The sequence below is a fragment of the Proteiniphilum sp. genome (genome assembly GCF_040307845.1).
Lineage (GTDB): Bacteria > Bacteroidota > Bacteroidia > Bacteroidales > Dysgonomonadaceae > Proteiniphilum.
Genome location: NZ_JAWRIS010000028.1, coordinates 1 through 57,671 on the forward strand (window position 1 = coordinate 1; position 57,671 = coordinate 57,671).

At 44.3% G+C, this 57,671-nt stretch carries 40 protein-coding genes and 1 pseudogene (1 of these 41 running past the window's edge); 17 read left to right on the forward strand and 24 right to left on the reverse strand.

All coding sequences use genetic code 11. The features are described 5' to 3' along the window. From ABV001_RS06955 to ABV001_RS07015, 13 genes are all read right to left on the reverse strand, one after another. The coding region (locus tag ABV001_RS06955) for a RagB/SusD family nutrient uptake outer membrane protein (protein ID WP_352422128.1) at window positions 1–865 on the reverse strand (865 nt) is incomplete at its 3' end. An 11-nt stretch (window positions 866–876) separates the two neighbouring features. Further along, window positions 877–3,948: a SusC/RagA family TonB-linked outer membrane protein gene (locus ABV001_RS06960; RefSeq protein WP_352422129.1), complete on the reverse strand. Its 3,072-nt coding sequence runs from the start codon at window positions 3,946–3,948 to the stop codon at window positions 877–879. Between the two features lie 19 nt (window positions 3,949–3,967). Continuing rightward, on the reverse strand, window positions 3,968–5,791 hold the full coding sequence (locus tag ABV001_RS06965) for a RagB/SusD family nutrient uptake outer membrane protein (RefSeq protein WP_352422130.1): 1,824 nt from the start codon (window positions 5,789–5,791) through the stop codon (window positions 3,968–3,970). 23 nt (window positions 5,792–5,814) lie between these two features. Next, window positions 5,815–8,940, reverse strand: coding sequence for a SusC/RagA family TonB-linked outer membrane protein (locus tag ABV001_RS06970; protein ID WP_352422131.1), 3,126 nt, complete (start codon window positions 8,938–8,940; stop codon window positions 5,815–5,817). Window positions 8,941–9,800: 860 nt separating this feature from the next. Beyond that, complete coding sequence (locus ABV001_RS06975) at window positions 9,801–11,045, reverse strand: alkaline phosphatase family protein (RefSeq protein WP_352422132.1); 1,245 nt, start codon at window positions 11,043–11,045, stop codon at window positions 9,801–9,803. Between the two features lie 44 nt (window positions 11,046–11,089). Further along, window positions 11,090–13,483, reverse strand: a complete 2,394-nt coding sequence (locus ABV001_RS06980) for a family 20 glycosylhydrolase (RefSeq protein ID WP_352422133.1) — start codon at window positions 13,481–13,483, stop codon at window positions 11,090–11,092. Between the two features lie 11 nt (window positions 13,484–13,494). After that, window positions 13,495–15,264 carry an alpha-L-rhamnosidase-related protein gene (locus ABV001_RS06985; protein WP_352422134.1) on the reverse strand — a complete coding sequence of 590 codons (1,770 nt, stop codon included), beginning with the start codon at window positions 15,262–15,264 and terminating at the stop codon, window positions 13,495–13,497. 104 nt (window positions 15,265–15,368) lie between these two features. Beyond that, the gene (locus ABV001_RS06990; RefSeq protein ID WP_352422135.1) at window positions 15,369–17,648 is read right to left on the reverse strand and encodes an alpha-L-rhamnosidase-related protein; all 2,280 of its coding nucleotides are present in this window, start codon (window positions 17,646–17,648) and stop codon (window positions 15,369–15,371) included. Window positions 17,649–17,660: 12 nt separating this feature from the next. Further along, the gene (locus ABV001_RS06995) at window positions 17,661–18,569 is read right to left on the reverse strand and encodes an AraC family transcriptional regulator (RefSeq protein ID WP_323423951.1); all 909 of its coding nucleotides are present in this window, start codon (window positions 18,567–18,569) and stop codon (window positions 17,661–17,663) included. Between the two features lie 205 nt (window positions 18,570–18,774). Then, on the reverse strand, window positions 18,775–19,803 hold the full coding sequence (gene rhaT, locus ABV001_RS07000; protein ID WP_352422136.1) for an L-rhamnose/proton symporter RhaT: 1,029 nt from the start codon (window positions 19,801–19,803) through the stop codon (window positions 18,775–18,777). Window positions 19,804–19,806: 3 nt separating this feature from the next. Then, window positions 19,807–21,072 carry an L-rhamnose isomerase gene (locus ABV001_RS07005; protein WP_352422137.1) on the reverse strand — a complete coding sequence of 422 codons (1,266 nt, stop codon included), beginning with the start codon at window positions 21,070–21,072 and terminating at the stop codon, window positions 19,807–19,809. Window positions 21,073–21,173: 101 nt separating this feature from the next. After that, window positions 21,174–22,640 (reverse strand): rhamnulokinase, encoded by a 1,467-nt coding sequence (rhaB, locus tag ABV001_RS07010; protein WP_352422138.1) that lies wholly within the window; start codon window positions 22,638–22,640, stop codon window positions 21,174–21,176. 240 nt (window positions 22,641–22,880) lie between these two features. Continuing rightward, window positions 22,881–23,132: a hypothetical protein gene (locus ABV001_RS07015; protein WP_352422139.1), complete on the reverse strand. Its 252-nt coding sequence runs from the start codon at window positions 23,130–23,132 to the stop codon at window positions 22,881–22,883. 346 nt (window positions 23,133–23,478) lie between these two features. On the opposite strand from ABV001_RS07015, the pseudogene ABV001_RS07020 reads away from it, so the two are divergent. The 9 genes and pseudogenes from ABV001_RS07020 to ABV001_RS07060 all read left to right on the forward strand — a co-directional run. Beyond that, window positions 23,479–23,547 (forward strand): annotated as a pseudogene (locus ABV001_RS07020) (hypothetical protein); the annotation flags it as partial. 502 nt (window positions 23,548–24,049) lie between these two features. Then, window positions 24,050–25,432: a dihydrolipoamide acetyltransferase family protein gene (locus ABV001_RS07025; protein ID WP_352422140.1), complete on the forward strand. Its 1,383-nt coding sequence runs from the start codon at window positions 24,050–24,052 to the stop codon at window positions 25,430–25,432. Between the two features lie 199 nt (window positions 25,433–25,631). After that, window positions 25,632–26,984 (forward strand): dihydrolipoyl dehydrogenase, encoded by a 1,353-nt coding sequence (gene lpdA, locus ABV001_RS07030; protein ID WP_352422141.1) that lies wholly within the window; start codon window positions 25,632–25,634, stop codon window positions 26,982–26,984. Window positions 26,985–27,149: 165 nt separating this feature from the next. Continuing rightward, window positions 27,150–29,609, forward strand: coding sequence for an alpha-ketoacid dehydrogenase subunit alpha/beta (locus ABV001_RS07035; protein WP_352422142.1), 2,460 nt, complete (start codon window positions 27,150–27,152; stop codon window positions 29,607–29,609). A gap of 30 nt (window positions 29,610–29,639) precedes the next feature. Continuing rightward, window positions 29,640–30,839, forward strand: coding sequence for a PHP domain-containing protein (locus tag ABV001_RS07040; RefSeq protein WP_352422143.1), 1,200 nt, complete (start codon window positions 29,640–29,642; stop codon window positions 30,837–30,839). Window positions 30,840–30,853: 14 nt separating this feature from the next. Further along, window positions 30,854–32,854: an SDR family NAD(P)-dependent oxidoreductase gene (locus ABV001_RS07045; protein WP_352422144.1), complete on the forward strand. Its 2,001-nt coding sequence runs from the start codon at window positions 30,854–30,856 to the stop codon at window positions 32,852–32,854. Between the two features lie 109 nt (window positions 32,855–32,963). After that, on the forward strand, window positions 32,964–34,220 hold the full coding sequence (locus tag ABV001_RS07050) for a PDDEXK nuclease domain-containing protein (RefSeq protein WP_352422145.1): 1,257 nt from the start codon (window positions 32,964–32,966) through the stop codon (window positions 34,218–34,220). Between the two features lie 8 nt (window positions 34,221–34,228). Next, the gene (locus ABV001_RS07055) at window positions 34,229–35,497 is read left to right on the forward strand and encodes a zinc-binding dehydrogenase (protein ID WP_352422146.1); all 1,269 of its coding nucleotides are present in this window, start codon (window positions 34,229–34,231) and stop codon (window positions 35,495–35,497) included. Between the two features lie 112 nt (window positions 35,498–35,609). Continuing rightward, complete coding sequence (locus tag ABV001_RS07060; protein ID WP_352422147.1) at window positions 35,610–36,908, forward strand: class II aldolase/adducin family protein; 1,299 nt, start codon at window positions 35,610–35,612, stop codon at window positions 36,906–36,908. Between the two features lie 307 nt (window positions 36,909–37,215). Here the strand turns inward: ABV001_RS07060 and gap are convergent, their stop codons facing one another. After that, complete coding sequence (gene gap, locus ABV001_RS07065) at window positions 37,216–38,226, reverse strand: type I glyceraldehyde-3-phosphate dehydrogenase (protein WP_352422148.1); 1,011 nt, start codon at window positions 38,224–38,226, stop codon at window positions 37,216–37,218. 298 nt (window positions 38,227–38,524) lie between these two features. Between gap and ABV001_RS07070 the strand changes: the two genes are divergently transcribed. Beyond that, window positions 38,525–39,550, forward strand: a complete 1,026-nt coding sequence (locus tag ABV001_RS07070) for a GlxA family transcriptional regulator (protein WP_352422149.1) — start codon at window positions 38,525–38,527, stop codon at window positions 39,548–39,550. A 678-nt stretch (window positions 39,551–40,228) separates the two neighbouring features. Beyond that, on the forward strand, window positions 40,229–40,618 hold the full coding sequence (locus ABV001_RS07075) for a helix-turn-helix domain-containing protein (protein ID WP_352422150.1): 390 nt from the start codon (window positions 40,229–40,231) through the stop codon (window positions 40,616–40,618). A gap of 63 nt (window positions 40,619–40,681) precedes the next feature. Here the strand turns inward: ABV001_RS07075 and ABV001_RS07080 are convergent, their stop codons facing one another. Then, a complete protein-coding gene (locus ABV001_RS07080; protein WP_352422151.1) occupies window positions 40,682–41,230 on the reverse strand; it encodes an AAA family ATPase in 549 nt (182 codons plus the stop codon). A gap of 443 nt (window positions 41,231–41,673) precedes the next feature. Between ABV001_RS07080 and trhO the strand changes: the two genes are divergently transcribed. Continuing rightward, a complete protein-coding gene (gene trhO / locus ABV001_RS07085; protein WP_352422152.1) occupies window positions 41,674–42,723 on the forward strand; it encodes an oxygen-dependent tRNA uridine(34) hydroxylase TrhO in 1,050 nt (349 codons plus the stop codon). Window positions 42,724–42,776: 53 nt separating this feature from the next. Here trhO and ABV001_RS07090 read toward each other — a convergent pair whose 3' ends face one another. The 4 genes from ABV001_RS07090 to ABV001_RS07105 all read right to left on the reverse strand — a co-directional run bounded on the left by ABV001_RS07090 (window position 42,777) and on the right by ABV001_RS07105 (window position 47,306). Then, window positions 42,777–43,625, reverse strand: coding sequence for an SDR family oxidoreductase (locus tag ABV001_RS07090; RefSeq protein ID WP_352422153.1), 849 nt, complete (start codon window positions 43,623–43,625; stop codon window positions 42,777–42,779). Between the two features lie 52 nt (window positions 43,626–43,677). Beyond that, a complete protein-coding gene (locus ABV001_RS07095) occupies window positions 43,678–44,109 on the reverse strand; it encodes an Rrf2 family transcriptional regulator (RefSeq protein WP_294083606.1) in 432 nt (143 codons plus the stop codon). A 92-nt stretch (window positions 44,110–44,201) separates the two neighbouring features. Continuing rightward, complete coding sequence (locus tag ABV001_RS07100) at window positions 44,202–45,836, reverse strand: ABC-F family ATP-binding cassette domain-containing protein (protein ID WP_352422154.1); 1,635 nt, start codon at window positions 45,834–45,836, stop codon at window positions 44,202–44,204. A gap of 183 nt (window positions 45,837–46,019) precedes the next feature. Then, window positions 46,020–47,306: a CinA family nicotinamide mononucleotide deamidase-related protein gene (locus tag ABV001_RS07105; protein WP_352422155.1), complete on the reverse strand. Its 1,287-nt coding sequence runs from the start codon at window positions 47,304–47,306 to the stop codon at window positions 46,020–46,022. 275 nt (window positions 47,307–47,581) lie between these two features. On the opposite strand from ABV001_RS07105, the gene ABV001_RS07110 reads away from it, so the two are divergent. From ABV001_RS07110 to ABV001_RS07125, 4 genes are all read left to right on the forward strand, one after another. Next, window positions 47,582–48,796, forward strand: a complete 1,215-nt coding sequence (locus tag ABV001_RS07110; RefSeq protein ID WP_294083612.1) for a trans-sulfuration enzyme family protein — start codon at window positions 47,582–47,584, stop codon at window positions 48,794–48,796. A 245-nt stretch (window positions 48,797–49,041) separates the two neighbouring features. Further along, window positions 49,042–49,656, forward strand: a complete 615-nt coding sequence (locus tag ABV001_RS07115; protein WP_294083614.1) for a type 1 glutamine amidotransferase domain-containing protein — start codon at window positions 49,042–49,044, stop codon at window positions 49,654–49,656. Between the two features lie 96 nt (window positions 49,657–49,752). Beyond that, a complete protein-coding gene (locus ABV001_RS07120; protein WP_294083616.1) occupies window positions 49,753–50,694 on the forward strand; it encodes a DnaJ C-terminal domain-containing protein in 942 nt (313 codons plus the stop codon). Next, window positions 50,691–50,987, forward strand: coding sequence for a chaperone modulator CbpM (locus ABV001_RS07125; RefSeq protein ID WP_294083618.1), 297 nt, complete (start codon window positions 50,691–50,693; stop codon window positions 50,985–50,987). The genes ABV001_RS07120 and ABV001_RS07125 overlap by 4 nt, the downstream gene beginning before the upstream one ends. 34 nt (window positions 50,988–51,021) lie before the next feature. On the opposite strand, the gene ABV001_RS07130 is transcribed toward ABV001_RS07125, so the two are convergent. The 3 genes from ABV001_RS07130 to ABV001_RS07140 form a co-directional block, all read right to left on the reverse strand. Continuing rightward, a complete protein-coding gene (locus ABV001_RS07130) occupies window positions 51,022–51,495 on the reverse strand; it encodes a DUF4625 domain-containing protein (protein ID WP_294083620.1) in 474 nt (157 codons plus the stop codon). Between the two features lie 62 nt (window positions 51,496–51,557). After that, window positions 51,558–52,019 (reverse strand): DUF4625 domain-containing protein, encoded by a 462-nt coding sequence (locus ABV001_RS07135; RefSeq protein WP_352422156.1) that lies wholly within the window; start codon window positions 52,017–52,019, stop codon window positions 51,558–51,560. A 206-nt stretch (window positions 52,020–52,225) separates the two neighbouring features. Continuing rightward, window positions 52,226–54,430, reverse strand: a complete 2,205-nt coding sequence (locus tag ABV001_RS07140) for a TonB-dependent receptor (RefSeq protein WP_352422157.1) — start codon at window positions 54,428–54,430, stop codon at window positions 52,226–52,228. A 153-nt stretch (window positions 54,431–54,583) separates the two neighbouring features. On the opposite strand from ABV001_RS07140, the gene ABV001_RS07145 reads away from it, so the two are divergent. Next, window positions 54,584–54,991 (forward strand): Fur family transcriptional regulator, encoded by a 408-nt coding sequence (locus ABV001_RS07145; protein ID WP_352422158.1) that lies wholly within the window; start codon window positions 54,584–54,586, stop codon window positions 54,989–54,991. A gap of 66 nt (window positions 54,992–55,057) precedes the next feature. Here ABV001_RS07145 and ABV001_RS07150 read toward each other — a convergent pair whose 3' ends face one another. After that, a complete protein-coding gene (locus tag ABV001_RS07150) occupies window positions 55,058–57,277 on the reverse strand; it encodes a GH92 family glycosyl hydrolase (protein ID WP_352422171.1) in 2,220 nt (739 codons plus the stop codon). A gap of 111 nt (window positions 57,278–57,388) precedes the next feature. Further along, window positions 57,389–57,671: the final stretch of an OPT family oligopeptide transporter gene (locus ABV001_RS07155; protein ID WP_352422159.1), read on the reverse strand. It continues 1,736 nt past the right edge of the window; the window shows 283 of its 2,019 coding nt (coding positions 1,737–2,019); its start codon lies off the right edge, out of view; the stop codon is at window positions 57,389–57,391.

Here is a 57,671-nt window from a genome sequence, read left to right on the forward strand (position 1 = left end):
CATTCTGGGCTACATCCCCACCTGGTGTGACGTTGAATAACTCAAATCCGTGTGCCAGACATTGGTCCAATGCTTCTTTGGTGATTTCTGTGGCTTTTTCCCAGGTATATTTACTCCCTGATATGTACCATAACGGACTTGCAGCATATAGCGCTGCCTGTGATTTGACAGCATATGCAAAGGCGCGGGTAATGGTTCCCCTTTCATTGTCACTTATATTCCAGCGGAAACCTATATCTGATTTTCCACTTTCAGGGATCGCCAATGCAACGTCGCAATCGGCAATGATAAAGTCTACACACTCTTCGAAAGTGGCACGGCGATCATTGGAAAAATCATGGGTAACTTCATAAGGTGTGCTTATGAGCGGAACGCCTCCATACCTTTTGATTAATTGTAAGTAATAAAATGCCCTTAAGACATGCACTTCTCCAATCCATCCGTTCTTCTCATCTTCGTCAATTATCGCCGTAGCCATTTCCGGATCATTGATATTTGCCAGAAAGGAGTTGCATTTCCTGATTCCCTGGAAATAGTGGGCCCAGGAGTATGATCCTGCTACAGGGTTGTTGGAAGCAGAGGTGCGGTTATTGTACCAGTCGAATACGGCACCGCTCACGCCATTACTCGCATCATGTGCTTCGTCACTAAAGGAGGCAAGAGGAGTCCGATTGCCCTGGTACATAAATCCGACCTGCGGGAAATAGGAACGGCAGTTGCCGTAATAGTTTCTTGTACGATGATAGCTGTTGAATATATCTTTAAGCGTTAATCTGCCGTCGGAAGGTAAATCCAGATCAGCACAAGAATTTATGCTAAAGAGAGTGATAGCTATTATACATATTTTAATAATACTCTTATTCATGATCTATAATATTAAAAGTTTGCACTAATGCCAATATTAAAAACTCGATAAGGTTGGAATGTAGCTATACTTCCAATTTCCGGATCAATATACTTGGATTTCATATTGTCTAGTGTGAACAAATTTTGGATGTTGAGTATAACTTTAATTCTTTCGGAACGAATTTTTTCAGATATCCGTTCAGGTAAAGAATATGCCAGCGTAACATTACGCAAGCGCAGGTAAGAACGATCACTCAAAAAGAAATCATTGTTGACATGGTTCGTCGACGGTGACAGAGAGAGTGCAGGAAAACTAATCTCTTCGCCGGCCGCATACCGTTCGGGTGTCCAGGCATTCATGTGAATATCATTGAATATCCCTTTTCCCTGGTTTTCATAAGCACCCATACCGCTTAGGAACTGTGAACTTTTTCTTACGCCATGAAGAAGAAATGAAAATTCGATACTTTTCCATGTGAATCCTCCTGTCAAGCTATATTCCTGTTGAGGAATAAAGCTGTATCCCATAGGAGCTGTGTCTTTCTCATCGATAATCCCATCATTATTCAAATCTTTATAGATAAAATCTCCTACCCGCGGTGTACCAAAAGAGTAACTGAGCTTTGAGTTGGCAAGTTCCTCAGCTGAATTGAACATCCCGTTACCGTTGCTCCAATCAATTTTGTATCCCCAGAGTTGCCCGACAGAGAAACCCTCGGTACGGTATGGATAGGCGTAATCATCCCCCAGTGGCGCCTCATTAATGTTAATCACTTTGTTTTTAGCCTGCATGAAATTTGCCTGTGCAAAAATTGAAAAATCTTTTGAGAGATGTTTGTTGAACCCTAATGACAACTCAAACCCTTTATTTTCCATTTCACCTTCATTCAGTTTTGGAAAATAATTGAGAGGGACTCCCTGGTATTCAGGTATTGTGTAACTACTGTTGATTAACATATTGCTTACATGATCGGAGAAATAATCAACATCGAGTGTAAACATGTTCAAGAATCCCAGATTGATTCCCACGTTCAATTTTTTGATTTTTTCAGCTTCCAACCTGGGATTCCCAATTTCCAGTTCAGAACCATCTGAGCGAATATTATCCAAATAAAGGAATCGTGCTCCACCAAGCTGGTCATTGCCACTGACACCATACGACGCCTTAAGCTTTAGTAAGGAGATCAATTGAGACTGAAAAAAGTCTTCTTTGGAAGCGATCCATGCACCTGAGATAGCGGGTGTGAATGAATACCGGTGGTCGGGATGGAATTGTTCCGAACCAGAATATCCCATGTCTGCTTTTAAAAAATATCGATCCTTGTATCCATACAGGGCAGAGAGTCCGAAATTCTGGCGTTTATAGGGTAATACAGTATTGGCTGAGCCCGTTGATTCTTTTTCCTGTTTTAAATAATAGGTATGAGCCGAAGCATTGATACTGTGATCTCCAAAACGACGGTTATAATCCACACTTGCTAAAAAGTTCAGATAATAAAAAAATAGTGAACCCTTGCCGTAACTTAAAGGTGTATTTTCGAATGTTTTATATTGAATGAAATTGTCTAAGGTAGAAAAATCATCCTCCCGTATAAGTCTCCTATAACTCTGATTAGTCCCTGTTTCGTTTCGTACGTAGGTTTGATAGGCCATACTGCCACTGACGGAAAGTCCTTTCGCGAGGTAATCCAAATCGACCTTTAAGCCAGCCTGGGCGATGATATTTGTCTCGATCACCGTACGATAGCCAGACCGGTTCAATATACCATATACGGGATTATCCAATCCTTCTACCGTTACTACCTGTTCACTCATATCGGGATCATCTTCATTGATGGGTGAAAGCGGGCCATACATTGTAGGAGGTTGCTGGAATATATAGTTATATATAGTCCATCCCATATTTCCTCCTGCTAATATTTCCCGTTTTACATTTCCTGTCAATCTCATATAACCGGATATGTAGTCATTGAAATTTACATCCATGTTTGTACGGAAGTTACCGATATTTACATTGGGTGTAGGGTCATACTTCCTATTGGGTTCGTCTGCAATAATCAAAGGTTCACCTTGATGTACGAAACTTAAATTTGAATAGTAACGAAACTTATCCGTACCGCCTCCCACGTTCACACCCACGCGTTGCCGCATCACATAGTTCTTGATATACTGGTCGAACCAATTGTTGTTCGGATACCTGGGATCATTGCCTGCATCGAAATAGCCAATCTCCTCATCCGAAAATTGGGAGTTTTTACCCAATCCGTCCCGTTCGCCTGCTTCATTGCGTAGTCTTGCATATTGACCGGAGCTGACAAATTGAGGACGCCTGGTCATCTGCTGAAATGAGTAATCGGCATAGCCTTCCACGTTCAACTTACCACTATATCCTCTCTTTGTAGTGATGACGATCACTCCGGCAGATCCTTGAATACCGTATGCTGCTGTGGCAGATGCATCCTTTAATACCGAAATACTCTCTATTTCTTTAGGCGAAATAAATTCGATATATTGTGTAGGAGCAATTACGCCATCTATAATTACCACCGGACTATATCCATTCACAGTAGAAATGCCCCGGATCGTTTTGGTGAAATTCCCATATCCGAAGAAAGTCAACTCAGCAATGTTATTTATAACCGTTAAGCCGGGTAATCTTCCCTCATAGGTGTCAGACAGTACATTGGAAGGCGTTCTGTCCAATATCTCCCCAGAAACGGAGGAAACAGCACCAGTAATCGATTCCTTGTTATAGGAGTTATATCCGAAGTTAACTTCTCCTCCCATGTTGTGTGGATCGAAAGCGAGTTGTATCTTTTCGTCATTTATCAATTGATCTGTGGAAATACGGGTATTCAGATAGCCGGCAGCAGAGACATGGATAAATTGGTCCTCCATTTTGGAGGGTAATTTAAAAGTGCCGTCTTTGGCTGTTCGTGATGTATATTTACCATCTTCCGTCTTGATCAGTGCACCCTGGATCGGTTGGTTATATTCATTCACAACCCGATTCAGCACATCATCTGTTCCCTGCGCGTATGAAGGCACGGCCATCAATAAACAAATAATGTATAACGCTATGAATTTTATTTTTTTCTTCATTTTTTCATCATATTTGAAGTTACCATCCTGGATTTTGCCATTTTTCTCCCGTAACAGCTTCAAGGGTTGCTGCTTCATTTAAGGGCAGCGGAAGCAACAAGTCGCGGTTTTGCCATCCGCCCCTCGGGTTGTTCGAGATATTCCGCCGGTTATAAGTAAAACTACCGTCACTTTGTTTTGTGATGACCATTGCTGTAAACCATTTGCTTGTCTCACTCAAGTCTCCATCTGGCTTTTGCCAGCGCCTGAGATCGAAATAGCGTTGCTCTTCCCATGCCAACTCTACACGACGTTCATTGCGTATACGTAGAATCAACTCTTGTTGGGATAAACCTGCCGGTAGATTGGGCATTCCCGAACGGGCGCGGACTTCATTCGCTGCTGCCCTTGCTTCCTCTAAATGATTGGCTTCCGCAGCTGCTTCGGCTAAATCCAATAAAGTTTCACCCAAACGATAATATTTCCATCTTGAATTATTAATCCCTCTGTTGCCGCTTGCACCGGGCGTAACCATTTTATTGTGGTAATATCCCGTTCTTGAGAAACTGCGGTTTGTGATATCGAAACTGGGAGCATGTGCTCCGCCGGTAAATGTTTCAATTGTCACTTCCTTACTGTCGAATATGATTTTGCTGCCGTTATGAAGCACTGTTTCGGCAAGACGAGGATCGCGGTTGGCATAAGGATTGTTGGGGTCATACATTGTATTTGCAGTATTGTAATTGGGCTGCAGATGTTTTTCATCTGAATAGGGTTTACTCAGGTTAAGTACCGGTTCCCCGTTTATTGTTTCAAAGGCATCGACCAGCTCCTGTGTCGGTGCAACCCCGCATTTATAGGTGTTAGGCATATTGCTTCCAATATAACCAATATGCCACACAAATACGTCGCCACTCCGTACCTGGAAAATAGTTTCTTTATCGCGCGGCGTGGCGGAATAATCGGCGTTTTGAGTGACCAGCTGGCGGAAGGCGGCTGCAGGCCCGTTTCCATACACCGAGGTTTGTGTTGTTTTGGTGAATAACTCATAGCCGTTCGCCTTTAATCTCGTAACAGCATCTTTGGCTGTAGTATAAGCCTCTTCCCAGTGGTTTTGACCTTCATTATGCAGAGGACTGGCAGCAAATAACATGGCTTTCGTTTTAAGTGCTAATGCCAACGCCTTGGTTACCCGCATGGCATCGTTCTTATTGTCAATTCTCCACGGTAAGTTGGGCTCTGCCAAAGCTGCATCACAATCGGCCACAATGAATTTCGCCACGTCGTAGACGGATGACCGGGTCAAGGTGGAAAAATCAGCATCGAAAGGCACGGTTGCGTCCAATACCGGTACTTTGCCAAACCACTTGACCAACTCCATATAGAAAAATGCCCTTAATACACGAGCTTCAGCTTTAAAACGCCCCCTGTTGGTTTCCGCATGCACGGCAGCATTATCTATTACTTCAATGAATTGGGTGCATAGACGAATTTGCTGCCAGGAACGATTCCAGTAACCTGTATTCCCTCCTCCATGTCCATCATGGGCATCCCTAATATTATGGAAACTCGCCGAGTTATTATCAGCATACATACCGCTGGAAGGTATACCTTGTGCTTCCTCTGAATTATATCCATCATCGCTTGATGCCACTACTAAAGCGTCAAAAAACCAATAACTGTACCCTTTTTGAGGAATATTATTATAGCACCTGTTTAAAAGTCCCTCCACCTTATCCGGATCAGAAAGCACTTCATCCATTTGCATATTCCCATCAGGAGCCATGTCAAGAGCATCTGTGCAATTGCTGAGACCCATGATTAATGGTAATATGATAAATATTAATTGTTGATATCTTTTCATATCTTATCTTATTATTTTATTGGTTAGAATGTAATGTTAAGTCCAAAATTAACCATCTTTGTCAAAGGATACACTAAGGTTGCGGGTTGCTCTGGATCTACAGTGTCTATTGGTAATTTTTTGAAAGTCAGTAGATTATTCCCGTTAGTGTAGACTCTTAAACTTTCAACGCCAATGATTTTCAACCATTTTTCCGGGATGTTGTATCCCAATTCTAAGGTTTTTAAACGCAGAAAAGAGCGATCCATGATAAATAAATCATTGGGGTTCTGGCTAACGCCACTTGCCATTCCCAGAGCAGGGTAAAGAATTTTTTCTCCGTTTGCATATCTTTCGGCAGTCCAGGCATGCTTATGCCATCCACTATAAAAGCCGACCAATGCAAATTCTGTTGCTCCCCATCCGCTGGTATATCTGCTGGTCTGTCCTACACCTGTAAGAAGAAAAGAAAAATCGATGTTCTTATAATTGAGGGAGCCTGATAATCCATAAGTAAGACGTGGAATATTCGGATATCCTATGGGCACCATGTCACGGTCATTGATGACTCCATCTTCGTTTACGTCTACATACATAAGATCACCTAAACGGGGAGTCCCGCCCACTTCATATTTCGGCAGATTATCTAACTCCTCTTGCGTGTTAATGTATCCATTACCATTGCTGTAGTCTATCTTATATCCAAATGGTTGGCCAATACTAAATCCGGTCACTCGGTTTCTATAGGCATAATCCTCTCCATATTGCACTTCATCGGCAAAAACAACGGTGTTTTTATTGTATGCGTAGTTCGCCTTGACGAGGAAAGAAAAGTCTTTGTTGACTGTTTTCCGGTAGGTTAATTCAGCTTCAAAACCTTTATTGTCCACTTCACCGATATTTACCCTCGGAATATTTTCTAACGGTACACCTTGAAGAATAGGTATCGTTTTACGGCTGATCAGAATTTTATCGCGGTGTTCCTTAAAGAAATCCACCGTTAGTGAAAGGCTTTTCAGTAATTCCACGTCGATACCCATGTTGGTTTTCTGTGCTATCTCCCATTGGAGAGCCTCATTTCCCATTCTACCTTGTGCCACACTTTGTCCTCTTCCTAAACCGGGAAAAACCCCGCCTTTCATATTAATGAAACTTTGATAGAGGAACCTTTCTTCCCCCAATTTATCGTTACCTGTCTTTCCATGTGAAAATCTTACTTTCAGATTTGTGAGAAAGGGACTATTCCTCAAAAACGATTCATTACTAAGAATCCAACCAACAGAGAAGGCAGGGAAGGACCCAAATCGATTTTTAGGGGCAAACTGCTCTGAGCCATTATGTCCGTAGTTGAATTCGGCCAGGTACCTGTTGTCGTAATTGTAGGTTACACGACCTACAATACCCACTATATTGAAAGGCAAATCGGCACCATATTTATCCCAATTATCACGCTGATAAAGAAACATTCCGGTAACGTTATGTTTCTCGAAGGCCCTGGCATAATTTAATGAGGCTTGATAATTCATGTAATACCGGGTTTGCATATTTTTCGATAAGCTAATAGCCGGATCAGAGTTGGATCGAATAGGGGTATATCCATTGGTTTCGTTAGCATTGCGAGCTACATGAAAAGCATAGGCATCCAAATTACGAACCCCTTGAAATACAGTGTTGGCATGACTGTCAAAAGCTATCATCCCTTTGGCTGATAATCCCTTGGTAATAAAATCCAGCCCCCAATCCAATGTCAAGGAAGAGTTTAGATTATTGGTCGTCTCCTGGCGATACCCCCGTCTGTTTATCTCTCCATAAGTGTTCCTATCTTGTCCAGATTGGGCGACTATTTCATTTTCCGGCACTCCATAACCTGGGGCGGTAGTAGGTCCCGGATCTGTCGGAGGCGTAGCCCAAGTGTAAGCAATCATATTTTCCACCATTCCTGCAACACTTCCGTTAAACAGGGCAATGGTTTGGGGAGTGTTCATTTTCTCAAGATAAGTGGCAATATTCAGCGACGCCTTTAAATTACCGGCGATGTTGTAATCAACATTGCCACGGAAGTTATAACGATCCATCTTATAGCTTGGGTCATAACCCAAAAAGCTTTTTGGTTCGGTTTTGAAGTTACCTCCCTGGCCGATATAACCTGCGTTGAGAAAATAGGTGAATTTGTCACCGCCGCCATCGAAGTTCGCATTTACACGTGTTTGCGGCGCCCAATCCCTAAAATAATCATGATAAACATCCCGATCGGGATAGAACACACGGTCTTCGCCACTACGATATTTATCGATCATATACTGCGTAAATGGCAACTGATCGCCAGATGCTCCCGGATAATCATTCATATAAGCCTGATTCCGCAGTTCTGCAAACTCCCATGAATGCAAACGGTCGGCTTTCGCCAGAAATTTCTGCATGCTTTGATCGACTGTAATGCTGAGTCTTGATTTACCCGGTTGTCCTCTCCGGGTGGTCACCATCACAACACCATTGGCACCGCGCACCCCAAATACTGCAGTTGCCGATGCGTCCTTAAGAATGCTGATTGATTCAACTTCATTGGGATCTATTTTACTTATATTGTCTCGTGGTATCCCGTCTATAAGGATAAGTGGAGAAGCGTTATTCAAGGTTCCCACCCCGCGAAGGTAAAGACTGACTTCGTCACTTCCTGGCTGTCCGGATGTCTGGATAGCAGTTAATCCAGGTAGGCGACCAGCCAAAGCGGCGGACAAGTTGGCAGCTGAACTCTGTTTCAGTTCTTTGGTATCGACTGATGATATGGCTGCGGTGACCGATGCTTTCTTCTGTATGCCGTAACCAACTACCACGACTTCCTCCAGGAGTTCCGCATCTTCAGTAAGTATTACGTCGATCCTTGTTCTGCCATTTACATCTATTGTCTGAGAGCGCATGCCTACATACGATACTTCAATTTTTGCATTCGGTGGAACATTCGTGAGGGTGTACTGACCATTGAAATCGGTAATGGTTCCTCTCTCACTTTCTCCAACAATTTTGAGGGTTACCCCAATGAGTGGTTCATCCTGGGTATCCATCACCGTTCCGGTGATATTTATATTTTGTGCAAATATTCCAATTGAATATATGCTTAAAAAAAAGAACATGAGCCTTTTTCCAACATTTACTGGAATTGTCTTTTTCATTCTTTCATTTTTTTAGATTATTAAATATAAAAATTATCTGTTCTTAAGGTGCTATACGTTTATTTTTCAAGCGATTGATCTGTTATTTTATAACAAAATGGATAAAATATTATTTCTATGTCATAGGCAGGAAATTTTATGATTCTCAACTGGTTCTTAATGAAAATATACTAAAGTTGCCGATAATTAGAAGTAAAATGCTTTTTATTGATAGTTTTAGTTTGCTTAACTATTAATAATACTTGTATATGATTATAAGTCAAACAAATTCAGCTATTATTAACTATTAGTTCAAAAGGATGACATACATAGAATTATGTTTGGATTTTTATAATAAATGCAAAAAAATATCTTTTAAATTTGAAAAAATACTGAGTCCCTTTGTTTACTATGTCACAAGCAAATCTCTATTTCGCTTAAATAATCCTTGTTATATAATATATTCCAAAAATAGCTGATATTCCCTATCTAAAGTTGTAAAAAATGACAATCAAATAAAGAGAAATGATATTTAACATTCATCACTAACTCGAGATCTTAGGGAAGGGTTTTCTTTTTGTCTTATTTTAGCTGTAAAAGGAGCGTTGACTTAGGAGCCAATAGGAGATTTACATGATCGGTTGATGGGGAAATCTTTTCGGAGCCGGGGTATTGGATAACCTCCGCGGAGAAGGGCAGGTTGATACGTCTTTTCCCTCCCTCCACCGAATGAATGCAAATCCAATTCCTGCCGGCATATGTTACGTCATTGGTATCATTATATATATGGACGCCGGCATCTTTACATATCTTACGCAATTCCGGATACCCCGATAACCATTGGTCAGTTTATTAGATAATTGTAATAGTCTGATTATTTGCTATTTATAGATCCAGTAATTCAATGTGTGATTGGGTGTTTTTAAAACGACTTTCACAAAATCTGAATTTTTAGGGAACTTGATAGGAATAGCCGCCTTTTCCTCCTTAATATTCACTTTACCGATCTTTTGGTAGGTGTCTTTTCCTCCTACTTTGATATTGTTCGTGAAGCTTACCAGCACTTCCGCCTCCATATCTTTCTCCTTATTGATGGCATTCCAGTTAAGCTCCAGTATCTTGCCCCCACTCAAATGACCTTTCAGGTCAAAAGCATCTATCTCTTTCAATACAGAAATACCGTCCAATTCATATTGCGTTTCGGCTGGGATTTTCACATCCAAAAAACCACAGATAGTAGGGAGAAGATCGACGGCCGCAGTACGGTAATTGAGGGCATACTGATTGATATCCTTTTTATTCATTATCATCCATGTATGGCGTTCATTATCGCTTTGCCCCCCGTGATGTCTTGCTGTAATCGGCGTTCTGCCATGATCGGTTACCACGACAAAGAGCCAGTTCTCTCCGAACTCTTCCTCGCGTTGTTTTACTGCGTCATAGATCAGCCCGACCAATGCATCCTGGAAGGTGATGGAATTGTACAATTCGGGACTATTCCCATAGTGGTGGCCTGCATCATCGGTATACTGCAGGTAAACCCATGACAGATCGGGTCCGTTTTTATAAATGGTTTTTGCGGTTGCCATGGCTACCTCTGCATCGATTCTTTTGATGTAATAACTCTTTTTGTCGTGGGGATAGTTCTCGGTGTCTATTTCAAGCCCGTCAAAATGGTAGTCGAATTTAATTCCTCCGGTGGCAGGTAATCCCTCCCCAAGGAGTTTGGTACGGTTGTCGAGCCAGGTGGAAAAGATTCCTATTTTTCCATCCGGGTAAGCATCTTTGTAGAGTCTGAACAGGGTGGGGTAGTTGTAATTGGGGTCATTCAGGCTATTGTCCCAGATGTTATTCTTATGTGCCCACGTTCCGGTGACCAGGGTGGCATACCCGTTGGCAGAAATAGTGGGGGTTTCAGAATAACCGCCTCTCTCTCCTCCCACGTAAGAGTTCAAGAAAACACCTTCTTTCTCTATCCTGTCCAGATTGGGAGTGCTTGCTTTATGGATGATATCTGTCGGGATACCGTCCATAATAATATAAATTGCTTTGTTTCCCGGAGCCTGGGCGAAAGAAAACAATCCTATCGTCCATAGTAACCATATAAATCCTGTTTTTTTATTCATTTTACTGTTTTGTCCTGAAAATAGGTGCACGTTTTCGGCTTATTTTATTCAATCATTGTTAATCCTGCGAAACTGAAGTACTGTTCGGTAATATTCAGTTCTTCTATTGTTTCACGGGTCTCCATGGTTTTCAGATGGGCGGTGTTGAACCCTTTCCCACCATCGTTATTATAGACCCATGTTGGAGTGGGCCACAAGCAGGCGCGGAATTTTACCGTGCGGTAAAAATCCATGGAAACGCCCTGTTGTCCGTGGTGCGCCATTTGGATGTAATCGCAGTCTAACTCGTCTTTGAACGGTCCATTCAGCAATTTATCCCCTGCCTCTTTTCCTGTATCGGCAAGAAAGAGTATCGATTTTACAGGATCGGAAACCCTCATTACCACGCTGGAATTATTATAGGGATTAGTGCCTGCGAGTTCTTCATTTTTAATCCCCAGGATTTTAAAGGTAGTGTTGCCGAATGTAAAAACCATACCGGGAGTCAACTCGGTGGACTTTATTCCGGATTTCTTCACTGTTTCATAATATTTCACGGCGTCCTTTTTAGAACCGGGCTCCGATTCTAATAGGTTGTCTGAAAAGGTAGATTGGCAAATTTCCCGTATAGTAATCCCTTTCGGGTCTTCCAGAATTTTTGTCAAAGCTCCGATATGGTCGCCATGGGGATGGGTTACGAACCAGCAATCTACTACATTGCCCAATGCACCTAAAAAACCCCTTAGATAATTTTCTTCTTCTTTTACTCCTCCGTCTATCACAATAATTTTGTTATTGTTGGTACGTATTACGTAGGAATTTCCGATCGTATTTATTTGAGAAGGTAATTGCCAAAGAGTGAAGGTATCATCTTGCTTTGAAAATGATGGCTGTTGGTTGAAATAACCCAATTTTCGCCAACGGCGTTCGGTGTTTTTCACGCGTCGGCAAAAATCCTGATAATCCTTGTTGGTTGCTTTGGTCCAGCCACATTCAGCATAAGCAGCAAGACGCGGGAATATTTGATAATATATACGGGTCACGTTGGGAGTATATTCCCCCCACATCTGACACCCCGTACCGAGTATTTTGGACTCTTTGGATTTTTTCAAACCATCGGGTATCGGGTTGAACGAATAGGCCTTTTCGAGAGGTATCACTTCGTAGGGATAGTCGAGATAGGTGAAATGACGGTTGGAGTTCACTACATCGTAGCCTTTTTCGATGGCTTTGTTCACAAGCCCGATATCGCCATCCCAAAAATGGACGATTGTACCTTCGGCCAATTTTTCCGATTGTCCTTCCTCTACATGTGCTTCATTCCGGATATTGTCTCCGGTAATTTCGTTCCAGCCCATCATTTTCACACCTTTCGATGCGAGGTATTTGGAGAATCTGTTGATCGACCATACCTGCAGATCGGCAAATGTAGGAATATTGTTGTCCTCCATGAACTTTACAATCTGTTGGTTATTCCGCCAGTGTGAATGATCGGCTTCATCCCCACCGATATGCAGAAGCTTTGACGGAAACAGTGCAATCACCTCATCCAGAATGTCATGAAGGAACTCTTCAACCTTGGGGTCAGTCACATTGTAAAGATCACCCCAGATACCTTTTCCCTCCTTGCTGCTGCTTGCGCCAAGCCAGGGATAGGCGGCTATGGATGCTGAAGCATGTCCCGGCACTTCAATCTCCGGCATGACTTTTATCCCTCTCTCACCCGCATATTTTACGATCTCACGAATTTCGTCTTGAGTGTAAAACATTTTCTTACCGGGGAATGTCTCGTCCCATTTTTCGGGTGTAAAGTCTCTATGAGAGAAGTCACGTAGGGAACCTATTGTCGTGAGTTCAGGATATTTTTTAATCTCAATTCTCCAGCCCGGATCATCGACCAGATGCCAGTGAAAAGTATTCATTTTCAGTCGCGCCATTTCGTCAAGCAATCTCTTTACCGTTTCCATCCCATGGAAATGACGGCTTTCATCGAGCATAAATGCACGCCATGGAAATGCCGGTTCGTCCGTGATACTGCAAACAGGTAATGTGATGATGTTGTCGTCTCCCTTCACTATCTGGCACAATGACTGGAATGCATATAAAACTCCGTTTTCGGAAGAGGCGGATATGGTTATTTTACCTTTCCCGGTAATCTGGAGTTGGTAAGCCTCGGGATTTTGGGATAGTTTATTGTTTACATTCACGATGATCAGCGCGTTCTTTTTTTCGGTTGCGTCAGCAAACTCGATATCAAACTCCTTGAAAATAGAAGAAAGATATTCCCTGTTAATATTCAATTGAGAAGGAATAAAAATAGTCCATTTTTGCTGTACAGCGACTTGCTCTCCGGAAGTGCTTTCCTTTGCCGGCTTGGGGACAATAGGCAATGAGTTGTTTGACTGTACTGCCGGAATAACAGATAGACTGAGGAAAAATGTCAGTACCAGGTATTTCATTTTGAATATATTTATCTTATAACTTTTATCTCTTTCGGGGCATCTATTTCACTTTTTACTTTTCCGTCAGGTTGTTTCACATGTTTCACTGTTACAATACCGTACGGAGTAGGGAATGTACCTTCTGCAAAAGAGAGGCCTCCCAGATTGGGTTGTATCCGGATTACTTTTGACCCGGGTTCCACGACCTGAATACCCAGTACGTGTGCCGTTAGCCAGGCAGTAGGCCCGGATGCCCAGCCATGGCAGAGACTGGCCCTGAGGCCGATATAACAGTGGTCACCTCCATCGGCGTGGATATTGAACTTCGATGGTTCGGGCAATTGATCGATAGGTATAGCATTCAGTCGTTCTTCGTAATTGAAGTTTTCCCAGAAGGTGGTAGCGCCCAAATCGAGCATAGCTCCCCAGTAATCGGAAATAATATCCATCGCTTCCCGGTATTTGCCGTCTTTGGCCAATGCCTCGAGCATATAATAGCCGTAGAAGGTAGCGAAATCATTAGCTCCGTTGTTGAGTATGACCGGGGAAGCCTTGACAGGGGAAAGTATACCGGCCAAAGCGAGTAATGAAGCGGCTTGTTTATTTCCATGGTCAACCGGGCGATGTTTTCTCAACGATCCGGATGTTTTTGCGCATAGTTGGTTGAGTTCACGGTCGTTCAGCCATCCGGCAATATCTTTTCCCGCTTCCATAGCCATAAGCGTCAGGGACTGGAGACCGGAATGAATAACGTTCTCATCATTTGCCGTGGGCCAATCAAGAAAACGACCTCCATCCAGATTTTCCTTTCCGTTTTTATCTATTTTTGAAATGATCTGACTGATCAGTTCAGAGAGATAGGGCTGTTGTGCTTTCAAATAATCGAGATCTCCATGATAGAGATAAAGATCGCGATGGGCAATGATCCACCACAGTGAGTAGGAGGAAATGCCGTTCATCCATCCGGGCAGGGGAGTGGTATCCCTTCCAAAATCGAGACTTTTCTTCACCACTTCGTGATCACCAAATACGGTGTTGATCGTCATGATTTCCGGATGTATGTCCCCCAGCCACACCAACCGGTCACGTTTTATTCCGTCCCACAGGTATTCCTGCATATTCAGGTGGACGGTATAGGCCCCCGTCTCCCATATTTCATTTAGTCGTTCGTTATCACATTTGAATGAACCCAGATAAGGGATATCCCTGTATCGAAAGATTCCTCTTACTGACCGTATCGGCAGATCAACACCTTTGTCCAGGAGATCTATCCTGACAAACCGAAATCCGGAATTACCCACTTCGACAGTCCCCAGCCAGGGTATTTCCAGTGTATAATCTCTTAACGAGTGATCATTGGTGGCAGAATTCATTCCCGGGACACTATTGTCTATACAATCGCTCATAGCTTCGGAAACCGATTCTCCCAGACGGATACGGACTCTGACGGGCTTTTTCTCCGCCCTTATCGCGGCGGCTATTTCTATTCCTCCGTATATTTCTGTTCCGAAATCCAGAAGAACGGAAGCCTGCACTTCGTTATCCGACTGCAATACGCACATACCTGCTCCACTGGTAGATAATTGTCCGTCGAATTGTGTCAACAGCACTTCGGGATTTTTTACCTGTTGGTTTTTATTATCCGATTGCCATACGACTTTCACCGGGGTAACGTAACTCCTCGTGATCTCATCCTTGTCCAGATTATTCCGGAAATTTTCAGTCAGGACATTTTTTTGCGCATGGATGCTTCCTGTAAATAATAGCGTGAGAGAAAAGGTAATGAAAAATTGTTTCATATATTTAGTTTTTGATATTACTCTTTTTTACACGAAGGGCTCTGTCTATATCGAAATAAAGTTTGCCTATGTATATAATGCAGTCGTCCGTTGGTTTTGGTGCGTCAATGTTCTACTACGAATACCCATTTCCCGGAACCAATATTCTCAATGACTGAAAAGTTTCCGTCCCTTCTATATTTTACCGGTTGGCCATTTATGCGTGTGGTCTGGCTTCTGGAATAGAAAGGTAGAGATATATCAGCGGTTGTGTTGGCCGGAATATCCACTTCAAGCCTGAACGATTGCCCGGGATTATTATTAAAACTCATTGTTACATCACCCCGGATAGTGGGATGTTTGATCTCAGCTGATTTCAACGAACCCGGTTGGGGCTTGATCCTGATCTTACGGAATCCCGGTTCCAAAGGCTCGATACCCATCAGTTTCCGCGGAATGAGGTTGGCAGGAGCGGCACCCCAGGCATGGTTCCAATCCTGATTGGGTTTATACTTGTTGTCCCATGCTTCGAGTGTGATGGTGGAGCCGACGCGGACCATGTTGTACCAGCTTCTTTCGCCTGTGGAAGTCAGCAATTGCAGCCCGTATCCGGCATCGTTGGCATTGTAGATGGCGTCGAGCAGGAACTGCGAACCATATACACTGCAAGCCATCCCTCGTGAACGGATAAAGTTCAACACGCTGTCGATCTGTTTTTCGGGTACCAATCCAAAAGCAAGCGGGAACATATTGGCATGAAGTGACGCATGATCAGTTCCGATGCCATCAATATAAACGCCTCTTTTGTTATCGAAAAGATATTTATTAAAAGATTGCTTTAGTTTGGTGGCACGTTCTTTATAAAACTTCTGGTCATCTGTCTTACCTAATGTTTCCGCGATTTGCGCCATCAAAACCAGCGTCCTGTAATGGAAAGCATTGACTACCGTGTTGATGTCGGTGAAGACAAAGCCATCGGTCTCACCGCCTTCTTCCTTTTCCAACCCGAGAATGCCGGTGTGGGGCCAATCGACAATATCCCGCATTTCCCCGTTGAAATGGACAGATTGAAGCACTTCCGGCGTTACCTTCCCGGTACGTGTACTGATAAATCCATTCTCGTCGGAGAGTGCTACCAGAGTTTTTGCCTGAAGGTCTTCATAGAAGTGTGCCAATGAGAGTGTATTGCCGGTGTACATATAGTCTTCCCATGCTATGAGAACGGATTGCAGGTGCCATTCGGTCGGCCAGGTCGGCTTCCGGATGAGGTATTCGTGCGAGTAGCGTGCCATGCTGTAGTCACGTGCCACACCGTAGTGTGATAGTTGATTGATCAGTGCATCCGCCTCGTAAGGAATTCTTTCCCGGTCCCCATCGACATATATACCGAGGAAAGATGTGGCTTTTATTGAGTATTTGCTGATATCCCAAACCTGATTGAGTATGGTGTCGGAACTATGGAAATATGAATCGAAATCGTTGAACGGATAAAAAACCGTCTCCCGTATCAGGTCTTTTTCCTGTAACAGATGCTTGTAATTCTCAACTTCGCAATAACGGAACGGAGTTACCTCTCCAATGTATTCCGGCATCAGTACAGCCTGTGGCCCGGTATTCCTTTTATCGGGGCGAATGGCGATCACATAGGTTTTCCAGCCTCTATCCAATCCGATCTTGTATTGGGAGTAACGGATTGAAGCCCCCGGGGAGCGGTTAACTGCACCGTTTTTTTCTGTTTCACCTAGGTGGATGATTATACTATCGGTTCCGGTATCAGAATAGAGATTCACCCTAATCCTGCCGAAAGCTGCTTTCCCGAAATCGGCAAAATGACGCATTTCGCCAATCCGATTAATTTTTACGGGATACTCGTCTTGTTTTTGTATCGGATATCGGTCGGTAGCATAATCGGTTAGCTTTTTGGCGGTCTTAAAAGTCGAAATTTGAGAAAAATCTGATTCTTCACCATGCTGATTCCACGTTTTTACTTTCCAAAAATAGACTTTATCCGGTTCGAGCTGTTTACCGCTATAAAGTACGTTGACAGAACAACTTTTATCCACTTTTCCGGAGTCCCACAAATCAGCCGAATCTTTGAACAGAAAATCCCTTTCGGATGCGACTAATAGCTGATAGGCTGTTTGATGGGTATTCTCCCCTTGGACAGGAACCATCCATCCGAAAAATGGCACAGGGGTGCTTATTTCGGTGAACTGGAAATTTTCTCTCCCTAAAACAGCTTTCTCTAATGGTGTGTTAGCTGGATACCCGTTTATATATACCTGTTCGGCTTGTGATAACAAATTAACCGTTAATCCATATGGAACAACTTGATCCTGTGCATGGATAATTGGCAATAAGAAAAAATATGAGAACGCCAGTACTATTATTTTTTTGATGCGCATGAATAATCAGGATTAGTTGTTATTATGTTTTACCCGCCCTGAATTTCGGTATTCCATGGGAGTAACCCCGACTCTTTTCTTGAAGAACGACAAAAAGTATTCATAAGAACTAAAATTCAGTTCGTAAGATATTTCTTTTATAGAGTAATTAGTCTCCGCCAGTAATTCCTTCGCCTTTCTTAATTTTAATTCCTGAAAATATTGTGCCGGAGCATAACCCGTATACTCCTTAAAGGCTTTTCTGAATAAAGAATAGCTGATTCCCAAATTTGTGGCAATACCTTTGATATCAATATTTTTATAGATATTTTCAATCATGATAACTTTGGCCTGTTCTATCTTTTGAGCTGAATCCCTCGATTCGAAATTCCTGTTTTGTGCCAGCGATAAAATTGTACCCAGGATGTTAAAAGCTATTCCTGCGAGATTTTGTTGAGCAGCCGTTTTGTCTTCTTTCGCTACTTTGATGGCGGTAGAAAACAGGTGTACCAGATCTTCATTCACCCCTACATCGAGGATCTGATTTTCTGCAGATATAAAACCGGTCACTACAATATCATCGATGATTTTTCCTTCAAAGCCAATATAGTACTCGTTCCAACCAGTCTCTTGGAGCGGACAGTAAGTATGCCATTGTCCGGGAAAAAGAAAAATAACCTGTCCTTTGCCAATACTTGTTCTTTTCGTGGAATTGGATGAAAAAACTCCCTTACCTTTACTAATATATACTATCTGATACTCTGATAAAATACGTCCGTTATTTGGGGTGAAGTAGTAATTTTTTGGATGTTCTGTAGACGGATATACCGTATTAGGTGCTATTGGTTGAAACCCAACGGTATTGACCGTCAACCCAAATTTCTTATCTTTTTCGTTGACTAACAGGTATTTAAAGTCGATGCCAAAATCATTGTACCTCATGTTGTTTCTGTTTAGATTTGCACGTTCATTTTCTTTGTAAATAGGCGTTTTAAATTTTATTACTCATTATGGCATAACGAAAACGCTATTTAGAGTGTAAATTTACATAAATAAACCGAATTCAGTTCCTGCCGCATTCATCAATCTGTCGCGGCACATTGCAAATATTTTCAGATCAACCTATGATTTACAAAAAAAGAAAAGATTAAAACAGATTAGGTATTACCAATGAAATGATCAACACTGCCATACCGAAAACCAGAAAAACGACAGCCTTTTTCCCCGCACCTTTCCATTCTTTCAGGATAATGCCCCATACGTTGCTGAAAACTACGTTCAACGACATCAATATACTCCATGAAAATGCCATCATTACACTGCCCGGTTCGAAAAAACTTTGCCCCATACCCAGACCGAAGAATTGGGAGTACCAGAGAAGCCCGGCCAGTGCACAGAACAGAAGATTATTTACTAAAACAGGTCTTGAAGAACGTTTTATTTCTCCTCCGGTTTTATTTTTCCGGTTCATATAGAGACAATAAACCAGGTTGGTCATAAATCCACCGATGGTGACCAACAGCGTAACGGGATTCTGCGCGAACAACTCCTTGGCACCGGCAGCAATAGCCGCTTCCTTTACCGGTATTCCGGCACTGAGTCCAAGGCTGAAGCAAGCGCTCATCACACCGGCAAACAAAGCTATCAGTAGCCCTTTCTTGAGTGCAAAATCCTTGATCGCTTTTTTTCTTTCCTCTTCGGACATATTTTTAGAACGAAGGCTACCGGCATACCCTACCAGGGCGATGCCTACCAGTGTGACGGCCACAGCTACCAAGAGGACGATCCCTTTCGGGGAGAAAAGATCAGTGCCGGCAAGCATTGCAGGGATTAGTGTCCCGAAAGCCGCACAGGTGCCTAAAGCCACTGATTGTCCGAGTGCAATACCCAGAAAACGCATGCTTAACCCGAAAGTCAATCCGCCGATACCCCAAAGTACTCCGTAGCCTATAGCTTGCCATGAGGCTGCTGCGTTGGCGGTATATATCCCGATTAAACCGGAAGGGGAGATGGCAAGGAATGCCCCTAAGATAGGGAAGACCAGCCATGCGAAAACTCCTTGTGTCAACCAGAAGTTTTCCCACGACCACTCCTTTATTTTATTGATGGGGACGTATGAGCTCGATTGGCCCATACTTCCCACAGCAATAATTATTAAACCCAGAATTGTATTCATCGTTTAGACTCGTTTAGAGGTTACCTGATCTTCATATTCCTGGATATCCCTGATATATGCATCACCGACAGGTACTGCCTGTTGCTGGCAATAGTAGTTATAAACAGCGTTCCAGGGCATCGATTTCAATTCTTCGAGATAGGCCAGACGTTGGAAATTCTTATCCTGCAATTCAAATTCCCTCAGTTTTTCGGTGGGTTCCAGCAGTGCTTGCAGCATGGCTCTCTGTGTCGAGCGGATCCCCACTACATAGGCTCCTATGCGGTTGATGGATGCATCAAAATAATCGAGTCCCACATGCACACGGTCGGCATGGCCCGAGCGGACGATTTCCTGGGTTAAAGCCATTAATTCGTCGGTCATGGTTACCACATGGTCACTGTCCCAACGTTCCGGACGGCTTACATGCAGATTGAGTTCGGGAACGAAAAGCAACATGGACGAGATCTTGTCAGCTATTGACTCGGTTGGATGGAAGTGTCCGGCATCGAGCGTCAGCATCATATTGTTTTTTACCGCGTATCCCATATAAAATTCATGCGATCCTACTACATAACTTTCACTACCGATACCGAACAGTTTGCATTCCACACAATCTTTCAGGTATTCTGTACTGATTTTTTCGGAAAAGACGTCGTCGAGCGCTTCTTTCATCAATTGCCTGTGCGCAAATCGTGAAACTGTTTTATCTTTTTCACCGTCGGGGAACCAGATGTTATGGATACAAGGATCTCCCTGTTGGCGTCCGATCTCTGCCGCGATACGACGGCAACGGCGCAGGTGCTCTTTCCAGAATTCTCTGATCTCAGGATCAAAATGGGAAATCATGTATCCACTTTCTCCTTTGGCATGGGAGAAGAGCGTACAGTTGAAATCGAGTTTCACACCCACCTTCTTCGCCCAGTCGATCCACGATTGGAAATGCTTCGGCTCAATCTGGTCGCGGTCCACGAATTCACCGCCGAAATCGCCGTAAATGGCATGCAGACTGATCCTGTGTATCCCCGGGATAAGCGAGAGTACCTTCTCGTAATCTTTCCGTATTTCTTCTATGTTCCTTGCCCTGCCCGGATAGTTGCCGGTTGCTTGGATGCCACCGGTAAGGCCGCCCTCCGGATTTTCAAACCCTAAAACATCATCTGCCTGCCAGCAATGGATGGAAATAGAGAGATTATTCAATTTCTCCAGTGCCTTGTCTACATCTACCCCCAGCGATGCGTATTGTGCCTTTGCATCTTCATACGCTTTTTTCAATTGTTCTTCTTTCATACGATTTATTATTAGAGCAAAGAGTAAAGAGCAAAGAATAAAGACTTAGCTCTAACTTCTTTACTTTTGTTGTTAAATTTTAGCTTCCATCTTTCCACTTCTTATATTTCCCTGTAAACATTCAGGTAATCGCTGTAGTGGCTGTCCCATAGGACAGTATCTTCGGGTTCGAAAGTATCAAGATGAATAGAGTTTCGCACGATTTGGCGCATCTCTTGCTTGTCGTTGACTATACCGGCTGCTTTGGCCTGTAATAAAATATTTCCCATTGCTGTGGCTTCAGACGGCCCTGCAATTACAGGCTTACCGATAGCGTTTGCCGTAAAGGAATTGAGCAGTTTGTTCTGAGCTCCTCCACCGATAATATGTAAGGTGTCGATAGGAAATGTGGCCAGTTGCTGCAGGTTTGCCAGAACCTGTTTATAGCGGAAAGCGAGGCTTTCGTAGATGCAACGGGCTATTTCTCCCATGGTTTGGGGAATATGCTGATTTGTTTCTTTGCAGTAAGCCTGGATAGTAGCAGTCATAGATCCGGGGGCAGCAAAGCAAGGAGAATCAGGATTGATGAAACATTGAAATGGAGCCGACTGTTTCGCTGCAGCGACTATCTCTTCATAAGAGACAGGTTGTTTATCCCCCCATTCCTTTTTACATTGTTCGATCAACCACATGCCGCAGATATTCTTCAACAGGCGGATAGATCCGTCGGCACCCCCTTCGTTGGTGAAGTTGAGAGTGAAAGTCTCGTCGTTAATGACAGGCTCTTTCGATTCTATGCCCATCAGCGACCAGGTCCCCGAACTGAGATAAGCGAAATTCTCATCTTTCGCCGGAGTAGCTAAAACGGCAGAAGCCGTGTCGTGGCCGGCAACGGCAATGACAGACAGATCCTGCAAGCCGGTCAGGCGCTGTACGGAAGAGGATATGTTACCGATCTTATATCCCGGAAATACCTGCATTCCAAAGTGATTGTCGTTCAGTTGCAAGGCTTGAAGAAACGACTTGTCGAATTGTTTGGTATAAGGATTAAGCATTTGTGATGTGGAGGCGATCGTATATTCCGTCACCATTTTTCCGGTCAACAGGTAGGAGAGTGCATCCGGCATGAATAATATTTTGTCGATTACGGGATAGATAGATGAATCTTCACTCCTCAGGGTATCAAGCTGGAACAACGTGTTGAAATTCATGATCTGAATTCCTGTTTTTTGGTACACCTTTTCCTTGGAAATTCTGGTGAAAAAACGCTCTGGAGCGTCAAACGTACGGGGATCCCTGTAACTGTAAGGCATGCGCAACGGCTCCCCATCTTTTCCGAAACAGACAAAGTCTACTCCCCAGGTATCGATACCCAGTGATGTGACATGCAGCCTATGTGATTTGACCTCCTGCAATGCCCCTATTACCTGGTTATACAGATGGAACAAATCCCAGTATAACCGGCCATTTACCTCGATGATCGGATTAGGAAAACGGCTTATTTCCCTTAACTCTAATCGGTCGTTTTGTATCGTTCCCAACATGGCTCTCCCGCTGCTGGCACCTAAATCGATTGCTAAAAATGACATTAAATTATCTACGCTCATGATGAGGTTAAATCCAAATTTTTTTAAAGATTGTCTGCAAACATACAGGATAAATTGAATATATGCAATCAAATAAATGATTTTATGACTGTGCTTTTTGATAATGCTTAGCTATATGTATTTTTGCTTATGGTTTGTTTTCATTTCAAGTGTTGGGAAATATCAGGATTTTCATGTATAGTTGTAGAATATAAGGTGTGCCTCAAGTAATCCCAAACAAGTTTAGCTTGTTATTCGGCTTTTATTATATTTCCTCTTCGAACTCTTATCTTGCTCGTGTTCAAAAGGAATTTCCCTGCCGGAGTCAGTTTGCAAAACGGGGTAGTTATCCACCATATAAGTGCAACTGGCGGACAGTTCCTTGATCTCGCGGGTGGAAACACCAAACTTCCCTTCACTTTTTTTGCCCTGCTCATCCAGAATACACATGAAAATGCTATCTTTGTGGATGTCAAGGCCGCAGACTGTTCTCATAATGTTATGTTTTTTAATGAAACTTTGTGCCCAAGAGCACGTTAATTGCTTATAGAACGCTGTGGCCTTGATTTTTATTTGCCCGTATATAAAATCTCGACTTTTTTATTTAAGTTTGTAAAATATAGGATACGTCTCAGCATAGCTCAAGTAAACTTGGCTCTGTATTCGACTTTCGCCATATTTGTCGTAAAATGTGATAATATATGGAGCAGATACGGTTATATACAAATTTACAATATCTGCATCTGCGCAACGACTTGAAATCAGAGGTTAACAATTTTGTTGAGTTCCTGTTGGCTAAGAGGAAAAAAGAGCTAAAGAATAAAGTCCTTGATACGGAAGTGTCAAGGGGCAGATCTATATGTCGGCTGATTTTGATGATCCTTTGGAAGTTTTTAAAGCATATATGTGATGGAATTACTATGGGATACTCGTGCTTTGATCTGGTTTCACAGTGTATTGCCAATCAATTGACCATTATGACTAAAGATGAAAATATCCGGAAGTATAATATCTGGACAATTTGGTAGTTTTGTTAACCTTATTGTGTAAAATGACACTTGTATTTCAGATACTATAAGCAATTGCAGGGATGGTCATCAAAAAATAGAGACTTTTTTTAATTATTGAGTAATAACATCCGTTAAATGAAACTCATGTCAAAAACAATATATGAAAGATCAATTATTGAATTGATCATGAAACCGAATGATGTATATTTGCCAATATTTTCTGTGTCGCTTAAATTGAATGAATTAAATAAAATGACCTTTGGAGATTCGAAAATATTAAATGCCAATTTAATGGCATTTATCTTTGGATTCTATCATAGATAATGATATCTTTGTGTCAGCATAGTTCAGCACAGTTGGCAGTGGTCAAAATTATATGTAGCATACTTAAATCATGCATAAATGGCAGTTGTAGTAATCATGCCCAAACAGGGGCAATCAGTAGAGAGTTGTATCATAACCGAATTGAAAAAGAAAAAAGGGGATACCGTGCAAAAGGGAGACGTTCTCTTTTCCTATGAGACGGATAAAGCTTCGTTTGAAGAAGAGGCTCCTTCGGAAGGGGTAGTGCTTGAATGCTTTTACGGTGAAGGCGATGAAGTACCCGTATTGGAAAATATGATGATCATCGGCGAACCGGGAGAAGATATCTCTCCGTTGCTGGCCGGGCGTGAAGCGCCGCAAGAAACGTCGAAGGGGACCATTGCACCGGGTAGTGCCGGTCTTTCCACAGGAGGTGTTGCGGACTCCGCGGCAACCACCCCGTTAATCGGTGAAGTGCCGGGACAGGGAGAAAGTCCTGCTTCGCAAAATGTACAATCCGGCGTAACCCCTGTTTCCCCGCGTGCCCGGAAACTGGCAGGGAAAAATGCTGTCGACACCTCCGCTCTTTCCGGAAGCGGACCAAAAGGACGTATCATAGAAAAAGATATAGAGGCGGTCTTACAAGATCGTCCGAAGATGACACCGCTGGCAAAGAAATTGGCAGCCGAAGAGGGCATGCTGCCGCAGTCGTCCGGAACGGGACTTGCAGGGACGGCCAGGGCTTCCGACTTATCCGCCCCCGTGAATACTATTTACGGCAAGGATTATGAAGACCGGAAAATTTCCAATATGCGCAAGATCATCGCCCGTTCGATGCACGCTTCCCTGCAGAATTCAGCGCAACTTACCCACCATTTGGGAGCAGATGCCAGGAGAATACTGGAACTTAGAAAAAAAGCGAAAGCGATGTTGGAAGAAGGAAAGCTTGATATCAATATTACGCTAAATGATATGGTCTGCTTCTCTGTTATCAAGGCGCTGAAGAAATTCCCCAATGTCAATACCCATTTTTTGGGTGACAACATCCGTTATTTTAACAAGATACATCTTGGTCTGGCGGTGGATACCGATAGGGGGTTGATGGTGCCGGTCGTACGCAATGCCGATGACCTCTCTATTACCGGTTTGGCGCGGCAGTTTAAGGAAATTGCCTCGGCCTGCAGGAATGGTAGTGTGAACCCGGATATCCTCTCCCCGGAAGCCGGTACGTTTACTGTATCGAATCTGGGTAATTATGGCGTGGAAATGTTTACGCCGGTCATTAACCTGCCCCAGTCGGCTATACTTGGTGTGAATACCATCGTGCCGCGCCCCAAAGATATTGGCGACGGCGTGTATGCTTTTGTACCCTTTATCGGTTTGAGCCTGACTTACGACCACCGTTCATTAGACGGAGGGGAAGCTACCCGCTTCCTGAAGCAGATTGCGATAGAGATTGAAAATCTGGTATGGGATGTATAAGAATCAAGAGTTAAGATTCAAGGCATAAGATACGTTGTTTAATGAACTATAGGGCGTTTAGTTGTTATATTGTAAATGATTTTTGAAATGTTTTAATAATAATCCTGTCAGAGAATTTTTTGAATCCAATGTCTTGGCTCTTGATTCTTGGCTCTTGACTCTTTAATGATTCTTGATTCTTTGCTCTAAAGAAAATATTATGTACGATTTACTGATTATCGGTGGAGGTCCCGCCGGGTATGTGGCGGCTGAACGGGCCGGGCATAAGGGGCTGAATGTGGCGCTGTTCGAGAAGAAAGCAATGGGAGGAGTATGCCTGAATGAAGGATGTATTCCCACCAAAACATTGCTTTACAGTGCCAAGACTTATGAAAATGCGCTGCACGGAGACCTCTATGGTGTTTTTGGGGATAATATCCGTTTTGATTACGGAAAAATGGTGTCCCGTAAAAAGAAAGTGGTACGTAAGCTTGTACTCGGGGTGGAAGGCAAGATGAAAGCCAATAAAGTGACAGTGATAAAAGGTGAAGCCTATATCAACGGGCGTTCATCGGAAGGAATCGAGATAACCGGCAACGGTGAAAAATATGTGGGTAAGAATCTCCTTGTCTGTACAGGATCGGAAGCATCCGTGCCGCCCATACCCGGACTGCAGGAAGCAGGAGAGGTGGTTGTTACCAACCGTGAGATACTGGAGTTGACCGAACGTCCCGAATCACTCGTCGTCATCGGCGGCGGTGTGATAGGAATGGAGTTTGCCAGTTTTTACAATAGCTTGGGCTCCAAAGTGGTTGTAGTGGAAATGCTTCCTGAAATCCTTGGAGGACTCGACTTCGAAATCTCTGCCATGCTTCGTGAAATCTATACAAAGAAAGGTATTACTTTCCATCTGAACGCGAAAGTGACACAGCTTGAGGGTAACAAGGTCATTTTTGAGAAAGATGGAAAGACGGAAACGATAGAAGGTGAAAAGATATTGCTAAGTGTGGGTCGCCGTCCCGTTACGCAAGGCTTCGGCCTGGAGAACCTGGGTGTCGAGCTGGTACGGGGTGGCATCAAGGTGGACGAAAAAATGCGGACCAACGTTCCCGGTGTGTATGCCGCAGGTGATGTGACCGGCTTTTCATTGCTGGCCCATACGGCAAGCCGTGAGGGTGAGGTGGTAGTCAATAACCTTACCGGTAGACCCGATATCATGCGTTACAATGCTATTCCGGGAGTAGTATATACCAATCCGGAAGTGGCCGGCGTTGGAGAGACCGAAGAGTCGGCCAAAGCCAAAAATATTGCTTATAAGGTGGCTAAATTGCCTATGGCTTATGCCGGGCGGTTTGTTGCCGAAAATGAAGGTGGAAGCGGACTCTGTAAAGTGTTGGTCGGCGAAAAGCATGGCGAGGTGATTGGTGTGCATATGCTGGGTAATCCCGTTAGCGAAATCATTTATGGCGCCTGTATCGCTATTGAGCAGGAAATGACGCTGAAAGAGATGCAGGAGGTCGTTTTTCCGCATCCCACCGTCAGTGAAATTATTAAGGAAACTGTCTTCTTGTAAAGTGCCTAAGTGGTTAGGTGCCTAAGTGGAAAGGTGGAAAAGAATAGAGACTTTGTTAATTGACAATAGACAATGGATAATTGACAATGAATTGTAAAACTCCTTCACTCCTAAATTACATAATCATCAAATCAATAAATTAGTAAATCAATAAATCAAAATAAAATGCCCAAAGTACAACTTATAGATCCCACCGAAGCACGCAAACCCGGGTTTGTGGAGTTTCAACCGATACCTGTCAACCAGTACCGGAAAACAGTGCAAGAAGAAAAAGAGAATTTTACCACGGAGGAATTCAAGGCGATTTACCATGATATGGTATTGATCCGGGAATTTGAAACCATGCTGAATCTGATCAAGACGCAAGGTGAATACAACGGTACACCCTATAACCATCCCGGTCCTGCGCACTTATCTATCGGGCAGGAATCGTCGGCCGTGGGTATGGCCTGGACACTGACGGTGGACGATTTTATTTTCGGAAGCCACCGCTCGCACGGCGAAATTCTGGCCAAGGGGATGTCGGCCATCCATCAGTTGGATGACCAGCAGCTTATCGCCATCATGGAAAACTTTTTTGATGGTGTGATTTATAAGATCGTGAAAAAAGATTTTGAGGGATCGGTCAAGGAACTGGCAAGAAGATTTCTGGTATATGGTACATTGGCCGAGATTTTTGCCCGTAAGACCGGCTTCAATAAGGGATTGGGGGGATCGATGCATGCCTTCTTCACCCCGTTCGGCGTTTATCCCAACAATGCCATCGTCGGCGGATCGGGAGATATAGCTGTGGGTGCCTCTTTGTACAAGAAAGTGAACCGTAAACCGGGGCTTGTCGTGGCCAATATCGGTGATGCCTCCATGGCGTGCGGCCCGGTGTGGGAAGGGCTCACTTTTGCTTCGATGGACCAGTTTACGCAACTCTGGGAAGGTGACATGAAGGGTGGTCTTCCCGTGATCATCAATATAATGAACAACCAGTACGGTATGGGAGGCCAGACCTGTGGCGAGACGATGGGCTACGGTATTGCCGCACGTATCGGTGCCGGCGTGAACCCCGACCAAATGCATGCAGAACGGGTGGATGGTTACAATCCGTTGGCTGTGATCGATGCCTATAAACGTAAACGTAAAATCATTGAAGAGAAGAGAGGCCCGGTATTGCTGGATGTATTGACGTACCGTTACAGTGGACACTCGCCTTCCGATGCATCGTCGTACCGTTCCAAGGAGGAGGTGGAAGCATGGGAATCACAGGATTGTATCCGCAGTTATGGCGAACAGTTGCTCGAAGCAGGAGTAGCTACCCAAGCCGACCTCGACTTGATCTCCGACGATATACGTGCGCTGGTCAATGAAATGTTTCTCAAGGCGATCGATGACGAAATCTCGCCCAGAATGGAAAATCCGGATATTATTGGAGATATGATGTTCTCTGATGGTTCCGTGGACAGTTTCTCCAACGAGAAGCCGGAAGTGCTGATGCCGCTGGAAGAAAATCCAAGGGTGAAAAAAATTGCGAATAAGGAGCGCTTTGCTTTTGATGCCGAAGGTAAGCCTTTCAGCAAAATGAAGCAGTTCCACCTGCGGGATGGACTTTTCGAGGCTATTATCGACCGTTTCTATAAAGATGCTTCCCTGATCGCTTACGGTGAAGAGAACCGTGATTGGGGCGGTGCGTTTGCCGTCTATGGGGGGCTGACCGAATCGTTGCCCTATCACCGTCTGTTCAATTCGCCGATCGCCGAGGCATCCATCGTGGGAACAGCTATCGGTTACGCCATGTGTGGCGGTCGTGTGATCCCCGAGATCATGTATTGCGACTTTATTGGCCGTGCCGGTGACGAGATTTTTAACCAGTTACCCAAATGGCAAGCCATGAGCGGTAACGTATTGAAAATGCCGATGGTGGTCCGTGTATCGGTAGGATCGAAATATGGAGCTCAGCATTCGCAGGACTGGACATCGCTTGTCGCTCATATCCCCGGCCTGAAAGTGTGCTTCCCGGTGACACCTTATGATGCCAAGGGATTGATGAATGCCGCTTTGCAGGGTACCGACCCGGTTATCTTCTTTGAAAGCCAACGTATTTATGATATAGGAGAACAGTTCCATGAAGGAGGTGTTCCCACCGGTTACTACGAGATCCCTATCGGTGAGCCGGATGTGAAGAAAGAGGGTAGGGATATCACATTCCTGACCATCGGTCATACGCTCTATCCCGCTTTAAAAGCTGCGAAAGAGTTGGAAGACAAATACGGCATGAGTGCAGAGGTGATCGACGCCCGTTCGTTAGTGCCATTCAATTATGAAAAGGTACTGGAGTCGGTGAAGAAAACCGGAAAAATCATTGTGGCCGGTGATGCCACCGCGCGTGGTTCTTTCCTGAACGACCTCGCCGCCAATATCGGTCAACTCGCATTTGATTATCTCGATGCACCCGTCTGTGTGCTGGGTTCACGCAACTGGATCACTCCGGCACACGAATTGGAAGAGTCGTTCTTCCCACAGCCAGGCTGGTTCCTGGACATGGTCAACGAACGTATCCAACCGCTCAAAGATTATATTCCCGGCCAGAACTTTACCGATGGGGAGTTGATCAGGAGAGCGAAGAAAGGTGTTTAGTTGATGTGGAAAAGTGAAAATGATTGGAAGATGAGTCAATTGGATAATTGTGCGAAAGTGAACGCACACATGCATACGCCTTACTCGTTCAGTGCGTTTTCCGATGTGAATGACGCGCTGGACAGGGCGGTTGCCGAGGAGGTGAAAGTGGTGGGTATCAATGATTTTTATACTGCCGAGGGATACCAGGAGTGGGCTGATGGTTGTGCGAGGAGGAGACTCTATCCGCTTTTCGGTATCGAGTTTATCAGCCTGAATGAGGAAGACCAGAAAGCGGGATTACGAGTGAATGATCCTGCCAATCCGGGGCGTATATATCTGAGCGGTAAGGGATTGTCTTATCCTTTCCACTTGAAGGAGCCTTACGCAACCCTATTGTCCAATGTGAGGAATGAGGCCAATCGACAGGTGGAGGCGATGTGTGGAAAGCTGAACGAATTGCTTCTGCAGAAAAAATGTGGCTTTGCACTTGACTTTAACCGGATAACCAATGAATTGACAAAAGGGTTGATTCGTGAGCGCCACCTGGCAAAAGCGTTGCGCATAAGTGTGTATGAGGCCTGTAGCAATGACGAATCGCGGATAAGGGAATTATTTGAAAAAATCTTTGACGGAAAGGTGTTGAAATCGTCGTTGGATGACCTTGCCGGCGTAGAGAATGAAATCCGTGCCAACCTGTTGAAAGCGGGTGGTGCGGCATTCGTTCCGGAAGAGGCTTCCGCTTTCCTGCCGATGGAAACTGTGCAGGAAATCATCATTGCCGCCGGTGGTATTCCTACTTATCCCTTCCTCGCGGACGATGCGAACGGGAATTATACCGATTTTGAAAATGACCTGGAACGGGTGGCTAAACAACTAACCGAACGGGGATTCCATTCGGTGGAATTTATTACTACCCGTAATGATGTGCATCTTTTGGAGAAATATGCCACCTATCTCTATGAACAGGGTTTTGTGGTGACTTTCGGCAGTGAACACAATACGCCTGCCATGGAGCCTATTGAACTGTTTGCAAGGGGGGGAGTACCTTTGACCGATAAGCTTATGGAAATTAACTATAATGGGGCCTGTGTTATTATGGCGCATCAGCATTTGCTAAAACAGAGATTGCTCGGGTACACAGGTCTAAACGGGGATGTCGACCGCTCTAAACGGTATGATTTGGAGATATTGGGAGATGTACTCTTCCAAAAAATCATTGTTTATAATTTATCAGATCGGAACGAATAAAAAACAGGATAAAGATGGAACAAGAGTCTCAAACTTTTCTGCCTGAAAATGATATTTTCGGAATACGCGATTTAATTTATATATCGCGGTTTTACGGGCAGGACAGCCGTTTTGTAATTGCCGGTGGAGGTAATACATCTTACAAGAACAAGGAAAAGATTTGGGTGAAGGCCAGCGGCGCTGCATTGGCGACCATAACCGAAGAGGGTTTTGCCGTACTCGACAGAAGTAAACTCGACCCAATGTCGGAGAAAGCGTATAGCCCGGATCCGACAGAGCGGGAGGAGCAGGTAAAAAATGACCTGGCCGGGGCAACCCTCACTAAAGGGAGACGCCCTTCGGTGGAGACATCGATGCACAATGTGATCAATTATCCTTTTGTGGTACACCTGCACCCGACGGCAGTGAACGGATTGATGTGCGCGCAAAATGCGAACTCAGAATTGAAACGGCTTTTCGGCGAAAAAGCATTGTATATAGAATATACCGACCCGGGCTATGTGTTGTTCAAAAAGGTATATGAGCGGATCAAAAAGTACCGGACAACGCATAATGAGGAACCTCAGATAATCTGGTTGCAGAACCACGGTATTTTTGTCGCCGCGCCTACCATCGAAGAGATACAAAAGATTTATTCCGAAATCTTTCAAAAATTGGAACAGTCTGTTTCAACATCGTCACCTACCGGAGAGAGAGATACTTGCCGTTGTACCGAAGAAATTCTTCCAGCGCTAAGGATGATGTTGTCGGCCCAAGGGTTGAAAATATTGAAGGTGAGGAAAAACGAACTGATCAAATATTATTACGACAGCCCCGGGAAACAGATAGATATTGCTAAACCGTTTACGCCGGATGCCATTGTCTATTGTAAATCAAATTATATTTTCCTGAACGGTGAAACACCTGAAGCGGTGTTGGGGGAAGCTCAGAAAGTGATTCCTGCCTTTATTGAGAAATTGGGTTATCAACCTAAAGTGATATTGATAAAAGGAATCGGGTTGGTGGCCGTAGGCGATAATGCCGGGCAATGCGACATCATCCTGGATGTGTTCGAAGACGCGATGAAGGTTGCCTATCTCGCCCATTCATTCGGAGGGCCGCACCCGATGACGCAGGAACAGATAGACTTTATCGACAACTGGGAGGTGGAAAACTACCGCCGCAGTGTGGCAGGAGGGACATCCCGGGGACGTGCGGAGAATAAAACCGTCGTGATTACCGGTGCTGCCCAGGGTTTCGGTGAAGGGATCGGGCGATGCCTCCTACAGGAGGGAGCCAATATCGTGATTGCCGACCTGAATGAGGAGGCAGGCAGTGCCACAGCCGAAGAATTCAACCGTATCGCGAAAAGTAACAGAGCTTTTTTCGTGAAGACCAATGTGACTGACATGGCAAGTTTGGAGAATCTTATCCACGAAACAATTTGTCAATTCGGGGCAATCGATTGTTTTATCAGCAACGCCGGGGTACTTCGTGCAGGAGGTCTGGACGATATGACGCCGGAGAATTTTGATTTCGTCACCAAAATAAATTACAATGCCTATTTCTATTGTACGAAAATGGTCACTAAGGTCATGAAATTGCAGACCAGATATGCTCGTGCAGATTATTATGCTGATATTATTCAGATCAATTCCAAGTCGGGGCTGCAAGGCAGCAAAGCCAATTTCGCCTATGCCGGTGGAAAGTTCGGAGGAATCGGGCTTACCCAGTCCTTTGCGCTGGAACTGGCGCCATACCGTATCAAAGTCAATTCTATCTGTCCCGGGAACTTCTACGAAGGACCTCTCTGGAGCGATCCCGACAACGGATTGTTCGTGCAATACCTGAAAGCAGGTAAGGTACCGGGAGCAAAAACTATTGAAGATGTGAAAGCGTTTTATTTATCTAAAGTCCCAATGGGAAAAGGGTGTACGCCCGAAGATGTGACCAGGGGCGTGCTTTACCTGATGGACCAGTGTGGTGAGACGGGGCAGGCCTTGCCGATCACCGGAGGACAGGTGATGCTTTCTTAGAAAGTGGAAAAGTGGAAAAGTGGAAAAGTGCCTAAGTGGTTAAGTGGTTAGGTGGAACTGAAAGGAAATGGTTGATTTGACGGTTCAATGATTTTAAATGTCTTTCTCTATGGATTTCAACGATCTGCAACAAAATATTCGACATATTTCCGGCACATTCCGGCAAAATGCGGTTGCGGCTGTCAATACGCATCTGACTGTCAGGAACTGGCTGGTAGGGTTTTATATTGTCGAATTTGAACAGAATGGTGAAGATCGGGCAAAATACGGGGCAAAATTGCTTCAAAATTTGGCCGATTCTTTTGATGAAGAAGGATTGTCGTACAGGAATTTAAACCTTTATAGGCAGTTTTATTTAGTTTATCCGCAAATCAGTATTTACGTACCCTATTTTTTTCGAAAATATTTTGGAGAGATTTGGCAGACACCGTCTGCCAAATTGCAATTTGCTGTAAAAGAAGATGTTGGAATTGGGCCATCGCTGTCGGCCCAATTGGATAACTCTGGACAAGAAGATATGGAGATTCTGCAGACACCGTCTGCAGAATTACAATTCATTGAAAAAGAGTTTGTTGGAATTGGGCAATCACTGACTGCCCAATTCAACCCTGAAGAGGTTGCAGAGCAACTACCTTATATTACAAAATTAGTTCGCAAACTTTCATTTTCACATTTTAGTTTGTTGCTCCCAATTGAAAATCCTCTAAAGCGGCGATTCTATGAAGTGGAATGTATCAAAGGAACCTGGAGCGTACGCGAACTCAAACGTCAAATCGATACCCTCTATTTTGAACGAAGTGGTATCAGCCAAAAACCAGAGAAGTTGAGCGAAGTGGTACAGGCAAAGAGTGAAAAGATTGTAATGCAGGATATTATCAAATCTCCATTTACCTTTGAATTTTTAGGGCTTAAGGCAAAAGATGTGGCTTATGAGTCGGATTTGGAGCAAGCGCTTATTGAACATCTGGAAGAATTTTTGATAGAACTCGGACACGGATTTTGTTTTGAGTCGCGGCAAAAGCGAATTATTATCGGCGATGAATATTTCTTTTGTGATCTGGTTTTCTATCATCGCATTTTGAAATGCCATGTGTTGATTGAATTGAAAGTCGACAGTTTTTCACACGAGCATATCGGTCAATTAAAAACTTATGTCAATTATTACCGGAAAGAGATAATGCAACCGGAGGATAATCCTCCGGTAGGGATATTGTTGGTGACCAATAAAAACAATGCGTTAGTGGAATACGCCGTGGCTGATAGTGACCATGAGTTGTTCATATCAAAGTATTTGGTGGAACTTCCTAATAAAAAGGATCTTGAACGGTTTATCAACGAAGAGTATGCAAAAATAAATAACAAATAAATATCATAATGAAAACAAGAGCAGTGAGATTGTACGGCAAAAAGGACTTGCGTCTGGAGGAATTTGATTTGCCGCCCATCAAGGAGGATGAGATCCTGGCCAAAGTGGTGACCGATTCGTTGTGTATGTCGTCCTATAAGGCTTCTTCGCAGGGGACAGACCATAAGCGTATCCCCGATGACGTGGCGGAGAATCCTATTATCATCGGTCATGAGTTCGCCGGTGAACTGCTGGAAGTGGGTTCCAAATGGGCGCATAAATTCAAAGCAGGGGATAAGTTTTCCATTCAACCGGCGCTCTATTACGAAAATGGTCCCGTGGGTATCCTGAGCGCTCCCGGTTACAGTTACAAATATATCGGCGGTGATGCCACTTATGTGGTTATTCCCAATGAAGTGATGGCACAGGATTGCTTATTGAAGTTTACCGGAGAGGGATATTATCCTGCGTCGCTGGCCGAACCGCTCTCCTGTGTGATCGGCGCTATGCATGCCAATTACCATACTACCCCCGGCAGTTACAAGCACAAGATGGAGATTGTGGATGGAGGAAAGATGGCGATTCTTGCGGGCGTGGGCCCGATGGGATTGGCTGCGATCAACTATGTGCTCCATCGTGAGGATAGAAAACCATCACTTCTGGTGGTGACCGATGTGGACCAGGCACGACTGGACAGGGCTGCCTCTATCTATACCGTTGATTTTGCCGCTTCTCGGGGAATCGACCTCCGTTATATCAATACAGGGACGGTAGATGAGCCTGTGAAGGAGTTGAGAGCAATTACAGGTGATACGGGGTATGATGATGTATTTGTCTTCGCACCGGTAAAGCCGGTGGTGGAGCAGGGAGATGCTGTCCTTGCTTTCGACGGGTGCTTGAATTTCTTTGCCGGTCCCAGTGACCCTAATTTCAGCGCCACATTCAATTTCTACAATGTCCATTATGCTTACACGCATATTGTCGGTACCAGTGGAGGTAATAACGATGATATGGTGGAAGCGCTCGATATCATGGGTAAAGGACTTGATCCCGCCGGACTGATTACCCATATCGGGGGACTCAATTCGGTAGCCGATGCGACGAACAACCTGCCCAATATCCCCGGAGGAAAGAAATTAATTTATACACATATCGATATGCCGCTCACTCCGATATCCGATTTTGAAAAGATGGGTGAAACCAACGAACTTTTCAGGGAACTGGCTGTTATTTGTAGTCGTCACAATGGACTGTGGAGTGTGGAGGCGGAGACTTATCTACTGGAGAAATACAGATAAGTTTTTAATTTTTTATTCTTACTTTTTGATTTAAAAGTCTTGAATATTGGTTCTAACAGTCTTGGTTCTAAAGTCTTTATTCTTTATTCTTTACTCTTTATTCTATAAGACAATGAAACAATTAGATGTAAATTTGATGCATCCGGTGGAACAGATCAATGTGATCATCGGAAGAATATATAGTAGGGGAATGACCACTACTTCGGGAGGAAATATCTCCATCAGGGATGAGAATGGCGATATCTGGATTACCCCTTCTGGAGTAGACAAAGGGTCGCTTACTACAAAAGATATTATGCAGGTGAAAAGGGACGGAACCGTTATCGGACTTCATAAACCCTCGTCGGAACTCCCTTTCCATAAGGCTATCTATGAAGCCAGGCCGGAGATCACGGCTATTATTCATGCACATCCGCCGGCACTGGTCGCTTTCAGTATTGCCGGTATTGTGCCCGATACCAAGATCGTCCCGCAGGCACATAATATTTGTGGCGATATCGGTTTTGCGCCTTATGGTACACCCGGTAGTGAGGATCTGGGTGAGAAGATTGCATTTGAGTTTAAAGACAGTCGTTATAAGGCGGTGATCATGGAGAACCATGGTGTAGTGTTGGGTGGAACTGATATGATGGATGCCTACCAACGGTTTGAAACGCTGGAATTCTGCTGCCGTACCATCGTGAATGCCAAGAGACTGGGGCAGGTGAATTATTTGACTGATGAACAGGTCTCGCAATATGTAAATCACCTGCCGACCAATATTTCCCATTTTATGGATATTGACCATCCTTCCGATGAGCGGGCAATCCGTACCGAGATGGTGAATATTATCCGCCGGGCTTGTGATCAGGGATTGATGATATCAACTTATGGCACGGTATCGGTACGTTGGAAAGGCAATGATTTTCTTATTACTCCCAGTAATGTAGCCCGATGGGATATTGTGCCGGGTGATATTGTTCAGATAAAGAACGGTATGGCCGAAGCGGGGAAAACACCCAGCCGGTCGGTTGCCTTGCATCAACGTATCTATCAGCTAAACCCGCATATCAACTCCATCATTTGCACTCAGTCTGTGAACCTGATGGCTCATGCTGTGAGCGGATCCAAATTTGATGTACGCACCATTCCCGAAAGTTGGATCTTCCTTCAGGATGTCCCCTCCATACCTTTTGGACTCATCTATAATGATGTGGACAGTGTGGCAAAAATGTTCAATCACAACCGTGTGATTCTGGTAGAGAATGACAGTGTTTTTGTTACAGGAGATAAGCTGCTAAATACGTTTGATTATCTGGAAGTGGCCGAATTCTCTGCTAACTCACTGGTGATGGCCTCTTCGATCGGTTCTTTACAACCGATGGGCGACAAGGAGATCGATGAATTAAGAATTGCATTTAATGTGAAGTAGGGACTCAGTCCCTATTTTTTCAATTTACCAGTATAATTCCGGTATCGCTGTCGGTATTATTCATCCGCTTGTTTTCAGTTTTGGCTTTCCGTCCAAAATCGAATGACAGGAAAAATTGGTCATTACCATTCGGGAGAGGTTATTTATATATCCATATGATTCATAGGGTGAATAGGTATTCATATTCTCATATTGGTCCTATGCTAATAATGATATTGACCGGTAAAGTTAAGAAATTATGGATAATAAAACAGGCTATATCTTTAGAGATATAACCTGTCTGGTTTATTTCCGGCTTGAATTATACTTATCCGTTCACTTTTTTCATGATGGCTATCGTATCGGGCACCTTACTGGAGAAACCCCATTCGTTATCGTACCAGGCAACTATTTTAACGAACGTAGGACTTAGCATGATCCCGGCCTTTTCATCGAAAATAGCCGTGTGCGGATTACCGATCATATCAGATGACACCACTTCATCGTCCGTATATGCGAGATAGCCTTTTAAAGAACCTTCCGAGGCCTCTTTCATGGCTTGGCAGATATCTTTGTAAGTGGTGGGTGTGGATAACCGTGCTGTAAGGTCTACCACGGAAACATCTAGGGTTGGAACGCGAAACGACATTCCTGTGAGTTTTCCGTTCAGTTCCGGTATAACCTTCCCTACTGCTTTTGCGGCTCCTGTGGTAGAAGGGATGATGTTAGAAGCAGCAGCGCGCCCTCCCCGCCAGTCTTTCGTCGACGGGCCGTCTACCGTTTTTTGAGAGGCTGTAGTCGAATGTATGGTACTCATCAAAGCTTCTTCTATGCCAAACTTATCATTCAGCACTTTTGCTACCAACGCCAGGCAGTTAGTTGTACAAGAGGCGTTTGAAACGAATTGCGTTCCTTTGACATACTTGTCGTCATTTACTCCCGGAACAAACATCGGAGTGTCGTCCTTAGACGGGCCCGACATGACCACATATTTAGCCCCTGCGGCAATATGTCCCTGCGCTTTTTCTTTGGCAAGGAACAGTCCTGTGGATTCTACTATATATTCAGCCCCTATCTCATCCCACTTTAGGTTAGCCGGATCTTTTTCCGATGTTACCCTTATCGGATTGCCGTTTACGATCAACCTGCCCTCTTTAATTTCAATAACCCCGTCAAATTGACCATGAATAGTGTCATATTTGAGCATGTAGGCTATATATTCAGTATCTATCAGATCGTTGATCCCTACTATCTGTATATCATTTCTGCTTTGAGCAGCACGAAATACCAAACGCCCGATGCGTCCGAAACCGTTAATACCTACTTTAATCGCATTCATAATAAATTGGTTTTTGAGTGATAAAATATTTTTTTCCTGCTACAAAGATACATTATAATATTGTTGTCCGAAATGACAAAAAATATACAATTCCTGCCAAAAAGGATAGGTTGTAAGGAAATAATATCTACTTTTAGGAAATCAAAATGGTGGAAAGGCGGAAAGGAGGGACAGTGCCTAAGTGGTTAGGTGCCTAAGTGGAACAGTGCCTAAGTGCCTAAGTGGCTAAGTGGAATGGTGGAATGGTGGAATGGTGGGAGAGTGACAGACCGGGAGAGAATGATGAAACAAAGAACAGATGGATAAGCAATCAACAATAAGGCATATAGTATTTTTGGTTCCTCCGAATACTACATTACTGACTACTGTAGGTCCGTTAGAGGTGTTTTCTAAGGCAATAGATCTTATTGATTCGGGTCGGGGCAATAAGAATTTCAGGTATCAGGCACATGTTGTATCGATGGATAAGGGAAAACAGATAAATACATCGTCGGGTTTACCCATATTGAGTGAAGGTACTTATATTGAAATAGATTATCCGATTGATACACTTCTTGTTACAGGATTGGGACGTTATCTCGATCCCGGCCAAAAAGGGGAGATGTTGGAATGGTTGAAAAACCAGTCCGGGCGTATTCGGCGGATATGTTCGGTATGTTCCGGTGCTTTCGTCCTTGCCGAAGCGGGCCTGCTTGACGGAAGAAAAGCAACGGCTCACTGGTCGAAAAACGAAGAACTGGCACAGGACTTTCCTTCAATTGATGTGCAGATAGCCCGTATTTTTATTAAAGACGGGAATATCTATACCGCAGCGGGAATTACTTCGGGTATGGATCTGGCACTGGCATTGATAGAGGAGGACCTCGGGCAGTCTTTTGCGCTGGATGTGGCACGATGGCTGGTTCTATATCTGAAACGTCCGGGAAATCAATCCCAGTTTAATACCTATCTGGATTGCAAAAAGATAGGACACCCGACTATGCGGAAAGTATGCGAGTGGATATTGGACCATTTACGGGAAGATATTACGGTGGAAGATCTGGCGGAACAGGCCGCTATGAGTCCGCGTAACTTTGCCCGGGTTTTTGTACGGGTATTACGGATTACTCCTGCAAAATTCATGAATAAACTACGAGTGGAGAATGCGGGCAGGCATCTGATAGAAACACAATTGTCTCTTGATGAGATAGCGTATCACTGTGGACTGAAGACAAGCGAGAACCTGCGCCGGCAGTTTCTCAATTTCTTTGAGGTTACCCCCACCCAGTACCGGAAGAGCTTTCAATCTTCTCTATCTTCTCTATATGATGCAGAGTTGAAGTGAAGATTGAAAGATCAATCCGGTGAGCGGGCCTTGCGGAGCCTGATGCACAGTTTTGTATTTCAGACCGGCTTTAAGGCAAAAAAATAACCTCCTTTGCCGGATTTGATACGTAAGAAAGAATTTTTAATCCACCATCCCCCCAATTGATAACTATAGGGGTATGCCTTATTGCAATAATTAATACAAGGTTCCAAGTTGTTTGAGTTATCCAAAGACAAGAATGCATAGTTACAAAAGTCATTTCCATTAAACAAACAACTTAAAGTAACCATATCACCCCCTATCTCTATCACCTTCTCTTTGGATTCTTTGTATTGATAGTATATGATACAGATTTCCTTATCTTCAAGCATCTGTAGAATTATTATGGAAGAACAATTGATAACCTTATAAGCTAGATTGATCTGTTCCGCAAAACAATTCTGTATATTAGGAGCTGGGGATTGATGAATATTTTCCATAGCATATAATTAATTTTGAAATTTAAATTTGATTGTTGATTGAATTACAAAGGAAAGGTATATCTCCTTTATAGCCTATCAATTAGGGTTGTAATATATTGAAAATGAAATAAATATTATTATATGTTTATTGGATATGATATTTGTGAAGGAAAATAAAATATTACTCAATTAAATTTCGTATTTTTGCAGGAAACCTGTTACTCATCATAAGTTTATGGAAGCAACTGTCAGAAAAAGTAATCACGGGGCTAATGTAAGGCGTTGGAGAGAATGGAGGGGCATTAATCAGGACGTACTTGCCGAACAAATAGGAGTATCGCAAGCTACCTTTTCGGGTTATGAGAAAAAAGACAAATTGGAACAGGATGTCCTGGAAAAGATTGCGAAGGCGCTCGATATTCCCGTGGAAGCTATTACTGAAATAGGAGACGGTACAGCAATAAATATAATATCAAGTACTTTTCATGGTCCTGCTTCTGGCTCTATAAATTATAACCCCTCTTTCAACCCGATAGACAAAGTTGCTGAACTTTACGAGCGCTTGCTAAAGTCAGAGCAGGAGAAAGTAGCGATGTTACAGGAAATCCTAAGAGATAAGAAATAAAATTAGTTTTCAATTACGCACATATGCAATAAAAAAGCTCTCTAAAAAGAGGGCCTATCTTGTTTATGTAGCCTTTACCCGTTCAAGAATGAAGTTGATTCTTTCCGGTATAGTCATACGGGGAACTTCAACTAATTTATAATCATATTTTTCATAAATTTTTATCATTGCGTTGTAGGTGCTGATTGCTACTTTAAAGTCCTGTTTTCTTTCAGCATCTGTTTGGTATATATCTTCCCAAGGTGGTAAAATAAGTACCATAGGATTGTATCTGAAATTTTTGACGCAATCGATGTATATGTGCTGATTGGGCAGGTTTATTAGCGCCGTGTATCCCAATACATCGGGAATTCCCCTGTCGAAGAAATAAACGTCAATTTCAGAAGAAAGTGAAATATAGTCCCGAAGTGAATAGTGCAACATCTGTTCGGAGTAACTACTGACATCCGACCAAGGCAATGCAGTCCCTCCAAAAGAGAGTTGTTCTTTTATGATTATTCTACCAACTTCCGGTACGCAGTTATATCCTTTATTTTTGAGTTGTTCTATTAATGTTGTCTTTCCGGAGCCGGGTCCGCCTGTTAGTATGAAAAAATTATTTTTTAAAGTCATGTCGTTCTTTTTATAAGTGAAACACATAGGAAATTTATGACAATATTTGTACTGTCATTTTATAACAAAGGGGATGATCAGATTGAGAGAAGTGATTTGTAGAAAGGTTACAATGTCAATATTCCGATAGGGGAGAGTTACTGTGGTGAAGAGTTCCCTTTTATGATGCCGGGGATTGTGAGTTGGATGCAAAGATACACTTTTTCTCTGGAATCGTAATTTTCAATATTTGGATTGGGGTGATAAACTAAAAGTTCCATCTTTTTGTTGTATTTTTGTCTTGTCGAATAGGTAATTATCCGGTAATGGGATAATCCGGCAAATGTATGTTTATCATCTTATTCACAGAGTTTAATCCGGCTATTCTCCTGTCCAACGCAGTTTGGAATGAAGAGATTGCGTTTTGTTCCAAGAGGATAGTTTTTCAAAAGAGTTTATTTACTATGGCTGTACTCCATAATCGTATTTCCAATGCTGAACTTAAGCTGCAGATGTTGCGGGAGACCGAACCCCGTGTCACGGTCTCATTCTACAAATATTTTCATATTTCCGACCCGCAACAATTCAGGGATGACCTTTATACCCGGTTCGAGTCTATTAAAGTGTTCGGTCGGGTTTATATTGCACAGGAGGGGATTAACGGACAAATCTCCGTACCCAAGGGTAATATGGATGCTTTTCGTGATACCCTATATGCCGCCGATCCGGCACTGGACGGTATCCGTTTGAATGTGGCGGTGGATGATGATGGCAAATCGTTTTGGGTATTACGGATGAAGGTGCGCAACAAGGTGGTGGCCGACGGTATTGATGACCCGACATTCGATCCTTCCAGAACAGGAAAATATCTCAAGGCAAAAGAATATAACGAGATCACGCAAGACCCCGATACGATTGTGGTGGATATGCGTAACCATTACGAATATGAGGTGGGACATTTTGAAAATGCGATTGAGGTTCCATCCGATACTTTCCGCGAGCAGTTGCCGATGGCAGTTGAAATGCTGAAAGAGCACAAGAACAAAAATATCGTGATGTATTGCACGGGCGGTATACGTTGCGAAAAGGCGAGTGCCTATATGCTTCATAACGGATTCAAAAACGTATATCATGTGGAAGGCGGTATTATTGAGTATGTCCGTAAGGCGCGTGAAGAGAATCTTCCGGTGAAATTTGTCGGGAAGAATTTTGTGTTTGATGAACGGTTGGGAGAAAGAATATCGGAAGATGTAATTGCCCGCTGTCACCAATGCGGTGCGCCGTGCGATACGCACACTAACTGCAAAAATGAGGGATGCCACCTGTTATTTATCCAGTGTAAGAAATGTGCTGAGGAGATGGCCGGCTGCTGCTCCGACGAGTGTAAGCATGTGGTACGGTTGCCCGAAGAAGAACGTAGGGAATTGAGAAAAGGAGCGGATCGCGGTCGAATGATATTCAATAAATCGAGAAACAATCCGCTACTTCGGAAAAGGACGGTATCAGGTAATTAAATAAAGGAAACCAGCGGATTAGGCATGGTTTCCTTATGAGACAGTTCTTTTGTTTAACTCCCTAATATATCTTTTACAACTTGCGCCAGGGGAGTTGTGGGGCGGCCGATTAACCGGGAAAGTTGCTTGCTGTCGTCGAACAGGTCGTTCTTGGCTGCTCCGGTATCAAATCCTGCAATTGCTTTTGCTCCCTCTTCCGGTAGTCCGAAACCTTTCAGCATTTCGGCATATTCTGTTTCGGGAAGATTCTTATAGGAAACATCTTTGCCGGTCTGGCGGGAAACCTCTGCAGCCAGGTCTGTCAATGTGAAATAGTCGTCGCCGGCTAATTCGTACACTTTCCCTTCCTGGTTTTCACTTGCCAATACAACGGCTGCTGCTTCAGCAAAATCTTCGCGGGTGGCCGAAGAGATTTTTCCTTCACCGGCACTGCCGACAAGGACGCCGGCTTTCACCGCTCCGGGAACAGAGTTCATATAATTTTCGGTATACCATCCGTTCCGTAAAAGAGTGTAGGCGATCCCGGATGCTTTCAAAGCCTCTTCTGTAGCTTTATGCTCTCCTGCCAAACTCAAAGTCGACTTGTCCGCATGTAACAGGCTGGTATATACGATCCATTTTACTCCGGCTTGTTTTGCGGCATTTATTACATTTTCATGTTGGTGTTTGCGCTTCCCGATTTCATTGCCCGATATAAGTAATAAATGGTCGATACCTTGCAATGATTCTATTAAACCTTCCGGTTTTTCGTAATCGAATGCGCGGGCTTCAATGCCCAGGTCTGATGCCTTTTCAGGCGTGCGTACTAATGCCACGAGATTCTCAGCGGCCACTTTTCTCTTTAAACTCTCTACCACCAGATGTCCTAACTGTCCGGTAGCTCCTGTAATTCCTGTTTTCATACATTAAAATTTTAAATTGTAATAATAGTTGTTACATATATAGATAAAAAAATCAGTGAAATTGTTTCACAAAATCTTTCAATGTTTTATGCCTGAGGGAATCGATCACCACATGACTGATCTCTGTAAACAGCTTTTCAAGGTTCTCATTTATATCCTTCCCTACAGGACACTTAGGATTGGGGTGTAAATTCTTTTTTCCCAAAACTTCCGAGTTCTTCACTGAGAGATAAATCTCCGCCAATGAGATCTCGTCACTCGGTTTATTTAATTTTGAACCGCCTTCTTTGCCTTTCCGGCTGATTACAAGACCGGAATTTTGCAATATGCCCAATTCCTTCCGGACAATCACCGGATTGATATTAATGCTTCCCGCAATCCAGTCTGAACTTAACCATTCATCGGGAGAGTTTGCCAGAAGGGTCAAAATATGGATGGCCGTTGCAAATCTTGTATTATTCATATCGGGTGCAAATATAAGCATAATTTTTTAATTGTAATATAAATGGTTGCAATTTTGTCCGTCCTAATTTTCTGGATGGTGCCCGGTCTGAATATGACATGTTCAATGTGGGGTCATTTCCTCTCGATTTCCCTTAAGTTCTCCATCTTCTTTTTAGTCAGGAATCCGTAGATGTCTTCGAGGTGTTCGGTTACTTTTTGGTTGCCGAATTCGTACACTTTTTTTACTAATCCGTTGAGGAAATCGCGGTCGTGCGACACTACGATCAGCGTACCGTCGAAATCGATCAGCGCCTGTTTCAGGATGTCTTTGGTCTTCAGGTCGAGATGGTTGGTCGGCTCATCAAGGATCAACAGGTTGACCGGTTCGAGCAGCAGTCTGATCATTGCCAGCCGTGTACGCTCACCTCCGGAGAGAACTTTTACTTTTTTGTCGATATCTTCCCGGCCAAACATGAACGCTCCCAGAATGTCCCTGATCTTTGTCCTGATATCGCCCACGGCAATATCGTCGATGGTTTGGAAAACGGTCAACTCTTCGTCCAGAAGCGATGCCTGGTTTTGTGCAAAATAACCGATCTTCACGTTGTGTCCCAGTTGCAGATCTCCTCCAAACCCGGTTTCACCCATGATACATTTCACAAGGGTGGATTTCCCTTCACCGTTGCGACCGACGAATGCCACTTTTTCTCCCCGTTCGATGGTGAGAGTCACATTGCTGAAAATCAGTTTTTCGTCGTATGATTTGCTAACATTTTCGGTAATCACGGGATAGCTTCCCGAACGTGGGGCAGGGGGAAACCGCAGTTTTAAGGCCGATGTATCCACTTCATCCACTTCCACCAACTCCAGTTTTTCCAGCATTTTCACACGTGATTGTACCTGTAGGGTTTTTGAATAGGTACCCTTGAACCGTTCGATAAACTCTTTGGTCTCAGCAATCATTTTCTGTTGGTCGTCGTACTGCTTTTGTTGCTGTTCGCGGCGTTCTTTTCGCAATTCGAGGTAGCGTGAATAAGTTGCCTTGTAGTCGTAGATACGTCCCATGGTCACTTCAATGGTGCGGTTGGTGATATTATCTACAAACGCACGGTCATGCGAAATAACAACCACAGCTTTGGCGCTGTTGATGAGGAAATCTTCGAACCATTCCACGGAATCGATATCGAGATGGTTGGTCGGCTCGTCCAGTAAAATAAGATCAGGATCCTGTAGAAGGATCTTCGCCAGTTCGATGCGCATACGCCATCCGCCGCTGAATTCAGATGTCATCCGGTTGAAATCGCTGCGGTTGAATCCCAATCCGAGCAGTGTTTTCTCCACGACAGCATCATAATTGATCTCTTCAACGCTATAAAATTTTTCGCTCAAGGCCGAGACCCGCTCGATGAGTTGCATATATTCATCCGACTCGTAATCGGTGCGTACGGTAAGTTCGTTGTTGATGCGTTCAATTTCCTGTTCCAACTGATGGATACGCGAAAAGGCTTGTGCCGTTTCTTCAAAAACGGTACGTCCGTCTTCTGTCATCAGATGCTGCGGCAGGTACGCAACGGTGAAATCCTTGGGCATGGAAACTTTTCCCCTGGTGGGTTGTCTCACGCCTGCCAGAATTTTCAATAAGGTGGATTTTCCCGCACCGTTCTTACCCATCAGGGCAATCCGGTCTTTGGGATTGATGACAAAAGAAATGTCAGAAAATAAAGTTGCTCCCCCGAATTCTACGGCTAATCCGTCAACTGATACCATGTTTGTTTCATTTTTTTTGAGGGTGCAAAGATACGCTTAGAAATTTGGATACTGAAATCGAATGAGTGGAAAGAATATTACTTTTACATCCGTTTATTCAAAATATAACAATGAACGGAAAAGCAAAAGGATATGTACTTGGGGCTATAGCACATATCATCGCATCATTACATCATCACATCATCACATCATTTTCAGCATCTGTAGTATTGCCATGTTGGCGGAACGTTCAATATTCTCACGGCGGGAATTGCCCACATTGTATTTTTTCGCGATGCTTTTACCCCGGCAATAGGTGCAAATCCATACTGTGCCTACGGGTTTTTCTTCCGAACCACCGGTCGGACCGGCAATACCCGAGACAGCGATGGCGCAGTCGGTTTTTAGTAATTCCGCACAGTTCCGGGCCATTTGCACCACCACTTCTTCACTTACTGCACCAAAAGTATCGAGATCGCTTTTATTGACGTCCAAAATACGCTCCTTTACTTCATTGCTGTATGAGACAACGCTCCCCGTAAAATAAGCAGAGGCGCCGGCCACCGATGTTATTTTGTGGGCAACCAATCCTCCGGTACAACTTTCGGCAGTGGAAATTGTGAGTTGCCTCATTTGCAGTTTTTCACCCAAAAGTTCTTCCAGCAATTTTTCATTTTCCGAGACTAATAGGTCTACAATAAGATTTCTCAGTTTTTCCGACTGTTCCTGAAAGAGTGCTGTCTGTTCTTGAAAGAGCGCTGTTTGTTCTTGAAAGAGTTCCTTCTGTTCTTGGAGGAGCTCCGGATTTGCTGTATTACGAGTAAATAATCTGAGTTTGATCAATCCGTACAAAGGCAGGTAGGCCAGCGAAATTCCATTGGGAAGTTCTTTCTCGAATTCTGAAAGCCGCATAGCCAACGCCGACTCGGTGATTCCCGCAACTAAAAACGATTCTTTGAGATATTTCTCCAGATGAAACTGTAATTTCAAACGGGGAATTATATCGTCTGTCATGGCCGTCTCCATCTCAAAAGGGACACCCGGCATCGAGACCAGTACCTTCTGTTGTCTCTGGAACCATAGGATAGGGGCTGTACCTGTTTTATTCTGGATTACGGTGCAGCCTTCAGGAACAAGAGCCTGGTTACGCGTTAATTCGTTGAGCGAAATATTACGGTGGGCAAAGATATTCAATATATTTTCCAAAACCTCATTACTGAAGATCAGCTCCGTATTGAAATAACGGCACAGGGTATTTTTGGTTATATCGTCATGAGTGGGTCCGATCCCTCCTGTCAGTAACAAGATGTCGGAACGTGAAAAAGCCAGATCGATTGCGTCGATAATAGTTTGTGCAGAATCGCCGACGGAATGAATGTGGGTTACCTCGAATCCCGCCTTGGTGAGTTCTGCTGCCATCCAGGCAGAATTGGTCTCGATGATCTGTCCGATAAGGATTTCATCACCGATGGTTATAATCTCTACTTTCATTTTTTTTACCGGGTGTGGATATACGACCCTTACGATACAAATGTACAAAATATAGAGGCTTATTATCCATTGAGGAATGGTAAAAAATCTAACTTTTAACTTTGAACCGTTGGGGTTGGGCCGTTCCATGGAGATGCCGAATGACGATCCAAAGAAACAAAAGACCGAATAATATGTTTATTCAAAAGGAGGATACCTTCCCATTGTATCATATATGTCATTCATGTCAATGCATTGCTTCATGACTCTTTTGTTATAAATTTAAAATTACTGATATGTCAGAAAAAATAGAATTCTCGAAAACCGGAGAACAGACAAAGGCGGTCCATGCGGGAGAATTTCCCGATCCCGTAACACGTGCCTCTTCTCCCAACTTAGTGATGTCTACCACGTTCGTAACCGATGCCGATTCCGGATTTTCGGCAGAGAATATGAAGGAAGGCGATTCATGGATGTACACCCGTTGGGGAAATCCCACCATACACCAGTTGGAAGAAAAATTGGCTGTGCTGGAAGAGGCGGAAATGGGTGTGGCTTTTGACAGCGGTATGGGAGCGATCTCTGCCTTGCTATTCCATCTGTTGAAGAGCGGTGACCATGCCGTGGTAACGGATGTAGCTTATGCCGCTATGTCGGAATTGACCAATGAGATGATCCCGGGTCTGGGTATCGGGATCACCAAAGTAGACACTTCCGACCTGAACGCGATTAAGAATGCGATTCAACCCAATACGCGGCTGGTCTATATTGAAACACCCTGTAATCCGTTACTCCGCCTGACCGATATTGCGGCCGTTGCGGAAATCACGCATAAGGCCGGCGCCAAATTGGTGGTAGATTCAACTTTTGCCACTCCCGTGGCTACCAAGCCGTTGACATTGGGTGCCGATCTGGTAATTCATTCCCTCACCAAATATCTTGGAGGACATGGAGATGCTTTGGGCGGTGTTGTACTGGGTAAGAAAGACGATTTGTTATCATTACGGAAAAAAACGGCGATACGCCTGGGAGGAATATTGAGTCCGTTCAATGCCTGGTTGATTTTAAGGGGATTGGCCACTTTCCCGATTCGTATGCGTGCCCATCAGGAGAATGCGTTGAAGATTGCTACCTATCTGGAGAAGCACCCTAAGGTAAAGCGTGTAATCTATCCCGGATTGCCTTCCCATCCCCAATATGAGCTGGCTCGGCGACAGATGAAAAATTTCTCGGGTATGATCACATTTCAAGTCGAAAACGGGCGGGAAATGGCACAAAGGTTTGCAGAAGAATTGCAAATCATCCACTATGCTGTCTCATTAGGACACCACCGTTCCCTTATATTCTATATGGATAGCAAGAATTTGCATGAGACGTCTTTTCATCTTTCCACTCCTGCGCAGTTGGATTCCTGGAACAGGTTTGCCGGTGAAGGTATTTTCCGTTTTTCTGTCGGCCTTGAAGATGCGGATGACCTGATTGCCGATTTGGAGCAGGCTCTTAAGGAATAAGATTAAAATCCAAATGTTTCATCCTATTTTTGAACGGATAAACATTCCGGATGTTTTTCTAAATTACTGAATGGGGGACTATGGGCTTGGAGAGTTTTGGTTTTCCAAGTATGGGAATTCAATCTTAAAGCGGGAGTGAACAATATCAGAAAAACAGATGTTAACCCTATGGTTGGATTTGATATTTCAATTTCAGACCCATAATATTAATCAGTATGAAAAGTTTCATTTTAAATGCGTTATTTATGTCAGGGATTATATCATTTGCCGCCGGATGCACCGGTGGCGGTAGCAACGGAGAGAGGCAATCGGAAGCGGTTGCGCAGGGTTTACGTACAGAGAGCCGCCCTCAGGTAGCAGTATTACTAACTGAAGGGTTTCAGGATGCCGAGGCTTATATGCCTATCGGTTATCTGGAAAATAAAGATATGGATATTACAGTGATAGGTCCTGAGACGGGGCGGGTGAAAGCTTATAACAGCGATTTTGAAATAGTTGTGCAAAAAAAAGTCGGTGAAGTGAACATCGACGATTTTGATGTGTTGGTACTGCCGGGTGGAAAAGCACCTGCTGCATTGAGACAAGATCCCACAGTAGTAGAGTTTGCCAGAAACTTTTACAATTCCGGTAAACCCGTAGCTGCCATCTGTCATGGTCCTCAGGTATTGGCTACTGCAGGAGTACTTAAAGGCGTGACCACTACAGGCGTAGGATCTATTCGGGAGGAACTGGAAGAAGTCGGTGCGAATTATGTGGATGAGGCACTGTCTATAGATGGTAACTTGATCACATCGAGAGTACCGGGCGATTTGCCGGTATTCAGTAAAGCTATTGAGGAGGCTGTCAAGGCAACCCGTTGATCCATATCATTAAGTTTAGCATGATAATGACAGCTTTATGCCGGTCACGGAAAACCGTGATTTAGGTATAGGGCTGTTTTTCAATACGCAAGAAAAATGGCATATATTGATTATTACAAGATTTTGGGAGTCGACAGGAATGCGTCGGCAGATGATATCAAGAAAGCTTACCGCAAGCTGGCGCGTAAGTTACACCCCGACCTGAATCCAAATGACAAGGAAGCACAGAAAAAATTCCAGGAACTGAATGAAGCTAATGAGGTGTTGAGCGATCCGGAAAAGCGTGCCAAGTATGACAAGTACGGCGAGAACTGGAAGCATGGCGAAGAGTATGAAAAAGCGGAGCAGCAATACCGGCAGCAACAGCAGCAGGGTCACCGTCAACAGCAATGGAGCAGTCAGGGCGGGCAGACTTTCTATACCGAAGGTGATTTCTCGGATGATGATTTCTCGGACTTTTTTCATTCCATGTTCGGCAGCGGTTTTAGCAGCCGGCGGGCCGGAGGAGGGGGCCGTAACAGGTTCAAAGGGGCGGACTATCAGTCGGAATTGCGCCTGACGCTTCGTCAAGCCATGCAAACGCACCAGCAGACTTTGTCGATCGACGGGAAGAATGTGCGTATCACTATTCCTGCGGGTGTGGCCGACGGACAGAAGATCAAACTGGCTGGATACGGGCAACCGGGTATAAATGGAGGTCCCAACGGCGATCTCTATATCACCTTCACCATTGAGGATGATCCTGTCTTTAAACGTCTGGGAGATGATCTGTACGCCGATGCCTCCATCGAACTCTATACGGCCGTGTTGGGGGGAGAGGCAATGATCAATACCATTGACGGACAGGTGAAAATGACCATTAAGCCGGGTACCCAACCCAATGCCAGATTGCGGCTAAAGGGTAAAGGATTTCCCTTGTATAAGAAAGACGGACGTTTCGGTGATTTGTATGTGACACTGAAAGTGCATCTGCCTGAACACCTTTCTGACAGAGAAAAAGAGCTATTCACCGAATTATCAAAAATCAGGAAATCATGAGTGGAAACAGATTACTATATAGCGAATGTCTGAGGATCTATGAAATAGAAGAGTCGTTTATTGAATCGCTCAGCGACGTGGGACTGATTCATGTAATTGACCAGGATGACAATAGGTTTATAGAATACGACGACCTTTCCGACCTGGAGCAGTTTATCCGGTGGCACTACGAGATGGACATCAATGTGCCCGGCATCGATGCGCTCCGCAACATGCTGGAAAGAGTGCGATCCTTACAATCGCAAATAGAACGGTTACACAGCGAATTGCAGTTCTATAAAGCCTTGCAGTAGTGCCGGTAAAATATATGGAGGAGCCCTCCCTCTATTAATTCCGGTCCCTTATTTTTATACCGACGGCTTTCAGTTGTTGCCAGCCTGATTTGTCGGTCAGCCGTACCATAAAGTGGTAATCACCGGTGTCTACATCTTCGGGAACAAAGATATTGTTCTCGGCTTCATAAGAGACCAACCCCGAGGGAATGCTAAAATCCTTATTGTAAATAAAAGGTTTTACAGGATTTTTCTTCTCATCCGGTTCACACTCCACATCATCGGTGCTATGGGAGTGATGATCGAAATTGTTATGGATTTCGATATTGTAATTCCCTAATTCCTCATTATCGGTAAAAAGCGCTTTAAAGGTAAAACTCTCCCCCCTGTATACTACATCGCAGGTCAAAGGAAATGCCAATGCACCGTTCATGTCGATCACCGGCTTCTCCATATCGAGATCATCATCCTGGCTGCATGAGAGCAGCCACAAAAAGACGGCAAGGTAAAATAATGTTTTACGGATCATATATTGTCTTTTTAAAGCGTATGGCCAACGATAAGACCGGTGACCATACGCCGATTTTTCAATTAGTGAGAATGATCGTGGTCATCTCCATCATCTTCATTGTCGGACGCCGGTTTTATGATCAGGTGTGCTTCATCCATACCGGTTTGACCCTGTTGGTCTTTGACGACCAGATGTAGATGGTATTCACCTTCCGGTGCTTCTTCAGGAATATCCAGATGCTTATGGAATGTGGTATTTTTTAAGCCTTTGGCGTCAGTATACACTTCCTGGAATTCAAAATTTCCATCCTCCTGATGAATTTCTGCCGTAATACTTTCGATCAACCCTTCGGCGATAATCTCGGCATTAATATGTACGTCTGAGCCGGCGTATCCAATTCCGTCATTCGAATGCCCGGAACCCACTTCGGTGATTTTGACCATAGGCAACAAAGGCTTATCGTTATCATCCTCACAGGAGGAGAAAAATAGGGCGTTAGCGCTGAGAAGGAGCATTGCTCCCAGGAATAATTTTCTGTTCATACGAATAAAATTTTAAATGGTTTATAATTATGATGATTGAAACTAAATCATCCGACTGCCGATATTTTGTGACCCATTTTAGTCCTTATTCGCTACAAGAGTTGAAGTCGCTTCGCTAACGACTCTTTGTACGCTCATTGCGAACAATGGGTCCCCACAAAATATCTATAGGTCTCCGATTTAGTTTCAACCAAATATTCGATTCATTAAAAACTAAATCCCAGGAAGACCGAAATATTTCGCCCCGGTTCGGGAACATCAATCAACCGGTAAAACCCGGTATGATCAAAATATCTTTTGTTCAACAGGTTCTGTGCCTGTAACCGTAATTTGATGCTGTTTCCCTTTACCGGCCAGCTACGTCCCAACGACAGGTTGAGCAGTTGGTAGCCTTCCGTTTTCTCTTCCGGGGGAACAATCCTGTTTTGTGCGCCGGTTACCTTGTACTCCAATAGTATATCCCCGTCGACACCGAGCAATCCTTTTCCCGGATGATAACCGATACTGAAGTTGGTTGACCAGGGTGGTGAAAAAGGGAGGGAATACCCTTTTTTGTCTCCTGAAAGTTGTTTTGCATACAGGTATTCCGCTTGCATTCCCAGGGTGAGTTGCCGGGTGATGCGTAACTCCACATCCGTTTCAAAACCATAGCGGATCACCTTTGCCTGTGCATAGTGATACATCTGTAGTCCTTCGTAATACTCCGGAGTGGGGTTCAGGTAGATATAATTGGGAAAGTAATTCAAGAAGGGTTCCCATCGGATTGTCAGCATATGGTTTTGCCGGCTGATTCCCAAGTCAGCCTGGTAGGACTCTTCTGCCTTCAGGCTTTTATCCCCTTTCTCATAGCGGAAGATATGATAATTTACCCCGTCTGAACCCAATTCCTTGGGAGTAGGTGCCCGGAAACTTTTGCCGATATGGGCCTTCAGCATCCATTTGTCCTGTTGGTAATTTACTCCTGCCGACCATGTGAAACTGTCGAATGTTTTTCGTAAATCGGATGCCCGTTCTTTGTATACCGGGTTGCCATCCTCATCGGGTGTTTCATACCAGTCCCGGTAACTATCGATATGCACGCTTACTTTATCGCCGCGTATACCCGAACTGAGGATCAAATTGTCTGAAATATGGTACCGACCATAGACAAACAACCCCATGCTGGTCGTGCGAAAATCAGGGATCACAAATCCCCATCCACCCCTTTCATTGTCCTGGTGCTCCATCGAAAGCCCCGATTGCAGGCTGATCCGATCCTTCACCGGCATCCTGACAAGGGCAGAGGCGGTATAGGTGCTTTTGTCGAATTGACGTTCCAATGCGTTGGGAGGTATCGGCATGTATCCATGCGACACCGGTTCGGAGAATTCTTTCCTGAGATTCTTCTGGAATCCTATATTGCTTTCCCAGGTGATGCTGCCGGTACGCCATGCCGAATTATTGACTAATTTGAAGTGGTTAACAGAATGATAGGGCAGGTCGATATCCCTGGAAGATTTGTCGTAATCTATATCAGATAGCCTCACTTCTAATCCGTGCGCATCGGCGAAGAAACCGCTCCGGGCATTGATATTCGAAACCAGCAGGCGGGTACGGAAGCTGTTTCCGACGAAACCCAGTGTGGCTCCGGCATTCCGGTCTCTACCCGCAGTATTCCGTAAACGACGATTCTTTAATTGAATATGATAAGAGTAATATTGTATGCTGTCGGCCGGCACTTTATAGTCTGCATAATCCATATAGGTGGCGTTTACTTTGTAATACCACTTGTTGAACCGCCCGCCGGCCTGTCCCGAAACTCCCATCGACCCGTTGTTGCTTCTTCCGTAGAGGTTGATATTGCCCTCGGCTTTTCCTGTGGGAATATAACTATTACGAAGCTGGATCACTCCGCCAATAGCGTCCGAGCCATACAGAAGAGATCCCGGCCCTTTTATAATTTCCACCTCATCCACTGAGAACTGGTCTATCTCCAGCCCGTGGTCTTCGCCCCATTGCTGCCCCTCGTGCTTTATCCCGTTTTCAGTCACGATCATCCGGTTAAACCCGAGGCCGCGGATAGCAGGCTTTGACTGTCCCGATCCGATGGTCATCGCCCTTACCCCGGGTATTTTCTCCAGGCTTTGCATCAGGCTTCCCGAAAAGTTGGCTTCTATATAGGATTTGTCGATATGGACAATATTCTCTGCAGACTTCATTTGTATGTTTCGTATACGGTCACCTCGTACGACCACTTCGTCTAATTCTATGGCCTCGCCATCTTCATTCGGTATACCTCTGCCGATTGTGTCAGGCTGTTGTGGCTGGCGGGATAAGTGATATTGTTCCGAAGTCGGCTGTGGCTCTGTGGATTGAGCGGCTGATTTGCCGCACAGGAAAATGACGATTAGTATGAATAAACAAAATTTCATCCGAGTCTATCTATGAATTGAAAAACTTTGCAAATATACAAAATATTCAATTGCAACAATGATGCAATAATGTTTTTTTGCGTAAAAAACATAGAATATAGCCAAAATAGCTGTACATTCGTAGTCCAATATCAATTGACGTGTTGTTGCATTATGACGGTAGAAGAGATTTTACATGCCCACGATTTAAAAAATACCGGCTGCAGGAAGTATATTCTTGGAGAGCTGCTGAAAAATGAAGCGGCGATGTCGGAAAATGAGTTGAAGGAGTCATACCCCGACCTGTTCGACCGGGTTACCTTGTACAGGACCCTGAAGACATTGGAAGACCGGGGGATTATCCATCGTATTGTGCTGAACGACAACACGGTGAAATATGCGTTGAACAGGCATCATCACGAAGACGATAAGTTGCATTCTCATTTTCATTGTGAGAAATGTGATGAGGTATTGTGTCTGGATGGCGTAACGCACTTTGATGCGGAACTGCCCAAAGGTTTTATATCTAAGGAGGTGTTTGTTGTCGTGGAAGGCCTATGTGCCGATTGTATAAAAAAATAGAGAAACGCATGGCAATCATACGTCCCTCTATTTTTTCACGTTAAGCCTGTTATAGCTTCTTCTCTTTTATTTTTTCGGACTGTTTGTCATGTAAAACACCAATGTGCTGCCGTTGATGATATCATCGTACGTGATGAATTTCCTATCGTAAGGCTGTCCGTTCAACTCTACTTTCTCTACATACATATTTTCCTTCGAAAGATTCTTTGCCTCCATGGTGAAGCGTTTTCCATCGCCTACATGGATGACGGCTTTGGGAATCTGCGGAGCACCGATAACCAGTTCGCCGCTTACCGGATTCATCGGATAGAAGCCCATCGCGGAGAACATGTACCATGCCGACATCTGTCCACAATCGTCATTGCCGATCAGTCCATCCGGTTTGTTCTGGTAGAAATCGGTAGTGATCCGGCGTATCAACCGTTGGGTTTCTTCCGGCCGGTCGAGGAAAGAATAGATATAAGCAATGTGATGGCTCGGTTCATTGCCATGTGCGTATTGTCCGATAAGGCCGGTTACGTCGGAGAGTTGGTTCGATGATTCCTGGGTGGTATTGAAGAGGTAATCAAGCAGTTTTCCGGCTGCTTCTTTTCCTCCCATCAGTTCAATCAGGCCGGGGATATCCTGTAACACATGCCAGGTATATTGCAACGCATTGGCTTCGGTATAGTGGCCTCCCACCTGCGAGTCGGCGTGTGCCAGTGCATAGGGATCGAAAGGAGAGAGCCATTCTCCTTTGGAGTCCTTGGGGCGCATGGTGCCGGTTTCCTTGTCGAACAGGTTGCTATAATAGCCTGCCCGTTTCATAAAGAATTCGTAATCTTCCGTTTTTCCCAGTTTTTTTGCCATCTGTGCAGCAGCATAGTCACTGAATCCACATTCCAGGGTGCGGGAAACCGACTCAACCTTAATCAGGTCGAAAGGATAATAACCATATTGGTCATAAATTTCCCAGTCTGATTTGTAATGATTACTTTCAGTAATTGTTTTTTTGATCTCCCCGTATGCTCTTTCCGCATCGAATCCGTCGAACCCTTTGAGGTAAGCATCTACGATCATGGAGATAGAATGATTACTTATCATGGTATAGGTTTCCTGTCCCATCAGGGCCCAGATGGGGAGGTGCCCTTTTTGTACGCTGTAATCGACGAAGGTATTGACTAAGTCGGAAATGATCTCGGGGCTGAGGATGGTGTACATGGGGAAGGCTGCCCGGAAAGTGTCCCACTGCGAAAGGGTGGAGTAGTGCTTCCCTGTGGTCGATTGTGCAATTTCCCGGCTGGGTCCCACATAGCGCCCATCCACATCGGCAATGTTATTGGGTTGTATATAAAGATGGTAGATGGAAGTATAGAAGTTCACCTTATCATCTTGTGTCCCTTCTATCTCTACCCGCGAAAGATAGTTGTTCCATGCCTCTTTCGCATTCTGGTGCACTTCGTTGAAATCCCATCCGTTTACTTCTGCGGCAAGATTTTTCTTCGCACCTTCCACGCCGGTGGTGGACATGGCGATTTTCATCTGCAAGGTAGGGTCGTCCTGCATATCGAAGGTCAGGATATGGCGGGGCGCTTTTTCCCTTGGGTCTCTCGGTTCGAGTTGTTCAGAGGATATAATCGGTTTGTCGAATTCTATGGCGAAATAATAAGTCCGTTCCACCCATTCACGACGGTGCGTCCATCCGGTAATCATCCGGTCGCTTTCGAATGTGACCTCATTGTCGAGGATATGGGTAAAGAGGCGGTCTGCAGTCCACACCAATCCGCTCTGAAAATCCACCAGCAGGTTGGCCGGTTCGCCCTCTGTGAAAGTATAGCGATGGAAAGCCACATGGGGAGCGGTGGTAATCTCTACATTTACTCCGTTATCGTTCAATTCCACTGCATAGTAACCCGGTGAGGCTTTCTCGGTAGCCTTGTCGAAACCGCTACTCAGATCGTCCCTTTTTTCTCCCGAGAAAGGCTGCATCAGCAAGTCACCCAGGTCGATTCCACCCGTACCGTTCAGCCGGTTTTGGGTAAAACCGGTGATACGGTCATCATCATATACATAACCGGAACAGTAGTCCCAGGAGAAATTGCCTGTCTCAGGTCCCGGCTGCATCATCCCTAACGGATATGTGGCACCGGGAAAAGTATGTCCGGTAAAAGCCGTCCCGATAAAGGGATTTACATATTGCGTGAAATCCTTCTCATCCCCCTTATCCTGCTGTGTCGGCGTACAGGAAACAACTGACGCTACAATTACGGCCAACAGGATTGTTTTTATTTGTCTGAAAATTTTCATCATCTGTCTGTATGTTAGTTAAGAATTAAGAACTAAAAGTTAATAGTGAAAAATTGCATCATCACATCAATTGCATCATCACATCAACGAATCATCACCTCATCACTTCAATTAATCCTCTCTCTTCGCCCGCTGGGTTTCCCAGATGAAGTAGGCAATCAGCCCGATGAAGGCGACGAGCGCAGTGATTTGCGCACCTGTACCGCTTGGATCGCTCCATAGGTTGAAGTTAAGCGCGTTACCGTCACCCGTGATAAATATGATCAGCGCACCTAATACGCCAAAGAGGGCTGCACCCGCGATGAATCCGGAAGAGATCAGGATAGCGCGCTGGTGGCGTGCATTGGCCAACTGTCTGTCGATGCCTTTCTTATTGTTGATCCAGTGGTTGAGC

Excerpts from the sequence above, each read along its gene's own strand:
- ABV001_RS06960 (WP_352422129.1), bottom strand. The coding sequence starts at position 3,948 with ATGAAGAAAAAAATAAAATTCATAGCGTTATACATTATTTGTTTATTG.
- ABV001_RS06965 (WP_352422130.1), bottom strand. The coding sequence starts at position 5,791 with ATGAAAAGATATCAACAATTAATATTTATCATATTACCATTAATCATG.
- ABV001_RS06970 (WP_352422131.1), bottom strand. The coding sequence starts at position 8,940 with ATGAAAAAGACAATTCCAGTAAATGTTGGAAAAAGGCTCATGTTCTTT.
- ABV001_RS06975 (WP_352422132.1), bottom strand. The coding sequence starts at position 11,045 with ATGAATAAAAAAACAGGATTTATATGGTTACTATGGACGATAGGATTG.
- ABV001_RS06980 (WP_352422133.1), bottom strand. The coding sequence starts at position 13,483 with ATGAAATACCTGGTACTGACATTTTTCCTCAGTCTATCTGTTATTCCG.
- ABV001_RS06985 (WP_352422134.1), bottom strand. The coding sequence starts at position 15,264 with ATGAAACAATTTTTCATTACCTTTTCTCTCACGCTATTATTTACAGGA.
- ABV001_RS06990 (WP_352422135.1), bottom strand. The coding sequence starts at position 17,648 with ATGCGCATCAAAAAAATAATAGTACTGGCGTTCTCATATTTTTTCTTA.
- ABV001_RS06995 (WP_323423951.1), bottom strand. The coding sequence starts at position 18,569 with ATGAGGTACAATGATTTTGGCATCGACTTTAAATACCTGTTAGTCAAC.
- rhaT (WP_352422136.1), bottom strand. The coding sequence starts at position 19,803 with ATGAATACAATTCTGGGTTTAATAATTATTGCTGTGGGAAGTATGGGC.
- ABV001_RS07005 (WP_352422137.1), bottom strand. The coding sequence starts at position 21,072 with ATGAAAGAAGAACAATTGAAAAAAGCGTATGAAGATGCAAAGGCACAA.
- rhaB (WP_352422138.1), bottom strand. The coding sequence starts at position 22,640 with ATGTCATTTTTAGCAATCGATTTAGGTGCCAGCAGCGGGAGAGCCATG.
- ABV001_RS07015 (WP_352422139.1), bottom strand. The coding sequence starts at position 23,132 with ATGAGAACAGTCTGCGGCCTTGACATCCACAAAGATAGCATTTTCATG.
- ABV001_RS07025 (WP_352422140.1), top strand. The coding sequence starts at position 24,050 with ATGGCAGTTGTAGTAATCATGCCCAAACAGGGGCAATCAGTAGAGAGT.
- lpdA (WP_352422141.1), top strand. The coding sequence starts at position 25,632 with ATGTACGATTTACTGATTATCGGTGGAGGTCCCGCCGGGTATGTGGCG.
- ABV001_RS07035 (WP_352422142.1), top strand. The coding sequence starts at position 27,150 with ATGCCCAAAGTACAACTTATAGATCCCACCGAAGCACGCAAACCCGGG.
- ABV001_RS07040 (WP_352422143.1), top strand. The coding sequence starts at position 29,640 with ATGAGTCAATTGGATAATTGTGCGAAAGTGAACGCACACATGCATACG.
- ABV001_RS07045 (WP_352422144.1), top strand. The coding sequence starts at position 30,854 with ATGGAACAAGAGTCTCAAACTTTTCTGCCTGAAAATGATATTTTCGGA.
- ABV001_RS07050 (WP_352422145.1), top strand. The coding sequence starts at position 32,964 with ATGGATTTCAACGATCTGCAACAAAATATTCGACATATTTCCGGCACA.
- ABV001_RS07055 (WP_352422146.1), top strand. The coding sequence starts at position 34,229 with ATGAAAACAAGAGCAGTGAGATTGTACGGCAAAAAGGACTTGCGTCTG.
- ABV001_RS07060 (WP_352422147.1), top strand. The coding sequence starts at position 35,610 with ATGAAACAATTAGATGTAAATTTGATGCATCCGGTGGAACAGATCAAT.
- gap (WP_352422148.1), bottom strand. The coding sequence starts at position 38,226 with ATGAATGCGATTAAAGTAGGTATTAACGGTTTCGGACGCATCGGGCGT.
- ABV001_RS07070 (WP_352422149.1), top strand. The coding sequence starts at position 38,525 with ATGGATAAGCAATCAACAATAAGGCATATAGTATTTTTGGTTCCTCCG.
- ABV001_RS07075 (WP_352422150.1), top strand. The coding sequence starts at position 40,229 with ATGGAAGCAACTGTCAGAAAAAGTAATCACGGGGCTAATGTAAGGCGT.
- ABV001_RS07080 (WP_352422151.1), bottom strand. The coding sequence starts at position 41,230 with ATGACTTTAAAAAATAATTTTTTCATACTAACAGGCGGACCCGGCTCC.
- trhO (WP_352422152.1), top strand. The coding sequence starts at position 41,674 with ATGGCTGTACTCCATAATCGTATTTCCAATGCTGAACTTAAGCTGCAG.
- ABV001_RS07090 (WP_352422153.1), bottom strand. The coding sequence starts at position 43,625 with ATGAAAACAGGAATTACAGGAGCTACCGGACAGTTAGGACATCTGGTG.
- ABV001_RS07095 (WP_294083606.1), bottom strand. The coding sequence starts at position 44,109 with ATGCTTATATTTGCACCCGATATGAATAATACAAGATTTGCAACGGCC.
- ABV001_RS07100 (WP_352422154.1), bottom strand. The coding sequence starts at position 45,836 with ATGGTATCAGTTGACGGATTAGCCGTAGAATTCGGGGGAGCAACTTTA.
- ABV001_RS07105 (WP_352422155.1), bottom strand. The coding sequence starts at position 47,306 with ATGAAAGTAGAGATTATAACCATCGGTGATGAAATCCTTATCGGACAG.
- ABV001_RS07110 (WP_294083612.1), top strand. The coding sequence starts at position 47,582 with ATGTCAGAAAAAATAGAATTCTCGAAAACCGGAGAACAGACAAAGGCG.
- ABV001_RS07115 (WP_294083614.1), top strand. The coding sequence starts at position 49,042 with ATGTCAGGGATTATATCATTTGCCGCCGGATGCACCGGTGGCGGTAGC.
- ABV001_RS07120 (WP_294083616.1), top strand. The coding sequence starts at position 49,753 with ATGGCATATATTGATTATTACAAGATTTTGGGAGTCGACAGGAATGCG.
- ABV001_RS07125 (WP_294083618.1), top strand. The coding sequence starts at position 50,691 with ATGAGTGGAAACAGATTACTATATAGCGAATGTCTGAGGATCTATGAA.
- ABV001_RS07130 (WP_294083620.1), bottom strand. The coding sequence starts at position 51,495 with ATGATCCGTAAAACATTATTTTACCTTGCCGTCTTTTTGTGGCTGCTC.
- ABV001_RS07135 (WP_352422156.1), bottom strand. The coding sequence starts at position 52,019 with ATGAACAGAAAATTATTCCTGGGAGCAATGCTCCTTCTCAGCGCTAAC.
- ABV001_RS07140 (WP_352422157.1), bottom strand. The coding sequence starts at position 54,430 with ATGAAATTTTGTTTATTCATACTAATCGTCATTTTCCTGTGCGGCAAA.
- ABV001_RS07145 (WP_352422158.1), top strand. The coding sequence starts at position 54,584 with ATGACGGTAGAAGAGATTTTACATGCCCACGATTTAAAAAATACCGGC.
- ABV001_RS07150 (WP_352422171.1), bottom strand. The coding sequence starts at position 57,277 with ATGAAAATTTTCAGACAAATAAAAACAATCCTGTTGGCCGTAATTGTA.